Here is a 57671-nt window from a genome sequence, read left to right on the forward strand (position 1 = left end):
AATTCAAGAAGATGCTAATGCGATTGCGATAACTTCCTATCAAGGAGGACATAACGAATATTTCAAATACATGTACGACTTGCTTCAGGAAAGAGGAGCAGGGAAAATCAAGATATTTGGCGGCGGCGGCGGTGTAATCCTGCCTTCTGAAATTGCCGAATTACAAGCGTACGGAATCACCAGAATTTACGCTCCGGATGACGGACGCGCGATGGGATTACAGGGAATGATAAACGATTTAGTGCAACAATCCGATTATCCTGTTGGCGATAAACTGACGGATGAAATAAAACATTTGGAAGAAAAAAATCCAAAAGCAATTGCCAGAATTATCTCGTCAGCAGAGAATTTTCCGGATGTTGCGGCCAAAACATTGGAAGCAATTCAAAAAAAGAATGAAAATAATACGATTCCGGTTCTTGGAATTACAGGAACAGGCGGAGCAGGAAAATCATCATTAGTAGATGAATTAGTGCGTCGTTTTCTTATCGATTTCCCAGAAAAAACAATCGGATTAATATCTGTCGATCCATCAAAACGGAAGACAGGAGGTGCTTTGTTAGGCGATAGAATCCGAATGAATGCCATCAATAATCCTCGTGTTTACATGCGTTCATTAGCTACACGTCAATCTAATTTAGCCTTGTCAAAATATGTTGCCGATGCGATTCAAGTAATTAAAGCGGCAAATTATGATATTATAATTCTGGAAACTTCTGGAATCGGGCAATCCGATACGGAAATCATGGATCACTCTGATGTTTCTTTATATGTTATGACACCGGAATTTGGTGCTGCAACCCAATTGGAAAAAATCGACATGCTTGATTTTGCTGATTTGGTAGCAATAAACAAATTTGACAAACGCGGTTCTCTTGATGCGTTAAGAGATGTGAAAAAACAATACCAACGCAACCACAATCTGTGGGATGCTAATTTAGATTCACTTCCGGTTTTCGGGACGATTGCTTCGCAGTTTAACGATCCGGGAATGAATACGCTGTACAAAGCAATAATGGACAAAGTCCATGAGAAAACGAATTCTGATTTGAAATCAACGTTCCAAATCACTCGTGAAATGAGCGAGAAGATTTTCGTTATTCCACCTCACAGAACCCGTTATTTATCTGAAATTGCCGAAAGCAATAGGAAATATGATGTGACGGCGGTAAGCCAAGAACAAGTAGCCCAAAAATTATACGGAATTTTCAAAACGATTGAAACGGTAGCCAAGAAAATACCTGAAATAAACAAAGCAGGAATTAATGACGATTCAGTTTTGCCAAGTGCTTTAGAATCTGAAAAACCAGGTGCTGCTGAGGACAAAATATTTTTGAATCTTTTACTGAATCAATTCGATAAAGTAAAAATGGATTTGGATCCGTACAATTGGGAAATCATTTTGACTTGGGACGAAAAAGTAAACAAGTATAAGAATCCAGTTTATACGTTTAAAGTTCGTGACAGGGAAATAAAAATGGCTACGCATACAGAGTCGCTTTCGCATTCTCAAATCCCGAAAATTGCGTTACCAAAGTACAAAGCTTGGGGTGATATTTTACGTTGGTGTTTGCAGGAAAATGTTCCCGGAGAATTCCCTTTTACTGCTGGATTGTATCCTTTCAAACGCGAAGGAGAAGATCCTTCCCGTATGTTTGCAGGAGAAGGCGGACCAGAAAGAACCAACAAACGTTTTCATTATGTAAGCGCAGGTTTACCTGCAAAACGATTGTCAACGGCTTTTGATAGTGTGACTTTATACGGAAACGATCCACATGTACGTCCTGATATTTATGGAAAAATCGGTAATGCCGGAGTTTCTATTTGTTGTTTGGACGATGCCAAAAAATTATATTCTGGTTTCGATTTGGTTCACGCGATGACTTCGGTGAGTATGACTATCAATGGTCCGGCACCAATGCTGTTAGGGTTTTTCATGAATGCGGCGATTGACCAGCAATGTGAGTTTTACATCAAAGAAAATGGTCTTGAAAAAGAAGTTGAAGCAAAAATAAAAAAAATATACGCAGCTAAAGGAGTCGAAAGACCATATTATCAAGGGGATTTACCTGAAGGAAATAACGGTTTAGGATTGATGCTTTTGGGTGTAACCGGAGATCAGGTTTTACCTTTGGAAGTGTATAACGACATAAAAGCAAGAACGTTGTCACAAGTTCGTGGAACGGTTCAGGCAGATATTCTTAAAGAAGATCAAGCACAAAATACTTGTATTTTCTCTACTGAATTTGCCCTACGATTGATGGGTGACGTACAGGAATATTTCATTACTAAGAATGTAAGAAACTTTTATTCGGTTTCTATTTCAGGATATCACATTGCTGAGGCTGGTGCAAATCCTATCACGCAATTGGCTTTCACACTTTCGAATGGTTTCACATATGTGGAATATTATTTAAGTCGTGGGATGAATATCAATGATTTTGGACCAAACTTATCATTCTTTTTCTCGAATGGTGTAGATCCGGAATATGCCGTTATAGGTCGTGTAGCGCGTAAAATTTGGGCGAAAGCCATGAAAAATAAATACGGAGCCAACGAACGTGCGCAAATGTTGAAATACCACATTCAAACTTCCGGGCGTTCTTTGCACGCACAGGAAATTGATTTCAATGATATTCGTACGACTTTGCAAGCCTTGTATGCCATTTATGATAACTGTAATTCGTTGCATACCAATGCGTATGACGAAGCAATCACCACGCCTACGGAAGAATCAGTGCGTCGTGCGATGGCAATTCAGTTGATTATTAATAAAGAATTAGGTTTAGCCAAAAACGAAAATCCAATTCAAGGTGCTTTTATCATCGAAGAATTGACAGATTTAGTGGAAGCGGCAGTTTTACAGGAATTTGATAGAATTACTGAACGTGGCGGAGTGCTTGGTGCTATGGAAACCATGTACCAAAGAAGTAAAATTCAGGAAGAAAGTTTGTATTATGAAACGTTGAAACATACGGGTGAATTTCCAATTATTGGTGTGAATACGTTCTTGAGTTCTAAAGGTTCTCCAACCGTAATTCCGGCCGAAGTAATTCGTGCCACAGAAGAAGAAAAACAATACCAAATTGATATGTTGAACCATTTACACCAGTCCAATCAGGATGTAGTGAATGCGCATTTAAATACGCTTCAGGAAGCAGCCATTAAAAACGAAAATTTATTTGAACATTTAATGGAAGCAACGAAGGTTTGTTCTTTGGGACAAATTACTTCAGCTTTGTTTGAAGTAGGCGGGCAGTATAGAAGAAATATGTAGAAATTTTCATTATTATAATTAAAGAAAAAGGCTGTCTCTACAAAGACAGCCTTTTTTAATACGATTCTGGAAGAATATTAATTAACAGCCAGATTCTGATTTTTCAATGTCGGTTTATACACTTCCGAGATTGCTTTTGTTGTTAAAAATGTTTTTTGTTCCGAGATAATAATTTCGTGTTTCACTTTTTTCAGGCTGTTTTCGACAACCAAATAATACGTTCCCACGGGAAATTCGTCTAAATTATAGGTCTTTGAGATTCCTTTTTCACCTTTTGCTTTTTCGGTGTAGATTAAATTATTCTGATCATCATAAATAGATACATTAGCTTGTTTAATTTGGTTTAGAGTAAAGCTAATTTCATTTCCGTTTCCTTTTTTTACATTAAGTAAAAAATTATCATCAATTGCATACATACTCATACTAGTCATTGCTACTATCAACAATAAACTTAATTTTAAAATGTTTTTCATAATTCTAGTTTTTTAAATTAATAGTTAAAATTTCTATTGTAAAATTAGGATAAGAATCATTTACGGAATAGAACTATATTTTCTGATTTAGGTGCTATTTTATCATCATAATGTCGATTATGGTTAAAATTTGATAATTTATAAATTCATATATGTTAAAAAAGTATATATTGTTTAATTTATAAATAAAAAAAGTAAGAGGTTTTTGTTTAATGTGGAGTTAATTATTAATTGAATTTTTTTTACAAAAACACATCAATATGGAATTAAGCAGTTCTAAATGAATCAATTGTTTTTGTAAAGTGTATTCGATTTTTAAACGATAAAGCAAGTTTTTCTGAAAAAGTGTATATTTACTTTTCAATCACCAAAAAACTTTCAAATGAAAAAACTTCAGATTCTATTTTTATTTTTTCTTTTGGGCCATACGATACATTCTTATGGTGCAAAAGCCGATACGTTACAAATTCCGAGTTCAGCTATGAATAAAACCTATAAAGCTGCGGTAGTATTGCCAAGTTCTTATGCTAAAAGCAAGGTTAACTATCCTGTTCTTTATCTGTTGCACGGTGCTTATGGTCATTTTAATGATTGGTTGTCTAAAACCCCGGATAAGAATTTATTGCACAATTTGGCTGATCAGTATAATATCATAATTGTAATGCCGGAAGGAGAAACATTTAGTTTTTATCTGGATAGTCCTGTTAATAAAGGAAGTCAGTTTGAAACCTATATTACAAAAGAAGTAATTGAGAAAGTAGATAATACCTATCGAACAATAAATGACAGAAAAGGACGTGTAATTACGGGACTTTCTATGGGAGGTCACGGAGCATTGTATCTTTCGACAAAACACCCAGAACTATTTTGTGCCGCAGGAAGTATGAGCGGAGCTGTTGATATGGGAAGCTTGATTAATCCGGAATCTAAGGAAAGAGTTACTAAATTAATGGAACCTGTTTTTGGAATTGAAGGAGCGTCACAGGAAGTGTATGCCTCAAATGCTGTTTTAAATATGGTTGACAAAATAAAAAGTAACAAACTGGAATTGATTATAGATTGCGGAGTAGATGATTTTTTGATAGAATCTAACAGGGAATTACACCGAAGACTCGTTTATAATAAAGTTTCTCATGATTATACGGAACGTCCAGGAGCTCACACTTGGGAATATTGGGAAAATGCATTGCCTTCTCATGTGTTATTTTTTAGCAAAATTTTAAGAAACAACACTGTTGCCGTGAAATAGAAATTAGAATTGGATTATAATTTTTAACACAAAAGACCTTTCAGCAATGAAGGGTCTTTTTTTTGACATTTTTTAGACTGCTATATTGTTTTTAAGAATAAAAAGCAATGTTTTTATACCTTCCTGAGGTTTTTTTAATCTTAAAAAAGGATTCATTTTCAGTACTTTAAAAGAAAGAATTGTTTAAATAAATGTTGGATGAAGAATCGATACTACTAATTCATATGTTAAAGGATATTACTGTTTTTTAACATTGTTTTTTTATTAACAAAATTTAAATAATATATTACTTAATTAATTGATTATCAATAAGTTAACAGGTTTTTAAGTATTAATATTTCGCAGCTGTAAACCTTTTCTTAGCGAATAGTGTCTCTTGTCGGGAATAACAGAATTTTATCTTGTTTAGCGCTCTTTCTTTTTCTTTTTTTGATGTTATAGTTAACTTTGATTCAACAAAAGTTAATTATTTAAGTTTTTTTTATAACGTAACTATTTGGTTGTCAGATGTATTTTTACTCTTTGCAATAAAATGGACTTTTTTAGATGGAGTGCTTCATAAAATTGTTTTTTGAAGATATTTCGTTTGTTACAAGTTTTTCCTTTGAGTTAAAAATCTTTTGTTTAAACCAGTTATTAATTTCAATACTGATTGTTTTAGATTAAAGTTTAAAGATTGCTTTGTAAAGCAATTGTCTGGTAGATAAAAGAATTTAGTTATTGTTCCCCACAATAAAAATCTTTTGAATGATGGATTACTTCATTAATGTGTTTATGAAGGTTGATTTGTAGCTCAGTAATTTTTAGCCCCAGTCTGTAACTTCCTTTTTTTTCTAATTTATGGTATTAAACTACTCTCTATCTATGGAACAGGACCTTTTCAACTCTTCGAAAACCCCACTTCTACATGCGCTTTCTTATTAATAATATGGTCTTAAAACCAAATTATTATGAAAAAATTTATATTTTATACGATAAAAAGTGTACAAGATTATTGTTGCACTTTTTCCTGGCGCTTCAACGCAGGTTTTTCGAGCTTTTTTTGGACGAGTGCGTTTGCTAAAAAGCTCTTTTTTTATGCCACTTTACTGCTTTTAGTATTTGGTCAAGCTCCTATTTATGGGCAGCTTGTAGGTGGAGCAACTGTCAAAGCCGGTTTTGGTATTGATGGGGATGCCTATGCTAACCTGCTACAATTTGGTAATCTTGCTGGTCCTTCGAATACTGATGACTGGTTTAACAGTACATATCCGGGCAACGGTCGGGGAGTGATAAAACAAACTGACCCAATTCCAGCAACTCCCAATGAAGCCTTTTCATTCAGACAATCCATAACAACTCTTAATTCTCCTTATCCTTATCCTCTTGTTCCTGGCGTTAATGATTTAGGAGTCGTTGTTGATTATTTGTGGTTGGATGCCGTTTATGGCAGGGATAACTATGTAAAAGGGGGTAGTGCTGAAAAATCCTATTTTGCAGGTTCTGGGGATAAGAATTCCGATAATCCATCTACTTGGTCTATTGGAACTTCTGGAAGTGTTCCTCAAAAAGATGACCTTATTGATGTGTATGCACATTTAAGAGGAGAAGGTCCTAGAATCCCATTTACACCGCCAGGGAATACTGACCCAAGACCCTTTACTACACTTTGGGCATACGCGGGAGCTTCTTTAGTGGTTACCAATGGTAACAAGCATGTCGATTTTGAGTTCTTCCGTACTGCATTAGACGAAGCTGCAGACTTATCTGTTCCTGGGGCTACTGGTCCCGACGGAGGTCGAACTGCCTGGACTTTTAATCCTGACGGATCTGTTGCAATTCCCGGAACCATTATTGTTTCTGTAGATTATACTAACGGGGGAACCTCACCTCAAGTTAGAATCAGGGTATGGATGGACGAAACCGTTTTTAATAATTTTAATAATTTACCTATCAGCGGTCGTCCTTTTACAGTAGATCCTGGAACTTTTGAAAGTGGAACAGGAAGTACTGTGAACGGAATCACTTATGGTTATGGTGTTATTTTGCCTAATGTAGGAACAACGGCTATCTGGGGTAGAGTCAATGATAATGACAGCACACTGGGCCCACCTTGGGGAACCTTTGAAGGTTCTACACCGGATGCGGTAACTCACTATCAAGCCTTACAGTTTGTTGAAATAGGAATTAATCTTACTGCTTTTGGATTGGATGCACGTGGGTCACAAGATCCATGTAGCAATATATTGGGTAGTTTATTGGTTAAAACCCGAAGTAGTGGTGGTGGTCCAACCGATAGTACTGCTTTTGGCAGTGAGCTGAAAGATTTTGCAGGTCCTTTCTTATTTGGGAATACTGGAACCCCACCAGTTGTAACAGTTACTCCTAAGACTACTTGTTCAGGTTTACAAGTTGACTTGACTGAAGGGGCAAGTACTACTCCATCTGGTGGCGTAATTCGCTATTACACGGATGATGATTACGAAGTCGCAGATGAAATAACTAATCCAACAACTTATATACCATCTGAAACTATGACTATTTATGCTCGTAGTGAAAGCGTAACGAATCCAGGTTGTTATGGGACAGCATCGTTGATTGTAACCGTGAACAATCAACCTGATGCAGGAACCGATGGTAATACGACAGTTTGTGACAGCAGTATTGCATCTATCAATCTTTATTCTTTGATTACAGGAGAGGATGCAGGCGGAACATGGACCCGTTTAACTGGAACCGGTGGTACTTTTAATGCAGCGGCAGGTACATTTGTACCTACAGGCGCTACTACCAGTACGTTTAAATATTTGTTATCAGCTACCGCTCCTTGTGTTGCCGATGAGAGCATCGCTACAGTTAATGTGAACAATCAACCTGATGCAGGAACTGACGGTAATACGACAGTTTGTGACAGTAGTATTGCATCGATAGACCTTTATTCTTTGATTACAGGAGAAGATGCAGGAGGAACATGGACACGTTTAACAGGAACCGGAGGTACTTTTAATGCGGCAGCGGGTACTTTTGTACCAACAGGCGCTACTACCAGTACGTTTAGATATTCATTATCGGCTACCGCACCTTGTGTTGCCGATGAAAGCATCGCTACTGTTAATGTGAATAATCAACCTGATGCAGGAACCGATGGTAATACAACAGTTTGTGACAGCAGTATTGCATCAATTGACTTGTTTAGTTTGATCACAGGAGAAGATGCAGGCGGAACATGGACCCGTTTGACAGGAACCGGAGGTACTTTTAATGCGGCAGCAGGTACGTTTGTACCAACAGGCGCTACTACGAGTACGTTTAGATATTCATTATCGGCTACCGCACCATGTGTTGCCGATGAGAGCATCGCTACAGTTAATGTGAACAATCAACCTGATGCAGGAACCGATGGTAATACAACAGTTTGTGACAGCAGTATTGCATCTATCAACCTTTATTCTTTGATTACTGGAGAGGATGCTGGCGGAACATGGACCCGTTTAACTGGAACCGGAGGTACTTTTAATGCGGCAGCGGGTACGTTTGTACCAACAGGCGCTACTACGAGTACGTTTAGATATTCATTATCGGCTACCGCTCCGTGCGTTGCTGATGAGAGCATTGCTACTGTTAATGTGAACAATCAACCTGATGCAGGAACCGATGGTAATACAACAGTTTGTGATAGCAGTATTGCATCAATTGACTTGTTTAGTTTGATCACAGGAGAAGATGCAGGCGGAACATGGACCCGTTTGACTGGAACCGGAGGTACTTTTAATGCGGCAGCGGGTACGTTTGTACCTACAGGTGCTACTACCAGTACGTTTAGATATTCATTATCGGCTACTGCTCCTTGTGTTGGCGATGAGAGCGTTGCTACTGTTAATGTAAACAATCAACCCGATGCAGGAACCGATGGTAATACAACAGTTTGTGACATTAGTATTGCATCTATCAATCTTTATTCTTTGATTACTGGAGAGGATGCTGGCGGAACATGGACCCGTTTAACTGGAACCGGAGGTACTTTTAATGCAGCAGCGGGTACGTTTGTACCAACAGGCGCTACTACCAGTACGTTTAGATATTCATTATCGGCTACCGCTCCGTGCGTTGCTGATGAGAGCATTGCTACTGTTAATGTGAACAATCAACCTGATGCAGGAACCGATGGTAATACAACAGTTTGTGATAGCAGTATTGCATCAATTGACTTGTTTAGTTTGATCACAGGAGAAGATGCAGGCGGAACATGGACCCGTTTAACAGGAACCGGAGGTACTTTTAATGCGGCAGCGGGTACGTTTGTACCAACAGGCGCTACTACGAGTACGTTTAGATATTCATTATCGGCTACAGCTCCTTGTGTTGGCGATGAGAGCATTGCTACTGTTAATGTAAACAATCAACCCGATGCAGGAACCGATGGTAATACAACAGTTTGTGACAGCAGTATTGCATCTATCAACCTTTATTCTTTGATTACTGGAGAGGATGCAGGCGGAACGTGGACCCGTTTAACTGGAACCGGAGGTACTTTTAATGCGGCAGCGGGTACGTTTGTACCAACAGGCGCTACTACCAGTACGTTTAGATATTCATTATCGGCTACCGCTCCGTGCGTTGCTGATGAAAGCATCGCTACTGTTAATGTGAATAATCAACCTGATGCAGGAACCGATGGTAATACAACAGTTTGTGACAGCAGTATTGCATCAATTGACTTGTTTAGTTTGATCACAGGAGAAGATGCAGGCGGAACATGGACCCGTTTAACAGGAACCGGAGGTACTTTTAATGCGGCAGCGGGTACGTTTGTACCTACAGGTGCTACTACGAGTACGTTTAGATATTCATTATCGGCTACTGCTCCTTGTGTTGGCGATGAGAGTATCGCTACTGTTAATGTGAACAATCAACCCGATGCAGGAACTGATGGAAATACAACAGTTTGTGACAGCAGTATTGCATCAATTGACTTATTTAGTTTGATAACAGGAGAGGATGCAGGCGGAACATGGACCCGTTTAACAGGAACCGGAGGTACTTTTAATGCGGCGGCAGGTACGTTTGTACCAACAGGCGCTACTACGAGTACGTTTAGATATTCATTATCGGCTACCGCACCTTGTGTTGCCGATGAAAGCATCGCTACTGTTAATGTGAACAATCAACCTGATGCAGGAACCGATGGTAATACAACAGTTTGTGACAGCAGTATTGCATCTATCAACCTTTATTCTTTGATTACAGGAGAGGATGCAGGCGGAACATGGACCCGTTTAACTGGAACCGGAGGTACTTTTAATGCGGCAGCGGGTACTTTTGTACCAACAGGTGCTACTACGAGTACGTTTAGATATTCATTATCGGCTACCGCTCCGTGCGTTGCTGATGAGAGCATTGCTACGGTAAACATTAATCCAACCCCTATTGCTCTTGTATTGACTGGAAGTACTATCTGTGCTTCTGCACCTGGAACAGGGACAGTAAGTTCAACTACTTCTGAATTAGGAGTAAGTTATCAATTAAGAATTGGTATTACCCCAGTACAGGCTCCACAAGCTGGTACAGGTGGCGCTCTTTCATGGATTAATCTTAATGCAGGAACAAACTACAATGTAGTTTCTACAGGTGTTGCTCCAACCAACTGTCCAGGCTCAAGCAATAGTGTAGATGTAGCGACTGAAGCTTGTGAAAAAGCTTTATGTACTTACACACAAGGGTATTACGGTAATCTTGGAGGTATGTCATGTGCCCCAAATGATGAAAGTGGTTTTGATAAATACACCACTCTAGAGCTTATAGAAAGAGCTTTGGCATCTTATGGAGGAACAATGACAATAGGTTCATTAGGAAATACTGTGATAATTACAAATACACTTTCTGATAGAGAAGCTATAATAAGCGTTTTACCTGGAGGTGGAAGCAGTTATGTGTTATCAGGTAGTTACTCAATTAGCGCATTGCCTAGTAGTTATTTGTCTAAAAAAGGGACTATCAATAATACTTTATTAGCTCAAACTATCGCGTTAGGACTTAATATAGGTATAAATGGAGCTCTTAGTGATTTTGTATTAGAAGGAGGTATTTTGGTAACTGCTGCTGCTGAAGGTGGTTGTGGTTCAGATATTCCTAAAGAGCGTACATGTAATTATGATATCAATGGTAATTTGACCAGTGTGACTAATGATTACCAATACTACTCAATAGATGCCAATGTTTTAGCGGCCATTGAAGGAGATAAAACGGTACAAGGACTGTTTGATTTGGCAAATAAAGCTTTAGGAGGAGGAAATACAAATGGAGTATCACTTACCAGTATTGCTGATGTTGTCGATAAAATCAATAATGCTTTTGATGGTTGTAGAATATTTATAGGGTATGACGTTCCAAAATGTCCAACTACTATCAATACAACTGCACCGATAGAAAGAACAATTGAAACTGCAAGCTTTGATGCCTATCCAGTTCCTTTCAAAGATGAGCTTACAATCAAATATAAATTTGATTATGTATCTGATGTGAAAATTGATGTACTTAATTCACAAGGAGTTTCAGTACTTTCAAAAATGGATAATAATAGTTACATGAACAAAGAAGTTACACTAAATCTTAATTCTTATGTAGATAGATCTGAAGTGTATGTTGTAAAAGTAACTACCAATAGAGGAAGTAGTGTGAAAAAAGTGATTTCTTCAAAATAGGTTGCAAATAGTCATCTGATCCTATAAAATATAGAGAAGGATCAGTATATATAATTAAACCTCGAAAGTTTTGCTTTCGAGGTTTTTTATTGTTTTAAATGATTGATTTTCAGTGTTTTAAATTAAAAAATAGATTGTTTTTAAACATACTATTTTTCTTATTCAATAGGTTTTTTATCGAATATATTTGCTTTTCATCAGATTTGCTTTTCGCTTTTTAATAAGGTTCTAATTCATTGATTAACTTTAATATAGCAAATAAATAATTTATTTTTTGAACTATTTTTAAGCTGTTTTTCCAAAATAGTTTACTGGTAAAAAAGGATTTTTATTATTGTTTCCCACAATTAAATATTCTTTTGACGAAGGAGTTCTTCAATTTTTTTGAAGGTGTTTTTAATACGGGAAGTTTTATCGCTTCAATCGAAAAGCTTTCTATTTGCTCTTTTTTTAACTTATTTATTAATTTGAAATTAAGGTTTTTAAGTTTCTTTTAAAGCCCCAATTTGGTTAATAAAAGGTAGTTTATTCCCCCAAAATAAAATATTCTTTTGATGATGGTGTACTTCATAAATTTTTATGGAGGTATTTTGTTTTATATGATTTTTTCTATCCCAATTCTACTAGTTTCCTATTTTTTAACAACTATGGAGTAAAATTACAATATCATGAAAAATAATACACTTCAGCAGTTTTTCGGAGCTTTATCGAGCAAAAACATATTTTGCTTTTTATCGAGAAACATGGTTTCTACATTAAGTTTTTTTAAAATTAATGTTGGAATTCCAATTGATTACCGAGATCGATTGGGTAAATTAATTATTAGACCACTGTATTTTTTTACAATGTTTCTGTTATTTCTAATAGGGATTACTTCTTGGGCGCAAAATAGATCTACTAGTCAAACTTCGCTTTTAAGAGGGGCAATTGCCTTTACTGATGCATCTGCTCGTATTAACAAAGTCTCTCACCCATACGATATATACGCACAGCAAAATACCATTAAGCAGGCTTTTATGTTTGATGCTATAAGAGGTTCTGGATCTAACGCTGTGAAGCCGCAGACGGCCAATATAGACCAGATTAGAAATGGATCGAAATCATCTCCTCTTAGTTCAGGTAACTGGGTAAATGGAAATGCAAATGCTACACAAGCGCATTACGCTGAAGGATGGTCTATACCTTATCGTATTGTAATGAATAATCTTGTGTCAGGATCTCATGATCTGATAATTGAATGGGATATAAAACATTCCGGAAAAAATGCACTTGATTATATAACACACTATGACAATATAGATAATCCAACAGGATCTCATTTTGCAACCTTCGGGCATTCACAAGAAGTAATAGATCCAACTGTAGGGATATTTGGTTTGGCAGCGCCCAATACGTTTGAAATTCCAGCTCCTAGTTCTCTAAATTCACCTGTTCCTGATATTCCTACAAGCAGTTTTAATGCTTTGGCAGCAGCAAAAAAATTAATGACTATATATAACGGAACTATTACTGGAATTAGTTATGAAAGTCAAGGAGATTTAACCGCTGCGCAATCATCAACAAGATTAAAAATCACGTTTACCACTACTAATTCTACAGTAGTAATGGCATGGGCTGGTCATATTGCTGCTGAATATGACTGGGGAATTGGTAATGGTGCTACGGGGGTTTCAGGTTCACCATATCATACACGTCTTATTTCACTTGATGGTGATGGTGGTAATCAGGATAGATCGCTTGCGGCTGCGGCTGTGGTAAGTCCTCCACGATGTTCTGTTTCAGGGCCATTAACCGCTTGTCCAGAAGTGGCGAACTTAGTTTTTAATTCGACTATCCTTAACCCAAATGGCAGCCCGGTAACGTATTCATGGGCTTTTACTAGTAATGCTGCGGGAGCAACTTTTAGTGGATCCACAACAAGTTCATCAGTAACTGTTGTACCATCCGGCACTGATTTTACGCCCGGTGGGAGTTTTGAAATTACTTCAACAGTGACTAGAAATGGAGTGGCAAGTGTTTGCTCTCAGACAGTTTCTATTAATTTATCAACAACTGCGTCAGCGGGTAATGCTCCATCGGCACAGTGTCCAGAAGCAGGAGGAAATGATTTCAGCTTGAGTGGAAGTTTTACTAACGGAACTGCACTATGGACTGTTAAGACAGGATCAGCAACAGGTACAGCTGTAGGCTCTGTAAAAAGTGATGGTACTACGGCTACTCCAGTAGTGCATGTAGATGGAGTGGGTTCGGTAACTTTTATATTGACAGTAACCAGTAACCAGACCCCTTCTTGTGTTGCTTCAACAAGTGAAGTTACGGTTACAGTAAATGCAACACCAGTAGAACCAGATGTCACTTATACTGCGCCAACTTGTAATGAAAACACTTTCAGTATTACTATTACTAATGTTGTCAGTGGAGCTACTTATACAATAACAGATAAAAATGGAGATGATATTGTAGATATTACAGGACTTACCGCAGCGCCATCAACTTATATTGCCCCAAATGCTAATGATGCTACATTTGGTAATATTCCGGCAGGATCGGGCTACCAAGTTAGTGTTTCAGTCAATGGCTGTTCTGATACAAACATTTGTCCACCAATAACAAAACAAGCTGCTAGAACTACCGATGTGGTTGCGCCTATAGAAGCAAAAACTGAAGCCGCAGGGTTTACTACTTATCCTGTTCCTTTCAAAGACCAACTCACCATAAGATACAATTTTGACTACGTTTCTGATGTGAAAATCGAGGTGTTTGATTCACAAGGTATTTCAGTGCTTTCTAAAGCCGATACTAATGGTTATTTGAATAAAGAAGTTACGCTTGATCTTAAATTGAATAGAGGAAGAGACCAAGTATATGTTGTAAAAGTGACTACTAATCGTGGAAGCAGTATTAAAAAAGTAATTTCTTCCCGATAGTTTTTAAAACTAATTTTAATCAAAAAGCATCTGTTTTTGCAGATGCTTTTTTTATGCTTTTATAAATCGATTATTTTATCCAGTTTCAAATACTTAATATGTATTTCCTTTTCTTTTTAAGAAACTCGCAGATTTTGCAATTTTTAATGAATATTTTTCTTTAAACGGGTTGTTCAGCATTTCAGAACATCGATACGAAATTTTCCTTTGGCTTAAAGCCAAAAATATTTCATAAGTAGAATCAAATTACTAATTCCAAAAAAAATATTATGTTGCTCCTTAATCCTGCCTTATGTCGTGCAACCTAGCATTATCATATAATTGAAGTTCTTTTTTTGGTTTTTTTAAAGTACATTATTTTTAAAAATAAACTTTGGCACAATTAATGGATACAGTTTTTCAATATAAATTATAAAGCTATAACTAATGAAAAAAATTACCTTATTTTTAGTTTTCATCGGGATGATGACACTACAAAGTTGCGAAGTAACCGAAATAAACGATACTGTGGATAATGATACCATTAGTGAAGTGTTTGAAGTTACAACTTCATTTAATTCTAATAATAACTACAGTAGATTGGTTACTTTTGATCCGCCAATTTATTCCTCGGATGTAGTTTTAGTGTATCACTTATACGATACAGTAAATGGTGAAGACATTTGGAAACTAATGCCTCAAACGTATTATTTTAGTGATGGTGGAGAATTAGATTTCAATTTTGATTACACAAGATATAATGTTAATATTTTTCTTTCCGCTAATTTTAGCCTTACTACATTGCCATCAAGTTGGACACAAGACCAAACTTTTAGAATTGCAATTATACCAGCTAATTTTGCAACTACAGTCAATAAAAACAATATAGATGCAGTCATGTCAGCATTAAGTGTTACTAAAGGTGAGATTAAAAAAATTGATTTGTAAAGCATACTTTTCATAAATAAAAAAGGAAATCGTGAGATTTCCTTTTTTTATTTATTGTACTTTTTATGATTATACCATTTCTTTGCTGCTCTTTCTTAGAGATGCAATAATTCCTGCTATAAGCGAAACGGCTATAAAAGCCAGTGACACCCATTCTGGTAATTTAATATAATCATGAAGCAGCATTTTAATACCTACAAAAGTCAAAATAGCAATAAGACTGTATTCTAAATGAGCAAATTTATCAAGCATATGGGCAAGAAAGAAATACATAGAGCGTAATCCTAAAATGGCAAAGATATTCGAACTAAAAACTAAAAAAGGATCACTTGTTATGGCTAAAATTGCAGGAACACTGTCTATCGCAAATACGACATCCATTACTTCAATAACTATAAGTGCTACAAAAAGGGGTGTAGCAGCTGTAATATGTCTTCTTTTTACAAAGAAATGTTCTCCGTCGATGTGATTGGAGATAGGCATCACTTTTTTAAGAGTCTTATAGATTACTGATTTTTTAGGTTCAAATTTTTCATCTTCACCGCTAAACAACATTTTCATGGCAGTGTATATTAGAAAACCTCCAAAAATATAGGTCATCCATGAAAATTTGTTAATAAGCAAAACACCAAAATAAATCATTAAACCTCTAAAAACGATGGCACCTAATATTCCCCAAAATAATACGCGATGCTGATATTTTTGAGGGATTTTAAAGGCAGAGAAAATAATAGCGATGACAAAAATATTATCTATACTAAGGGATAATTCTATTAAATAGCCTGTGATAAATTTTATTGACGCATCTGCAGGTTTCAAAGTATCTGGATTTGCAATATAATCTGTGGTGTAAAGCCAGTAGACTACTCCAGAAAACATAAAAGATAATGTAACCCATATAGCAGTCCATTTACCAGCCTCTTTTGAACTTATAATATGTGGTGTTTTATTGAAAACTCCTAAATCGAGTGCAAGAAAAATTAAAACAGCTGTTAAAAAAGAAATCCAGACAATCATAAGTGTAATTTTTAAAGTTGTGCAAAGATACTTTATGAATTTTTAACTTCCATAAATATTTAATCTAAAGTTTTTATGTAGTAAATGGTGTTCAAATTTTTTTAATGAAAATAGGAGTAAAAAAAAATATAGTATCTAAAATTATTATGTTGTTATAATTAGATGTCTTTTTTGAGAATTTGATAAATTTAGGTCATTTACCCATAAAAGTGAGAGGCAAAATTTTATAAAAGTAATAATTAAATTATATTTGCATCGAAATATTAGGGGTTTAATCTATAAAATAATTTTTTATGTCAACATTACGTTTTCAAGCTTTGAGAGAAGCATCAAACAGAAAGCCTGTTCAATTTGAAGAAACCGATAGGAAATCAACTATTTTTGGTTCGAATGTGTTTAATGATAAAGCAATGAAGCAATATTTGACTTCAGATGCTTTTAAAGGAGTACAAGGTGCTGTTCAGCATGGAACTAAAATAGACAGAAAATTAGCTGATTATATTGCAATGGGTATGAAAGAGTGGGCTCTGTCAAAAGGAGTAACTCATTATACACACTGGTTTCAACCACTTACAGGAACTACAGCTGAAAAGCATGATGCTTTCTTTGAAACTTCATATGATGGTAGCGATCCGGTAGAAAAATTTGGTGGTGCTCAATTAGTACAACAAGAACCAGATGCATCTAGTTTCCCAAATGGTGGAATTAGAAACACATTTGAAGCAAGAGGATATACAGCTTGGGATCCAACTTCTCCAGCGTTTATTTTTGGAACCACATTATGTATTCCAACAGTTTTTATTTCTTACACAGGAGAAGCTTTAGATTATAAAACACCTTTATTGAGAGCTTTGACCGTTATGGACGACGCAGCTACTGAAGTGTGTAAATATTTTGATAAAAATGTCAAAAAAGTTACAGCAACCTTAGGATGGGAGCAAGAATATTTCTTGATCGACAGATCATTGGCAGATTCTCGCCCTGACCTTATGATGACAGGAAGAACTTTGCTTGGACATACTTCTGCAAAAGGACAACAATTAGATGACCATTATTTTGGTTCTATTCCAACTCGTGCATTAACGTACATGAGAGATTTAGAGCAAGAATGTATGTTGTTAGGAATTCCGGTTAAAACGCGTCATAATGAAGTAGCTCCAAATCAATTTGAATTGGCTCCTATTTTTGAAGAAACAAACTTAGCGGTTGACCACAACTGTTTGTTGATGGATGTAATGCAAAAAGTGGCGGAACGTCATGATTTAAAAGTATTATTCCATGAAAAACCGTTCAAAGGAGTAAATGGTTCAGGAAAACACAACAACTGGTCATTGGCAACTGATACTGGAGTTAACTTGTTAAGTCCAAGTAAAACACCAATGAGCAACTTACAATTTTTGACTTTCTTTATCAACACAATCAAAGCGGTTAATGATTATGAAGCATTATTGAGAGGAGCTATTGCTTCTGCAAGTAATGATCATAGATTAGGTGCAAATGAAGCGCCACCGGCAATTATCTCTGTGTTTATTGGGGAACAATTGACAAAAGTTTTAGCTGAATTAGAAGGTGTAACTCCAGGAAAATTATCTCCAGAAGAAAAAACAGATTTAAAATTAAATGTAGTAGGTAAAATTCCAGATGTACTTTTGGATAATACAGACAGAAACAGAACTTCACCATTTGCCTTTACAGGAAATAAATTTGAGTTCAGAGCCGTTGGTTCTACTGCAAACTGTTCAAATGCAATGACTACTTTGAATGCCATTGTAGCAAAACAATTGAGAGATTTCAAAAAAGAAGTGGATAGCTTGATTGAATCTAAAGACATGAAGAAAGATGATGCAATCTTCAATGTATTGAGAGAATATATCAAAGTTTCTAAAAATATTCTTTTCGAAGGAGATGGTTACAGCGATGCTTGGGAAATTGAAGCAGGAAAAAGAGGTTTAAGCAACTTCAAAACAACGCCGCAAGCATTAAAAGCAAGAGCTTCTAAACAAGCTTTGGATTTGTTTTCTGAGTTGAATATCATGAATCATATCGAGGTTGAAGCGCGTTACGAAATTGAATTGGAAGAGTACACTAAGAAAATTCAAATTGAAGGTAGAGTTTTAGGTGATATTTCTAAAAATCACGTAATTCCTACTGCGATTCGTTACCAAAATACTTTAATTGAAAATGTTAAAGGATTGAAAGATATTTTTGGAGCTGAATTTGAATCGATTGCCAAAGAGCAAATCATCTTAATCAGAGAGATTTCTGGTCATATCGAAGGAATCAATTCTAAAGTGGAAGCGATGACAAACGAAAGAAAGAAAGCAAATGTTTTGACTGATGCCCAAGCAATGGCGGAAGCATATTGTGATTCAGTAAAACCATATTTTGAAGTAATTCGTGAGCACTGTGATAAGCTAGAATTATTAGTTGACAATGAGCTTTGGACATTGACTAAATACAGAGAATTGTTGTTTACAAAATAAACATAAAAATCTCTAAAATACCAGACCCGATAGGATTCAAAACCTATCGGGTTTTTTTATACTATTTTTTTTATTTGTGCGTTATTTTAAAATAATAATCAATCGTTTTACATGAAAATAAGACTCTTTTTGATTTTGTTTTTTAATATAATGGCTTTGTCCGCACAAGATAAATTGGCTTTGTTTTTTGATTTTAACCAAGATATAATTAATGAAAAATCACAACACGATTTTTGTAAATGGTTAGAACATTCAAAAGGTAAAGAGATTTTAAAAATCCAAGGTTTTTGTGACAGTATAGATTCTAATTCCTACAACAAGGAACTGTCTTTTAGAAGAGCTAATAATGTACTCGCACTTTTAGAATTTAATAAAGTTCATCTGAGTGAAAAACTTGAATTATACGGTTTGGGAGAAGACTTTCAACAATTAAAAAATCAAAGCGATAACCGAAAAGTTTTAGTTTATTATCAAGATAAAATTTCCATTAACAAAAAAACAGATAATGAGAATTTGGTTTTTGAAAAGGACCAAGTCAAAGAAGGTTCTGTTAATGAAACGAAAAAGAATATTTCTCTAATTGAAAAAGTTAATAAAGCTAAAGTAGGAGATTTAATAAAGCTCGAAAATTTAAATTTTTATTTTAATTCAGAAAAAATAATTATCGAGTCAGAACCAATTCTTTCCGATCTTCTTCAGGTTTTAAAAATGAATCCTCAATTAAAAATTTATATATACGGACATATTTGTTGTAATGAGAATCCAAATGACGTAAAACTTTCCTACAGAAGATCAAAATTTGTATTTGATTATTTAATAAGAAACGGAATTGCTACCTCAAGATTGGGTCATAAAGGATTTGGGAGCAGCAGGCCTATATATGCGTTGCCAGAAAAAAATGAAGCAGAACGAATTGCTAACAGAAGAGTAGAAATTCTAGTCGTAAAAAAATAGTATAATGCTGTAACATAATAACAAACGTTTTTTATAGAAAATGCCTTTCCGTTTTGGAAAGGCATTTCTTTTGAAGTTAAATGTATTTAATTTCAGCTTGCTAAACGGTTTCTTCTGCAGTTGTCGGATCAATGATTGTTGATACTCGATTGATAGAATTTGCAGGAAACCCGCCTAATTTCGCATGTTCACGAATCATTTCTTCGTTGGGTGCAATATAAGTACAATAAATTTTGTCAGCAGTTACCTGGCTGTTAATCCACTGTATTTGCGGTCCCATTTTACCCAATACTCCGCAAGAAGTTTGCGAAATAGTTTTCAATTGTTCGGCGCTTAATTTACCGGCACCAGGAATCTCTCTTTCAATTACATATTTAGGCATGATGTTTTGTTTTAATTTCCTACTCGTATGGCTTTTCGGCAAGGCCCCGTTTTTTATAGTGGTCGCTGGTTTCCACTTTTCTAAGTTTTATTCATGGTTTAAAATTTGTTAAACTATAAGGTGATTTAGTGATGAACGTCAATTAGAATCAATATGAATTTAGGATAATACCAATTAAAATAACCAGTATTTAGATCTTGATTTTTATATATAATAATCTGACAGTTAAAACATTATAGCAAATTTAATGAAATAAAACTATACTTTGCAGACAGATTGTAGATTTAACGAAACACTTGAAAACCCCATAGGCAAAACCCAAAAAAATAATTATCTTTGCCACACAACTACCTGCATAAAAACAGGCTTCACAACTATACTACATGAGTTCAGATACTTCAAAAAGATATGCGCTTCGCGGTGTTTCGGCATCCAAAGAAGATGTTCATAATGCCATAAAAAACATTGATAAAGGATTATTTCCACAAGCTTTCTGCAAAATTGTCCCGGATTATCTAACTCAAGACGAAGAGTATTGCCTTATTATGCATGCTGATGGAGCAGGAACTAAATCCTCTTTGGCTTACATGTATTGGAAAGAAACAGGAGATATTTCCGTTTGGAAAGGCATTGCTCAAGATGCTTTAATCATGAATATTGACGATTTATTGTGTGTAGGAGCAACTGATAATATCTTGCTTTCATCTACCATTGGAAGAAATAAAAATTTGATCACCGCCGAAGTAATTTCAGCGATCATCAATGGAACCGAAGAACTGATTAAAGAACTGGACTCTTTTGGGGTGACCATACATTCTACAGGTGGAGAAACAGCAGATGTGGGCGATATTGTTCGAACTATTATTGTAGATTCAACAGTTACAGCTCGCATGAAACGTTCTAAAGTTATTGATAATGCCAATATTAAAGCCGGTGACGTAATTGTGGGATTGGCTTCTTTTGGTCAGGCTACTTACGAGAAAAGCTATAATGGCGGGATGGGAAGCAACGGATTAACATCGGCGCGTCATGATGTTTTTGGGAAGTATTTGGCAACCAAATATCCGGAGAGTTTTGATGCCGCTGTTCCTGAAGAATTAATCTATTCCGGACAAGTAAATTTGACAGATGCAGTTGAAAACTCCCCAATCGACGCTGGACAATTAGTGCTTTCGCCAACAAGAACCTATGCGCCAATCATCAAGAAAATTTTAGACCAATATTCTTCTAATGAAATTCACGGAATGGTGCATTGCAGTGGAGGAGCACAAACTAAAATTTTACATTTTGTAGAAAACCTGCACATTATAAAAGACAATTTATTTCCGGTTCCACCATTGTTTCAGTTAATTCAAGAACAATCGAAAACGGATTGGAAAGAAATGTACCAAGTATTCAATTGTGGGCACCGTATGGAAATTTATGTTCCGGAAGCAGTTGCCCAAGATATTATTAAGATTTCAAAATCATTTAATGTTGATGCACAAATCGTGGGTAGAGTAGAAGCTGCTACTTCAAAAAAACTGACTATTACCAGTGAATACGGGACTTTCGAATATTAAAAAGTAAAACAAAATACTATGTACGAATTGCTTTTTTGGAAATATCTAGAGGGAATTTATCTCAACCATCACGAAGTTTATGAAGCTATTATTGAAGAACAGGCCGAAATTAAAGGTCTAGAGGAACTCCCTGTTCAAGTTATCTTGAATAGAATCGCTTCCGTATTCTCAAAATGGGAAAAAGTAGACGATAGCAGTTGGAAAAACAACACTGGTGTGGGGGCTTTTCACATCAGAACGACTCCCCAAAGCATAAAAATTGATTGTTATGGTACTGAAGGAAAGACAATGGATACTTTAGTGAATATAATGGAAGAATTCAAATGTCCGTTGTATGATCCGCAAGTTCCGGAGCGTTATGACGAAATGAGTGAATAGTATTTTTAGGAGCTAATCCAGCGCTCCGTTACAATCCTCCCTTAAAAAAAATATTTTTCTAAATCCTGAAAGGAGCTTCCGTTGGTCGCTCTTTCAGGACAAGAAAAATTATTTTTTTGCAGTCCGGGATTTTCACTTCGATCTGGGCTAATGAAGATCAGTGATTTATAACCCGGAATATTAAATCAGCGTTTATTTTATCGCCGGTTTATTCAAAAGAATTGGCGCTCCAAAACCAATCTGCTCTAGCTTTTTCAATTGCGTTTCAGCATCGCCTACCACTAAATAGATCATTTTATCAGTATTCAAATAGATATCCGAAAGCTTTTTTATGGCTCCAATAGTGCTGTTTTTTACAATGCTTTCTTGTTTTTTCGCGTAATCATCGGAGTAGTTATAGTTGCTGATATCATACAGCATTTCCAGTTTAGCCGAAAGTGTTTCAAATGCTCTCGCGTTACTTTTGATAAGATAGCCTTTAGTCACTTCAAGATCATTCTCGTTGAAGTTTTTTCCATATTGCTCCATAATTTCTTTTATCAAACTAATGGATTCAAATGTTACATTAGAACGTACACCACTGGAAACAGTAAATGGACCTTTATTAGTGGAACCATTAAAGGAAGAATTGATACCATACGTATATCCTTTTCCTTCACGTAATTCCTGAGTTAATTGGGAGGCGAAACCACCACCACCCAAACGATAATTCATGATTTGGACTGGATAAAAATCTGTATCAGTAGCGGCAAGAGCAGGATAACCAATTCGGATAACCGATTGTTTTGCACCTGGAACATCATAAAAATAAATTTTAGATGACGCTGCTGTATTTGTAGTTGCTATTTTAGGAATGGTAACTTTTTTAGCCTCCCAGTTTTTATTTAAAGTCGCTAATGAATGAGTCACATCCGTTTTTGAAATAGCACCAACAATTTGAAAATCAGCAACAGATGGGGAACTATTTTCAGTATAATAATTTTTCAAATCATCAATAGTAATGCTGTTTACAGAGTTTTCGGTACCGATGCGATTGTTTGATAAAATCGATTCTTTTCCATAAATTAATTTTTTGAATTCATTTCTGGCAATACTATTTGGATCTGCTTTCTGTTGTGTAATTTGGCTTAAAGTACTTTGTTTAATCAAATCAAATTCCTTGGTATCCCAACGAGGTTGTACTATTATTTCTTGAACTAATGCTATAGTTGCATTGTAATTCTTAGCCAGGGTATTTCCTGAAATAAAAATGGATTCATCAGTTGCATAGGCTCTAATGGTTGCTCCAAGACTCTCAATAGCATTTTCCAGTTGCTCCGGAGTTTTGTTTTTGGTCCCTTTTGTCATCAGTTCCGCCAGCATATTCGAAACACCTATTTTATTAGTTTCTTCAAGTAACATTCCGCCTTTAATTTGCAATTGAAATTGAACAAGAGGCACTTCGTGGTTTTCGATACCTAAAACGTTTAAACCGGATGATAACTTACTTTTCCACACCGATGGTAATATCACATCAGGGCTTTCTCCATAAGCGGGTTCAATAGTTCGATCAAATTTTGAAGGTGTTTTTTCATACGTTGCTGCAATACTGGCATCAAATGAATCTTCTTTTCCTTCGATGATTTTTTCCTCAACAACCGAGGCTAATGCTGAACCTTCTAAGATTAAATTTGCCTCTCCTTTTGGAACAAAACTAGTGGCAACAAAATGCTTTCCTTTGATGTATTTTTGATACACACGCATTACATCTTCAATAGTTACGGCTAGAATATTTTTTACATCTTGATTAATATAATCCGGAGTTCCTGCAAAAATTTCATACTGCGCCAGTTGAAATCCTTTTCCTAATACACTGGATAAATTCGTGTAAAAAGCAGTTTCTTGTCCTGCTTTAATTCGATTTAAATCCTGTTGTGAAATTCCTTCGGCTTCAAAGTTTTTAAAAGCTTCGTTTATGCCATTCATTACGTCATTCAAATTTGTTTTTTCAAAAGCAGTAACACTTAGCATGTATTGACCCGCAATTTCTGAATTGTATTGGAAAACATCAGCGGCATCCGTTAATTTTTTGTCTTCAACAAGGGTTTTGTATAAAGGTGCTTTTTTACCTTTTGACAGATAACTGGCCAAAACTTCCAAAGCATAACTATCAGGATGGTATTCGTAAACCGAAGGCCATGTCAGTGTGAGTTGCGGTAACTTGGCAAAATTATCTTCATAATATAGTTTTTTAGTTTCGGTCAATGTTACAGACTGTTTTTCCATTTTAGGAATTGCTTCCCCACGTTTTATTTCTCCAAAATATTTTTCGACCCATGCTTTGGTTTGTTTGACATCGAAATCTCCGGCAATAGTTAGGGTAACATTATTTGGTACATACCAGCGGTTGTAGAAACTTTTTACATCTTCTAGTGTGGCATTTTGTAAATCTTCCAAGGAACCAATAACTTCCCAACTGTACGGATGCGTTGCCGGGTATAAACTTTTAGAGATTACAGAAAAATTGTGTCCATAAGGTCTGTTGTCATAACTCTGTCTTTTCTCATTTTTAACGACCTGTTTTTCTTTGGCTAAAACTGGTTCGGTTACTGTGTTGATGAAATATCCTAATTTATCGGCTTCGGCCCAAATCATTTTTTCTAATGCATCTTTAGGAACCGTCTGAAAATAATTAGTGCGATCCCTGCTTGTAGAACCATTGGCACCAGCCCCACCAATACGAGCACTCATTTTATCAAGTCCTCCTTTGCCCAAGTTTTCAGATTCCAAGAAAAGCAAATGTTCGAATAAATGCGCAAACCCGGTACGACCCACTTTTTCTCTCGCAGATCCCACATGGCTGGTCAAAGCAACAGCAACAACTGGGTCAGATCGATCAATATGCAATATTACATGCAGTCCGTTTTCTAGGGTGAACTGTTCAAATGCTACTTTAAACTCTTTTGATTTATCCGTTTTACTTTGATTTTGAGAATAAGAATTGAATGCCGTAAAAAGAATGAAAGGAAGGATTAAAAACTGGATTGATTTCATTGTTTTATTTTTAAAATTGGAGTTCGTAGTTATTTATTTAGTTCAACTATTTTTTTGCTACCGATAACGAAATTAAGAAAATAAAAATAATTAATCTCAAAATTGTTAGAAGTTAAATTTCAATATTTATAGTAAATTTACGACCTGATTTGATGTCATTCATCGCTGTAAATTTCGATTTTACTATTTGAATAAGAAGGATTAGAATCGTATGAATCATTTCTATAAATAAAATAACCTTAAGGATTTAGATTTTTACGCACTAATGAATATAAATATGAACATAGCTTTATCCCAAAATACCATTTTAGAAGACGAAACGGTTTTACTGCGCCCATTGCAGGAATCGGATGTTGAAAACTTATTGGAATTTTCCATTAATGAACCTGATACTTGGAAGTATTCTCTAGTTCAGGCAAATGGAAAAGAAAATCTAAAAAAATACATTCAAATTGCGCTAAAAGCCAGAGATAACGGAACCGAATTTCCCTTTATAGTTTTCGATAAAAAATCAGGAAAATATGCTGGAAGTACTCGTTTTTACGATATTAATTTAGAATTCAAAACACTTCAATTGGGGTATACTTGGTACGGTAAAAATTTTAGAGGTACGGGACTAAATAAGCATTGTAAATTTTTACTATTGCAATTTGCATTCGAAACTTTAGGAATAGAACGCGTTGAGTTTCGCGCTGACAATAATAACGAACGAAGTATTGCGGCTATGAAAAGCATCGGTTGTAAAGTAGAAGGAGTGTTGCGCAATCACATGCCAACTCTGGGAAGTGATGCTCGACGTGACAGTATTATATTAAGTATCTTGAAAAATGAATGGTTGGATGAAGTTAAAGAGAATCTAAAAAGTAGATTATAGCGCATAAATGTTGATACCCAGATTCAGTTTAATGCTTAAATCATGGTATCAGTATTGCCTTTTCTAAATCCTATTAATTGGCGGTATTTTGATTCAGATTCTTCCAAATCTTCCTCCATTTGTTTGTATTTGCTAATATCCTTAATCGTTACTACCGCTGCGACGACATTGTTATTTTGGTCGACTAAAGGCCTGCCGCTAATGAGCACTCTTTTCTTTTCTTGTGCCATTGGATTCCAAAGGATTATTTCAACATCAGTAGTCGCTTCTCCGCTTAGTGCACGTTCCATGGGTAGGTTTTGAGAAGGGAAAATGGTTTTTTCATCAGGAAAATAAAGCTCGAAATGATTGCTTAAATTCGTTGATATTTTGTCGTCTTCTTCGATTCCAAAAATGGCATTTGCCATATTATTTGCCATGATTATTTTTTTATCGGCATTTGCCACAATAATTCCTTCACTGATATTTTCGACTATTAATCGTAATTTTTCTTCATTTTCATACAGATTGTCGATGGCTAGTTGCTGTTCATTTTCGAGCTCTACCAGTTCCGTGACATTTCGTCCAACAGAATAAAAAACTCCGTTTTGAAGATCCATATTACTATTCCAATCGAGCCATTTATAAGAGCCGTCTTTACAAAGAAACCGCGTTCTAAAATTAATAACTGATTCTCCTTTTAAATGTCTTTCCAGTACTTCTCCCGCAGTTTTCTTATCATCAGGGTGAATTAAATCCATGAATTTAATCCGATTCATATCTTCTTGATTATACCCAAGGGTTTTTGTGAAAGCCTGATTAATTTTGATAAAATGATTGTCTTTGGCTACGGTTAAAATGTCGAATGCCATGTCAAAAAACATATTTGCAATCTTCAAGGATTCTTCATTTTTAATCAATTCAGAAACATCTCTTGCCACGGCATAAATTATTCCTGTTTGAATGTCAATTGTGCTGGTCCAATCAAACCATTTGTATGAGCCGTCTTTGAGTCGTTCCCGAACTCTATGGCTTATAACTGAGTCACTGACTTGTAGTTTTTTGATGCCATTCATAAAAATTGGAGCATCCTCCGGGTGAATAAAATCTAAAAATGGCTTGTTGATTATTTCTTTTTGATCATAACCAAGTATTCTTGTAAAAGCAGGATTTACTTTTACAAATTTTTCGTTTTTAATGACGACAAACATATCAAACGACATGTAGAAAAATGTATTAGCCACATTAAGTGCAGTTTCAATTTCTTTCTGAGCGGTGATATCGCTGGCAACAGCATACAATAATCCAGTGGAAACATCAGGAAATACAGACCATATAAGCCATTTTGTCGAGCCATCTTTACAAATATATCTGTTTTCAAATTTTATTGATGGAGCTCCGGTTTGAAGTTTAGCAACTTCTTTTTGTGTGATTTCAATATCATCTGGATGTGTAAATTCCAGAAAGCTTTTACTCAGTAGTTCTTCCTCTGAATATCCTAAAATTTTACTGACTGCCGGATTCACTTTTATGAATTTATTCATAGAGGAAATAATCATCATGTCTACTGACATTTTAAAAAAATTATCAGCGGCTTTAGAAGATTCTTCCAGTTTTTTTCTTTCGGAGATATCAGTAAAAATCCCACCGATGGCATAAATTCTTTTTGTGGCGTCGTAGATAGGAAATTTCACGGCAATGTACGTGTGCATGCCATCAGATTGTTGAATGGTTTCCTCGGTTTTTAATTCTTTTAATGCTTTTACAACCTCAAAATCAGAATTTCGGTTGGCATCTGCAATTAAAGCAGGTAAAAAATCATGATCAGTTTTTCCTGTTATTTCTTCATTTGTGATTTTATATAAAGATTCAAATTGTTTATTAATCAATAAATATTCGCCATTTATTTTTTTGATAAACATAGGACTCAATGTATTGTCAATAATCGATTGCAATAATTGTTTGTTTTCCAAAAGTAAATCTTGAGAAAGATTTTTAGCCCGAAGTTGGGACCGAATGATAAAATAAACTACGGTCAATAAAATAACGGAAAGAATGATTAATGCAATTTCTATCCAATTTAATGAAGCATCCAAAGCTTGGTTTCTTTGTTTGTCAATCCTTAAAATAAAAATCCAAGCTATGGCAAAAACAACGAATAGATTGAGGATGAATCCAATGATTATTTTTTTTTCTAAAGAAATTTTCATAGTCGTACGGTATAAAAATTAAATAGTAGTACTCTCAATATTTAAAATTGAAAATTAAGTATAAGTGTATGAAAGTTAGTTAATTAAATTGAATTAACAAGTGGTTTTTTAAGATTTGTTACCACGTGATGAGTAATCTATTTTAGGATTAAGAGTAGATAGATAGGCTTTTTTAGGATGATACAAGAGATTTAAAACAGCAAAAAGCCATGAATTACTCATAGCTTTTTGTATTAATAGCTCACTATTGTAGGCGCTGTTTGCAAAACTTTGCTAAGGATTGTTTTATATCAGCGTGGTTGGGTTGCCAGAAACCGCTGTTAGGCGTTCATTGTTTTTTGCTTACACTTTTCCGTTATATTTTGGGTCAAAATCCACCATCCATTCAATTCCATATTTGTCTCTAAACATCCCAAAATAGGAACCCCAAGGACTGTCGGTAATAGGCACTTCAATTTGTCCGCCTGCTGAAAGTCCGCTGAATAATTTGTCGGCTTCTTCACGACTTGCTGCGCTAATAGCTATTTTAGATCTGTTTTCATTTTCATTTACTCGACCCATACTTTCTGGAACGTCATTGGCCATTAGAATATTTTGGCCAATAGGCAGAGCAATGTGCATTATTTTTTCTGCTTCGTTTTCTGCTACAGGAAATTCAGGACTTGATATGTCTTTGAAACGCATAATCTTTGCGAACTCTCCGCCAAATACTGATTTGTAAAAAAGGAATGCTTCTTCGGCATTTCCGTTGAAGTTAATGTGAGGATTGATAAGTGCCATAATTTTAATTTTTTAAGTTGTTAAATGGTTTACTTTCTTAAAATTTTATCCAAAGCCTTTCCTTTTGCTAATTCATCTACCAACTTGTCTAAATAGCGTACCTGTTGTGTTAATGGATTTGCAATTTCTTCTACCCGATAGCCACAGATTACACCAGTTATGAGTTGAGCGTTACGGTTTATGGTAGCATTTTTAAAGAATTTTTCAAAGGTTACTTTTTCATCAATGTATTTTTGAAGGCTTTTGTCATCATAACCAGTGAGCCATTCAATTACTTGATGTAATTCTTCTTTCGTTTTGCCTTTCTTTTCCACTTTTGCGAGATAATGAGGATATACCGAAGAGAATGTCATTTTCGTAATACGCTCATCGTGATTATTGGTGTTGCTCATTTCCTGTTTGTTGTTACTTTTAGAGTGGTATTTCAATGAAGTCTAAAGTGTTGATGCTTTGCGTAGTAGTGGGTTTTTCTAATTAGTTAAAGGTAAGCAAAATTTCAGCTTAGTACTTTCTGACTAAGCAAAACTAAACCAGCTTTTGCGCAAAACCGCTGTTAGCAGTAGTTTTTATAATAATTTCCACTTTTCCTCAAAATTTTCCTTGCTAATTTCTATCGCAGCAAATTGTTTTCGGAAATCATCAAGCACTAAATTGTTATCAATCCAATATCCATAATTATTCTTGAAAAGCATTTTGAGAATTACTCGGTTAGCCTGCAATCGTTGATTTGTAGGCTTTTAATGATTTTTGCTAGTGTTTCCAGTAGCTCCAGTAGTTCTACGGGAGATTTTTTGAACATTTATTAGCTTTTTTTGAAACGTTAGAGCCGGTTTTAATTGCCATTGTCGCTAATCGCGAGGCCCCTAATCCTCAGCAACCCTTATTTTTGCTAAAGTCACGTTTAAAAAGTATCTTATTATTTCGCGCAATATAGTCGCCCGATATAATCAAATATGGATGATTAGAAGAATACCCTGCGCTACGGCTTCTTACAATTATTTTGTCGTTAACTTTCAGGCTTTTTAACTGCTCAAAATCCTTAGGAATAAATTGCATCATGTATTCTTCGCCATTAATCTTGACTATAAGCCATTTTGGTCCTGATGATTTCGCGTTTGCGCGCTGAAAAGTAACAGAGGTTACCACTGCCTCCATATTGGTGAAAGCCTTTATGTACTTCCTTATTTTATCATGACTGGCATGCACCTTTTTACCTTCAGGAGAAACCTCCCATTCTTTGTACTTTATACCGTCAGGAGAAGCCTCCCATTTTTTCCTGTCATCCACCAGGTGGGCTTTCCTGTCAGCAAAGGACAACGGCTTTGGGGATGGCTTAGTTTCATTTTTAATTTCACGATTAGCAAATACTAGTCCGATCACCACAACCAGCGGTAAGATCAGCACATAGATGGTTTTTTTCATATGTTTCATATCCTAAATTTTAGTTTCAGTATGGTTTTTTCCTTTAAAATTACCGCTAACGTCAGTCTGTGAAAAAACCTCTGTTGTATTATTCTCAAATATAACAAAAAACTGGTGTAAAAAGAAGATTTTTCGTATTTTTAAGCATGCAACATATCACAGGAATATCCCGTCAACAACTGCGTATTTCTAGTTTAGAAGACGCTATAGCTCCCGATAACCAGGTGCGATTTATAGATGCCTTTGTCGGATATATAGACCTCTATAAACTCGATTTTGCTGTAAAAACGATCAAGACTGAAGGTCGCCCGAGTTTTAACAGTAAAGTGTTTCTAAAGATCTATTTATACGGGTATCTCAACGGAGTTAGAAGTGCTCGAGATCTAGAAAAGGAATGTATTAGAAACATGGAAATGCAATGGCTTTTAGAAGCTATTGTTCCTAATTACCACAGCATATCCGATTTTAGAAAAAACAATCCTGTTGCCTTGAAAAAGCTATTCAAACTCTTTGTTTTGTTCCTTAAAGATGCGGATTTGATAGGATGCGAAACTATTGCTATCGACGGTACCAAAAGCCGATCGCACAATAGTAAAAAAGCCAATTTCAATCAAAAGAAAATCGACAAACACCTTGAATATATTGAAGACAAAACCCAAGAATACTTAACAGCTTTGGAAGAAAATGATGTTAAAGAAAGTCCAGCTAAAATCCAAAATATCCAACAAAAGATAGACCGACTAAAAGGGAATAAATTACGCTATGAATCGCTGGAAGAAAAGCTAAAACAAAGCGGCGAGCCTCAAATAAGTACTACCGATAGCGATGCCAGAGCCTTATTAGTGCAAGGACAAGTAGTTGAAATCTCATTCAATCTCCAAGCCGCAGTCGATGCCAAACACAATCTTGTGGTAGCCACGCACACTATCAACAAGAATGACCGCAGTGCCTTGTCAGCCATTGCCATAGAAGCCAAAGAGAATCTAGGTATAGAAACCTATACCGCACTGGTGGACAAAGGATATCATAATGGCAAACAAATAGAAATCTGCAAACAAGCCAACATCACTACCATTGTAGCACAACCAGAACAAGGAAAAAGTAACGAAAACGGTACGACCAAGGATTATTTAGTAGCCCAATTTCAGTACAATCAAGACACCGATACCTATACCTGCCCACAAAGCGAAACATTAAAAACTACGGGCAGTTGGCATAAGAAAACTACAGATAGAGACAGCTATAATTTTAAAAAATACCGAACCCTAAAATGCAAAGCATGTCCCGTAAAACATTTATGCACTAGTAGAGCAGGTGGGAGAGAAATCGACCGAAGCCAATATGCCGATGCCGTAGAAGAAAACAACAAGCGGTATCGTGAAAACCCACAGCTCTACCGCAAGAGGCAAGAAATCAACGAGCACATTTTTGGGACTATTAAACGCCAATGGGGCTACAATCACACCAATTTAACGGGACTAGAAAAAGTAAATGGGGAACACAGCCTGATTATGCTGGTGTATAACATCAAACGCAGTATCAATATTTTGGGCGTTCCCGATTTGATTGCCAAACTCAAAAAATGGAACTCACCTTACAAGGCAAAAGTCTTGTTTTTGCTAAAAACGAAGTATATAAAGCTGCAATTAGACTTCATTTTTTATCAAAGTAAATTTGCAGCCTAAAAAAAGCGACTTCTTAAAAGGCCTTATTTGAATTGTAGAGTCGTAAAATTTGAAGATTATATTAGAAAAAAGAGGTTTTTTCACAGCCTGACGTTCCCGCGCTACAAGCAGTTTGGGACTAAATTAAGCCCATTCTTCGGATTTGCCAAATCTTCCAAATACAAAACCAATTTCAAATTAAGCCTAATACCCAAATTGCTTGTAGCGTGTGTTGGGCGTTCGGTTTTATAGTACTCTATTTTCTGTTTTAGCTTTTTTATCTAAATAATTCCCAACAAATAGTCCAATAATCATCCCAATTGGCATCCCAATTAACAAGCTTAAACCTATTTTACCAATTGCAACACCAAAAGGCAAACCAAATGGTATTCCTAAAGGAATTCCCATTAGCATGTAACGTTTCCTAAATCTACCTTTTTTGATAAAATTAAATTTTTCTTCTATATAGGTTTGTAAATTAGTTATTTCATTTAGATGTTTAGTGTTGTAACTTATTCTATTTTCTCCAATTTTTTTCGGCATTTCATTTACAACATATTCTATTTTAGATTTCAGCTCTTCAGTTTCATCAATAGTACTGCTGTCAATTTGTGCAAGTAAATTGTTTATGTATTCCACGCTTACATTTTCTCGTTCCTGAATTGAATAACTCTCAGTTTTGGTTTTTAAAGCTTCTTTTATTTCTTCTGCCCACTTTGTCATATTTGTTTCTTCTTATTTTTAATTTTATTCTTGTGTTATCCACGCTCGGCCAAACTGACGCCCAACTAGTATATAGGCGCTACAAAATAGCGCATATACATCTCATTTTGGGTGGATAGGCGCTACTGCGTAGCGTATTACTTTCAAATATACACTTTAATTATTATCTTACAAATCATCAAATGGACTTTTTATTTCTTGGGTCTTTTTGAATTTAGAGAGGACTATTTTAGTTGTCTTTACCGCTTTTTTGCGTGAGGGATAAAAGTGGAAATCCTTTTATGAAGCGCAGCGGAATAAAAGATTGCAACGGATAGCCCGACCCGTTTTTTAGCGGGTCACGCCCAAATTGTGAATTTTAGAATCAGTAGCAGTATTTGTTTGGCACTAATTTTTAAATAAAAAAGGTAGTGGACTTTGCGAAAAACTTTGCGAACTTTGCGGTCAAATAATACGATATAAAATGAGGATAACGTAAACTGGAAATAAACACCGGTAGCGTTGTACGAATTGCATATTCCTTTAAAAAATAAATATAAACTACGTATGAAATCGCCATGACAACATTTGTCGCAAACACCAATGAAGATCTGGCGATACCATATTCCATTAAAAAACAAATATTATCTACATATGAAAATAAATCCAAAAAACGGAATTGACAAGCTCATTTTCGGAATGAAACAAAATGATGTTACCGCTATTTACGGTAAACCGGACAGGAATTACAAGGACGAAGATGATAATGTGATTTTTGCCTACAACAAACTAAAAATGCGTTTGACTTTCTATGTTGAGGAAGATTTTAAATTGGGTTATATTGTGGCATCTAGCCCGGAACTGGATTTGTTTGGGAATAAAATAATCAATAGAAAAATTAGTGAGGTCAAAAAAGATTTGGCTGTCAAAGGAATCACTAAATTTACTCAGGAAGAATTTGACACGTTCGAAAACTATTTCAATGAGGAAAACTGGATTATTTTTCAAACAGAATTTGATGAGGTTGTAAAATTTGAGATTGGTGCGATTATCAATCAAAAAGATGAATTTGACTGGAAATTCGGAAAGAAATAATAGAAAAATGGAACGCTGATGGAGAGGTTAATCATCAATTTCCATTGGTCTAATCTGTACTTTTTAGCAAATAAATTATAAAAAGAAACCCGATAGATTTTGAAGTCTGTCGGGTTTTTTATTTGTGTTTTTTTGAAATTTATTGTTTTGGAGTTGCTTGTTTTTCCAACATTTCCAATTCAAAAACAAGTGTTGTATTAGGCGGAATAACGCTGCCGGCACCTCTTTCTCCATACGCCAGATTTGACGGGATGAAGACTACTGCTTTGTCTCCAAAGGACATGTTCTCTAAACCTTCAATAAATCCCGGAATCATACCGTCTTTTTTTCCTGCTTCAAAAGGGAATGCTTGGTATCCGTTTTGTGTGGCTCGGTTTGCATCAAATTTTCCGTAGCTTTTACAAACTTCTTCATAACTGCTGTCAAATAGCGTTCCATCCTCAAAATAACCGGCATAGTGGAAATAAAACGTCGTTCCGTTAGCAGGTTTTACGCCTGTTCCTTTTTGTGTTATTTTGTATGCTAATCCTGTTGGAGTAGTTGTTGCTGTCGCTTTTGTAGTGGCTAAATACGCTTTTTTTGCAGCTATAACTGGACCGTATTTTTCAGTGTATACTTTTTTGGCTTCGGCTTCAATTGCGGCTTGTTTTGCTTTGTTTTCAGCGTTGATTGCATCCTGTTTCTTTTGGTCTTCGGATTTATTGTTGAAATAATCGGAGAACACTTTTGGGGCATCAAATTTTTTGGCTAAAACGCCTTTCCTTATGATGGTAATTTTAGTAATCACATCATTTACAGCAATGGAGTTCACCACATTCATTCCCCCAGTAACATGACCAAAAACAGTATGTTTACCGTCTAACCAAGGTGTTTCTTTATGAGTAATGAAAAACTGGCTTCCATTTGTAGTTGGTCCGGAATTAGCCATAGAAAGCATGCCGGGTTTGTTGTGTTTTAAGTCGGTAATTTCATCCTTGAACGCATAACCAGGTCCACCAGACCCATTTTCAGAAGGATCTCCTCCTTGAATCATAAAGTCTTTAATCACACGGTGAAATTTTAAACCATCAAAGAAAGGTTTTCCTTTTAGTTTTTCATTGGTTACAAAAGTATTTTTACCTTCAGCAAGTGCGATGAAGTTAGCTACGGTTACCGGAGTTTTTTTGTATTCTAATTCAAGAACAATATCTCCTTTGTTTGTGGAAATTGTTGCAAAAATCCCTTCGATTACTGCAGGTGCTTTTACTACTGGTTTCACTGCTGGTTTCACAGCAGCTTTTACTGTTGTCACAGGTTTTTTTACCGGTACAGTTTTCTTTGTAGTTTGAGAATGCACGTTTAACATTCCCACAAATAATAAAAACAGAATTTTAAATTTCATTTTTTAAATATTTAAGGTCTAACTTTTTTAATCGGTTATTGTTGAGGCATTGTTTCCAATAATTCAATTTCGAAAATGATATTGGCACCTGGTGGAATTACGCCTCCGGCTCCAGCTTCACCATATCCTAATCGAGATGGAATAAAAAGTACAGCTTTGTCTCCAAAAGATAATTGCTCTAATCCTTCAATAAAACCAGGAATCATGCCATCTTTTCTTCCGCTTTGGAAAGGGATGGGTTGGTACCCGTTTTGAGCGGCTCTGTTTTCATCGTATTTTCCAAAAGTTTTAGAAACACTTTCAATACTAGCGTCAAATAATTCTCCGTCTTCCAGAAAACCGGCGTAGTGTATGAAAACATTAGTGCCATTTGCAGGTTTTTTACCGCCACCTTTCTTTGTGATTACATATTGCAATCCTGTAGGTGTTTTAGTTACTTTGGCTTTTAAAGTAGCAAAATAAGCGATTTTTTGTTCACGAACTTCTTTGTATTTAGCGTCGTAAATTTTTTTGTTTTCAGCATCAATGGCTGCTTTTTTCTTTTGATTTTCAGATTCTACTGAAAAATAATCGTTGAATGTTTTTACCGCATTAAACTTTTTGGCAGCTTCACCATTTCTGATGATGGTAACTTTAGTGATGTAGTCATTTTGTACAATCTTGTTCACAACATCCATTCCTTTTTCGACAACATGACCAAAAATAGTATGCTTTCCGTCCAACCACGGTGTTGCAATATGCGTGATGAAAAACTGGCTGCTATTTGTTGTAGGTCCGTTGTTGGCCATAGCCAAAACACCAGCTTTGTCAAATCTTAAATCTGAAAACTCGTCTTTAAATTTATAACCGGTATCTCCTGAACCTGTACCTAAAGGATCTCCCGTTTGAATCATGAATTCCGGAATTACTCTGTGAAATTTTAATCCGTCAAAAAATGGTTTGCCTTTAAGTTTTTCATTGGTGACAAATTCATTTTTTCCTTCGGCTAAAGCCACATAGTTGGCAACGGTTATAGGTGCTTTTTCGAAATCTAATTGTACAATTATTTCCCCTTTATTGGTTTCTATTTTAGCATATAAACCATCAGGAAGATTGTTGTGCTCTTCTTTACAAGAGTAAAATGAAGCAATAACTAGGAGTGCGAATAGGATCTTTTTTTTCATTTCTAAATTTAATTTTATTGAGTTATAGTGTCTTTGGGTTTTAGTACGGCTTTGGTTTCTGGTTTGACTGGTGCAGGAATTACTTTTAGTTTGGCTTCACTTTCTTTTTTATACACTGTTTCGGATTTAAAATCACGTAAAGTTACGGTACATATTAAAGGCTGATTGGTGCCAATTTTTTTATCGTCTCCATGATAACCATATCCCATATTTGATGGGAAAAGAAAACTCACTTTTTCGTTTTTGCGCATTAATTTGATACCGTCACGCAATCCCATCATGATGTTTTGTTTGTCAACATAATAGATTTGAGGTCTTAATTCCAATTCAGAATAGATAACAGCACCTTTTAAATCTTTTATTTCATAGTCAAAAAAAGCAACATCACCTTTTTTGGGAGTAAGGGAATCAATTTCATTTTTTGTCACATAAGTATACCAATATCCTTTTTTGGAAGCGATATATTTTACATTGGGATTGCTTTTGATTAAAGCCTCAATTTGAGTTTCTTCGTTGGCAACCAGTTTTTTATTACGCGCGATTGATTTCTTCATAAAGCTTCCAGAAGTCTGTGAAATAGGCTTTCTGGCATCCTGATGCTGTTTGCAGCTTGAAGCGAGTATGGATAAAAAGAACCCAAATGCGATTAACGTACTAAATTTTGACATCTATTATATTTTTAGCGTTGGTACTAAATCTTCAAATTTTCGTATCGTTTCTTCCATAGATACTTCTGATTTTCCACCGGCAGCATTACGATGTCCACCACCATTGAAATGATCTCTGGCAAATTGATTGACATCAAAATCGCCTTGTGAACGAAATGAAATCTTGATGATTTTTTCTTCTTTATTTTCGATAAATATAGCAGTAAAAACGATTCCTTTTATACTTAATCCGTAGTTTACAATTCCTTCGGTATCGCCTTTTACATAATCAAAAGAATTCAGTTCGTCTTGAGTAAGCGTCGTGTATGCAGTTTTGTGCTCCGTTAACACTTTCATGTTTTGAAGCGCTCTTCCCAATAATTGTAAACGTCCAAAAGAGCTGTTGTCAAATAATAAGGTTGGAATCTCCGTATTTTCGACACCTAAATCAATTAATTCTGCAATAATTCGATGGGTTGTTCCTGTTGTTTTTGGAAAACGAAAAGAACCTGAATCAGTAAGAATTCCGGTGTAAATACAAGTTCCTATAGTTTTATCAATGTCTTCTTTTTTTCCAAGAAATAAAATGAAGTTATAAATCATTTCACAAGTAGATCCAAACGAAGTGTCAGAATAGGTGAATGCGGCATAATCATCTGGTTTTTGATGATGATCTATCATGATAAATGGCGCTTTTAACTTGGCTAAAACATGCTCCATTTCGCCGGTTCTGTGCAAAGCATTAAAGTCTAAGGTGAAAATAAGCTCCGCTTCTTCCAGAATTTTAGTACAGTTTTCTTTGTCTTTTTCGTATATTTTTACGGTTTCTGAGCCGGGCATCCACGCCAGAAAATCAGGAAACTCATTGGGGGAAACCACCACAGGATGATGATTGTTTTTTAATAAAAAATGGTACAATCCTAAGGTAGAACCCATGGCATCACCATCAGGACCTCGGTGTGGGATTATGGCAATCTTTTTTGGAGTTGATAATAACAACTGTATCGCTTGAATGTCTTGTATTTTCATAGATTGCGAAATTACATTTTTTTAATGTAATGTTGAAATCATTTATGTAATTAACAAACTTTTACAATGTTATAAAAGCTCCATATTTTTTCTTCTTAATTTTTGATACAAATGGTATTTTGCTCCTTTTACTATTTGGGCATTATAAATTCCTACTGACCCCGAAGAAAAATATGCGATAGCGCAAGCAATACCAATAAAAATCCCGCTTTCTATCCCGAAAAGTTCCATTCCCATAACCGTACAAGCTAGAGGAGTGTGGGTTGCTCCCGAAAAAACTGCTACAAATCCCATTCCTGCTAAAAGTGCAATAGGTAAAGGAACTACAATCGATAAAGCACTTCCCAATGTGGCACCAACGAAAAATAGCGGAGTCACTTCGCCGCCTTTAAATCCTGCTCCGAGCGTGAATCCGGTGAATAGTATTTTTAAAATAAAATCATACGAAGCATTGGGATTAGAAAAAGAATCAACAATCGCCGGGATTCCTAAACCAATGTATTTAGTAGTTCCAATGCCATAAATAGCCAGTGCAAGAATTATTCCGCCAACGAAAGGACGAAGCGGAGGAAAGGTTATGTTTTTTGAAAATAGATGACTCCAAAAATGCGTACTTCGAGAGAATAACATGGCGGCTAAACCAAAAAGAACACTGACTGAAATTATCCAAAATAAGGTTGTAAAACTCATTTCGGGAAGGATTGGAATACTATAATGGGTATGTTTTACGTGCCAAAATTCAACGGTGAAATAAGCGATGTATGCTGTCAAAAAGGATAACGGAATGCTTTTGTAACTGATTTTACTGAAATACAGAACTTCTAAAGCAAACAAGGCTCCAGCCAAAGGTGTTCCAAAAACGGAGGCAAAACCAGCGCTAATTCCCAAAATGATTAATGTCTTTCTGTCGGTATTATCAAGCTTAAAGATTCTTGTAAATTGATCGGCTATAGCGCCACCCATTTGAACTGCTGTTCCTTCACGACCCGCTGAACCTCCAAAAAGATGCGTGATTAAGGTGCCAAAAAGTACTAATGGAGCCATTTTTAGAGGAATTGTTTTTTGAGGATTCTCGTATTCTTCCAGCAATAAATTATTGCCTTTAACTACAGATTTACCCCAATAATAATAGAGCAATCCTATTATGAGACCACCTATTGGCAAAAGCCAAATCATCCAGTTGTTGTGTTCCCTATATTGTGTAACCCAATCCAGTGCCACTAAAAAAAATGCTGATGCCGATCCAGAAAAAATGCCTGTCAATACACAAATGAAAATCCATTTGAGGGTGACAAGCATTATTTTTTTTACGTTTTCTAAATTCATTACCTTAATTGGAGAAGTATTTTTTACAAAAGTATTATAATCCTTCCTGAATTAATGGTTTTTCAGAAGCTATAGCTGTAAATTCGATTTCAACTAAATATTCAGGTGCTACGAGTTGATTGATTCCGTAAAAACCAGTAGTTGGTTTTATATCTTTAAAAAACTTGGCATGAGCAGTGGCAACGGCTTCAAATGTAGAAACGTCAGTGGTAAATATGCGGGTTCGAATAACATCTTTCATGCTTACATTCAGGTCTTCCAGAACTTTTTCTACACGCTCTAAAATGTTCAGTGTTTGCGCATGAGCATCATCAGCTTTTACTTTTTCACCATCAACAATGGCTACCGTTCCTGATACTTCAATGATATTTCCAATGCGTACTGCGCGACAATATCCCATTTTGTCTTCCCATGGAGAACCTGTCAATATGTTTTCTCTTTTCATTTTAATTGTATTTAGGTATTAATTTACATTGTTTAAATGTAATTTTTGGTGTGGCATAATATTTGCAATTTATAAAAAATACTGAAATGAAAAACAGTAATTTTTAATTAAAAACTTCAATTTTTGTTAGGAATTGTTAGAATATTTTAGGTTCTAAAACGCAATAAATTTAAAAATTGAATGTTATAAATGAAAGTTAAATTATAGTATAATTAGTCATTATATATGATTAGTTTTTTATTTTTAAAATTTACAAGCACTGATAAACTAATTTAAAAAAGTTATGAAAAGGATTTTATTTTTAATGATTGCAATAAGTATGTCTTTAAGTGGATATGCTCAGAATGAATTTAGTTCAAAATTTAAACCCATTCCACTCAAAAATAATGCACCAAAAATTAAAAAAGTAACTCCGCCAAAAGCAGAGATTCCTCCTATTAAGACTCCGAATGTATTTAAAAATCCGGAGCTTTTAAATCCGAATCCGAGTCCTTCACTTTCGATTACTCCGACTACTAATTTTTCAATGACCCCGAAAAATGAATTTATTAATCCAGGAGATGTTTACAGGGATAAATTAAACAAAAAGGAAGATAATTCTGAAGGCATTGTATATAGAAAAAATCAAAATTTAGGGAATTTTACAACAAGTTCGCTTACGGCCAAAGTAAGATACAGAGATGCCGCTTATGTTGACGGCGATAAGATTCGTGTGTACTTGAATGATAAAGTCGTTGAATATCAAGTGAATTTGGACAGTAATTTCCAGGGTTTTGAAATAGTTCTGGAAAAAGGATTCAACAAGATAGACTTTGAAGCCTTGAATCAAGGAAGTTCAGGTCCAAATACTGCTGAATTTCAGATTTATGATGACAATGGCGGTTTGATTTCGGCTAGTCAATGGAATCTTGGAACTGGTTTTAAGGCAACTATTATTGTTACAAAAGAATAATTTAGTTGCCGTACGTACTAAAATGGATCAGCAGTAACTTTGAATTTCATATCAGATTTTACCGTGATATCTTGTGTCAAACTTTCTTTGATAACCGCTTTAGTTCTGATTTTGTAAGAAGAAGCTTTGATGTATTTGTCTAATTTTTGCGTGGTACACGTTAGATTCAGAACGTTTGAAGTCGAATTGATTTCATCTAAATAAGCCAATTCTATTTCGTCATTTGCATCTGTAGAGATGTATAAATGAATCGATTTTAGAAAACTGAATGACTTATTGCTAGGGTCTGTGATGGTCAATTTTAACTCACTTAATTTTACATCTTTTACTAATTCAGCTTTGGTATTGTTATTTTCAAAAGTAGAACTGGAGTTTGTAGTAACATCTGGAGTGATTACATTAAAAGCTGTACCAAGAGGAAATCCACTTTCAATTTTAAAAGTTGTTTGGTTGTCTATTGTAAAAGTCAATAAATCATCAATTACATTACACGAAGTAATTAAAACTATTACTGTTACTATTGATAAATAAATTTTTGTTCTCATTTAAATGTTGTTTTATTTTAAATTAATTTTTTAGAATCTGTTAGTTCACTTACGAAAATTGTAGAGTATAGGTTTTTTTAACGCTATTTGATTTGATTTTAGAGCAATAATCGAAGTGTTACAAATAAAAAGAATATTTTTCAAAAATCAATTTTTCAATTCAAAATATAAAAAGTATTTTTGCGCATGCAACACAACGTACTTATTTTAGATTTCGGATCGCAATATACACAGCTTATTGCGCGTAGAGTTCGCGAATTAAATATATTCTGCGAAATCTTCCCTTACAATCATTTTCCGAGTGATTTATCATCTTATAAAGCAGTAATTCTTGGAGGAAGCCCTTTTTCTGTTAGAGGAGAAGACGCGCCACATCCAGATTTATCTCAAATTAGAGGAAAACTACCTTTATTAGCCGTTTGTTACGGAGCACAATACTTATCGCATTTTAGTGGTGGTGAAGTAGCGGCTTCAAACACTAGGGAATATGGTAGAGCTAATTTGTCTTTTATAAAAGAGAATGAAGTTTTCTTTGAAGGTGTTTCAGAGAATAGCCAAGTTTGGATGAGCCATAGTGATAGTATTAAGGCATTACCAACTGATGGAGTGAAAATCGCAAGCACACATGATGTGGAATTTGCAGCGTATAGAATTGAAGGGGAAACTACTTATGCAATTCAATACCACCCTGAAGTTTTTCATTCTACAGATGGATCAAAAATGCTGGAAAACTTTTTAGTAAAAATTGCTGAAGTTCCTCAAAATTTTACTCCAAATGCTTTTGTTGAAGAAATGGTGGCAGAATTAAAAGAAAAATTACAAGACGATAAAGTAGTTCTTGGTCTTTCTGGTGGAGTAGATTCTACAGTAGCGGCAGTTTTATTGCATCAAGCTATTGGGAAAAACCTATACTGTGTTTTTGTAAACAATGGTTTGCTTCGTAAAAACGAATTCCAAAACGTATTAGACCAATACAAAGGAATGGGTTTAAACGTAAAAGGAGTCGATGCTGGAGATCGTTTTTTATCTGAATTAGCAGGTGTAAGTGACCCGGAAACCAAACGTAAAATTATTGGACGTGTATTTATCGAAGTTTTCGATGATGAATCACACCTTATAGAAGATGTAAAATGGTTAGCACAAGGAACAATTTATCCTGACGTTATTGAATCAGTTTCGGTAAAAGGACCTTCGGCTACTATTAAATCACACCATAATGTAGGAGGTTTGCCTGATTACATGAAATTAAAAATTGTGGAACCTTTGCGTATGCTTTTCAAAGATGAAGTGCGTAGAGTAGGGGCTTCATTAGGAATTGATCCAGAATTATTAGGAAGACACCCTTTCCCAGGACCAGGATTGTCCATTAGAATTCTAGGAGATATCACACCAGAAAAAGTGCAAATTTTGCAAGATGTAGATAAAGTTTTTATCGACGGATTGAAATCTTGGGGATTGTACGATAAAGTATGGCAGGCAGGAGCAATTTTGCTTCCCGTTAACAGCGTAGGTGTAATGGGCGATGAGCGTACTTATGAAAAAGTGATTGCGCTTCGTGCAGTAGAATCTACTGATGGTATGACTGCTGATTGGGTGCATTTACCGTATGATTTCTTGATGAAAGTATCTAATGATATTATTAATAAAGTAAAAGGAGTAAATAGAGTGGTGTATGACATTAGTTCAAAACCGCCAGCAACTATTGAGTGGGAATAATAATTTAGATTTTAATCTAATTTTTTGAACATCATTATTTTTAATGTTCTCTATAAAACGGTATCAGATTTTTGGAATAAAATTTGATACCGTTCCGTTATTAATGATTGAATAATTTTATAAATAAAAATGATGAAATATTTTTTTGCGATTTGTATAACGGCTTTGTTTTTTAATAACAGTGTTTTTTCACAGGAGAAAACTACTACACATAAAGTAGAGAAAGGAGAGACAATCAGTCAGATTGCAATAAAGTACAACGTTACTCCGTATGATATTTACCAATTAAATCCAGATGCACTAAGTGGTTTAAAACCCAATAGTGTTTTGCTGATTCCAAAAAGCAGCGGGAAACAAAAAGCAGCGGTTCAAGCTAAGGCTAATGCGAAAGCGATTACCCATGAAGTGGCACCAAAAGAGACTTTGTATGGTATCGAAAAAAAATATGGTGTTTCGGATGAAGCCTTAAAACAAGCAAATCCTTTTTTGGAAAAAGATGGATTGCAAATAGGGCAAACCCTTACAATACCCTCGGGCATTGGACAAAAAAATACTACTTCAGTACAAGCAAAAGTTGTATATCATGATGTTCTTCCAAAAGAAACTAAATATTCTATTGCGAAGAAATATGGCATTACCATTGAAGAATTGGAGAGAAAAAATCCTGAAATAGTTTCAAATTTACCTGTTGGTTATAAATTAATTATCAAAGGGAATCCCAAAACTTCGGGACCAAAATTAGATAAAACTGCAACAGTGGTTGAATCCAAAAAAGAAATTATAAAAGCGATTCCTGAAAAAGTTTCTACCGCAGTCAATTATTTGAATTATGTGGTAAAACCAAAAGAAACACTTTATAGTTTGTCGAAAATGGCAGGAATGAGCCAGGAAGAATTAATCGCCCTTAATCCCGCTTTGTCTCAAGGTGTTGTGGAAGGTATGGTTTTGAAATTTCCGGCAACTATTAGTATTCCGCAGGATACCAAAAAGGAATACGCTGTAATCTCAAAGAAAAGTAACAGCAGAAAAAAACTAGTATTGCTTTTGCCTTTTAATATTTCAAAAATTGAAGGTGATACTGTCAATTCGACTGCAATGCGCTTGAAAAAAGACAAGTTCTTGAACATGACTTTAGATTTTTATGCGGGAGCTTTAGTGGCGATTGATTCGGCCAAACAATTGGGACTTGCAATTGATGTGAGTATATTTGATTCTCAGGAAACTAAAAATACTTCTAATATTGCTGCAATTATTAAAGAAAATAATCTGGAAAATTCCGATGCTATCATTGGGCCTTTCTATCAAAATAATGTTGAAAAAACAGCTGAATTATTAAATGTAAATCAAGTGCCGGTGATTTCACCTTTATCAAAAGACACGGCTCTTTCGTTTAGCAATATGTTTCAAACGGTTCCTACCGCTACAGCCGTTAAAAATGCGATGTTCGATTTTATGAGATCAAAAAACGGGAATATTGTAGCGGTAGTTGATAAGAAAAAAGAATCGGTTATACAGTTTATTAAAGAGAATCATAAAGATGTAAAATTTTCGGCCCTTAATGCAAATGGTGGTGTGTCTGCTGAAAATTTAAAAAGTTTATTTGTGAAAGATAAAATAAACTATGTGGTGATGGAAACCGGAAATACGGGAATGATAAAATCGACCATTGCGGCTATGTTAAGTGCTATGGCTACTTATAAAGTGCAATTGGTTATTTTGGAGCCAAATGAAACGTTAGATACAGACGAAATTAGTTTTGTGAATTTAACAAAATTGAAATTAATGTATCCTTCTGTTACCCGTGAAAACGAATCTCCCGAAGCTTTAGTTTTCGAAAAAGAGTTCAAAAAGAAAAATAAAATTTACCCTAGTACATTTGCTACAAGAGGTTTTGATATTACTTTTGATACTATGATGCGATTGTCACAAGACAAGAAATATCAAGAAACGATTGATAATACTGCTACGGAGCAAGTAGATAATAAGTTCGAATTTTACAAAAAAGAAGACGGTGGCTACATTAATAAGGGAGTGTATATCCTATATTATGACACTGATTTAACTATAAAAGAAGCAAACTAATGACGTCAATAGTAACTTATTTAGGGGATTTAAGAACCTCTTCCATTCATATACAATCAGGAATTGAAATTATTTCGGATGCTCCTTTAGACAATAATGGGAAAGGCGAGGCTTTTTCTCCAACGGATACTGTAGCCAACGCTTTGGCAAGTTGTATGATGACGGTTATGGGGATAAAAGCACGTGATTTAGAAGTTGATTTGAAAGGGTCAACTGCTGAAGTTACTAAAATCATGAATGGGGAACCAAGACGCATCGGTGCAATCGAAATTACATTTGAAATGTATGGAGAAGCGGATCAAAAGAATAAAATCATCCTTGAAAGAGTCGCCATGACGTGTCCTGTTTTTCTGAGTTTAAATGCTGAAATCGAAAAACGTATTATTTTTAACTGGAAATAAAGTAGAGCATAGAAAAAAGAGATAAGAAGTAAGCTGTTAAATAAAGCGCACTTCTTGTTTCTTTTTCTTTTTTTTCTTCAAAAAAATGGATCAAAACCAAAAACAACTCATCAAACTTGCTCATACTAAAATGCCTTTTGGTAAATACGAAGGAAAGTATCTTATTGACTTGCCTGAATATTATGTGGTTTGGTATAGCAATAAAGGATTTCCGAAAGGGGAGCTAGGGCAGCAGCTTCAATTGATATATGAGCTAAAATTGAACGGATTAGAGGAATTGATACGAAATATTAAAAAAAGATACCAGAAACCGTAGTTTAGACAGCTTAGATTTTTAGACTTTTTAGATTTTGAGAGAATTAGATTGTTAGACTTTTAAATCTAAAAGAGTCTGAAAATCTAACAATCTAATATTCTAATAATCCAATTAAATTTGTACTTTTGCCAAGTTTTTTACACAACTACAATACAAACAACAACAGAATGAATCAAACGAAATATATTTTTGTTACAGGCGGTGTGACTTCTTCTTTAGGAAAAGGAATTATTGCAGCATCTTTGGCAAAATTGTTACAAGCAAGAGGATACAGAACAACAATTCAAAAATTTGATCCTTATCTTAATGTTGATCCGGGGACTTTGAACCCTTATGAGCATGGAGAATGTTATGTAACAGATGATGGTGCAGAAACCGATTTAGATTTAGGACACTACGAGCGTTTTTTGAACGTTCCAACCTCTCAGGCAAATAATGTTACTACTGGTAGAATTTATCTTTCGGTAATAGAAAAAGAACGTAGAGGAGAATTTCTAGGGAAAACGGTTCAGGTTGTACCTCATATTACCAACGAAATTAAAGAAAGAATGCAATTGCTAGGTAATTCTGGCGATTATGATATTGTAATTACCGAAATTGGTGGTACAGTAGGAGATATAGAATCATTACCTTATATAGAATCCGTTCGTCAATTGGTTTGGGACTTGGGCGAGAATAATGCTATCGTAATTCACCTTACTTTAGTACCATATTTGGCTGCAGCAGGAGAATTGAAAACAAAACCGACACAACATTCCGTTAAAACATTGATGGAAAGTGGTATCAAAGCGGATATATTAGTTTGTAGAACAGAGCATGAACTTTCGGATGAGATTCGCAATAAATTGGCCTTATTCTGTAATGTAAAAAGAGAAGCTGTTATTCAATCTATTGATGCTTCGACTATTTATGAAGTGCCAAATTTAATGCTGGAAGAAGGACTTGATGTGGTAGCATTAAAGAAATTAGATTTGCCTAAAAAAGCGGCTCCGGATTTGAAAAACTGGAATACTTTTTTGCGCAGATTGAAACATCCAAAGCATACTGTAAACATCGGTTTGATTGGGAAATATGTAGAAATGCAAGATTGTTACAAATCTATTTTGGAAGCATTTATTCATTCAGGTGCAACAAATGAAACCAAAGTAAATGTGATTTCTATTCATTCAGAACACATTGACGCAACAAATATAAACGAGAAATTAGCCGGTTTAGACGGAATTCTTGTAGCTCCTGGTTTTGGAGAAAGAGGAATCGAAGGAAAAATCGAAGCAGTTCGTTATGCCCGTGAAAATAAAGTGCCGTTTTTCGGAATTTGTTTGGGTATGCAAATGGCAATTATCGAATATTCAAGAAATATTGTAGGATATGCTGATGCAAATTCTACTGAAATGAATGAGCATACTTCACATCCGGTTGTAAACCTTATGGAAGAACAAAAAACGATTACTGATAAGGGAGGAACAATGCGTCTTGGTGCATGGAAATGTGATATCAAACAAGATTCATTGGCATACAAAATTTACGGAAAAGAGACTATTTCGGAACGTCACCGTCACCGTTATGAGTACAACAGTAATTATGTAGCGCAATTGCAAAATGCAGGATTAATTGCCTCGGGTGTGAATCCAGATACAGGATTGGTTGAAATTATAGAAATAGAAAATCATCCATTTTTCATTGGGGTACAATACCATCCGGAATACAAAAGTACGGTAGCGAATCCGCATCCTATTTTTGTAAATTTTGTAGCAGCAGCGGTTCAGGCAAAGAAAAAATAACTGGAAATGATTTGGTTCCAATAAACGGTACACTTTAAACTTTTAAACTTTTTTTAATTATAATGGAACAAAAAAAATTTGATCTCAATTCGATTATAGGTTTTGCATTAATTTTTGGTATTTTGGTTTGGATTATGTATCAAAATCAACCAGATCCTAAAGTGGTTGCAGCTGAGAAAGCCCAAAAAGAGCTTGTAACTAAGCAGGCTAAAGCCAAAGAATTAGAGGCAAAAACTGTTGCAAAAGCTACTATTGCCGTTGCAGCAACCGGAGACTCTACACAATTAGCCCAACTGCAAAAAACGTTAGGGAATTTTGCTTATTCTGCGACGCTTCCTTCAGCTACAGCTGGTTTTACAACTATTGAAAACGAATTGGTTACATTGAAAATTGCCAATAAAGGAGGATATATTGTTGAAGCTACTTTGAAAAAGTTTGAAAAATTCAAGAAAGGTTCCGGACAATTAGTTGAGTTGATAAAAAACAATAATGCCAATTTAAATGTACAATTGCTAACCAGTGATAACCGTACATTAAATTCTAAAGACTTGTATTTTGAGCCTACTTTGACAAAAGTTGGAGCAGATCAAGTATTGTCGATGAAGTTAAAAGCGGGAGCTAATGAATTCTTGGAATACAAATACATATTGAAGCCAAACGATTACATGATTGGTTTTGATATTCGTTCACAAGGGTTGAACAAAGTTCTAAATACAGCTAAACCGTTGGATTTAGAATGGAGCTTGAAAACCTATAGAAATGAGAAAAGTGTATCTTACGAAAACCGTTATACTGAAATTTATTTTGAACATAAAGAAGGAAAAGTTGATTACGCAGGTTTAGGTCAATCAGAAGAATCAGATCTTGAAAAAGCAACTTTTGTGGCTTTTAAACAGCACTTTTTCTCAACAATACTTTTGACAAAAACTCCTTTCGAAACTGCTAAAGTGAAGTCTGATAACTTGGTTATTGATGATAAAGTAGATACTACTTTTACGAAACAATTTAAAGCAAATATCCCATTAGCTTTTGAAAATGGAGAATTAGATCATAAAATGAGTTGGTATTTTGGTCCAACAGATTACAAGACTTTAAACCATTATGATAAAAATTTAGAAAAAATTATTTCATTAGGTTGGGGTATTTTCGGATGGATCAATAAATTTATCTTTATTCCATTATTCGGATTTTTAAGTTCTTACATCGCATATGGAATTGCTATTATTATTTTTACAATTTTAATAAAATTAGCAATGTCGCCTATTACGTTCAAATCATTCTTGTCACAAGCCAAGATGAAAGTATTGCGACCTGAAATTACAGAATTGGGAGAAAAATTCAAAAAAGACCCAATGAAGAAACAGCAGGAAACTATGAAATTGTATAATAAAGCGGGTGTGAATCCTATGGCAGGATGTATTCCAGCCTTGATTCAGCTTCCTTTTATGTATGCTTCGTTTCAGTTTTTCCCATCGGCTTTTGAGTTAAGACAAAAAAGCTTCCTTTGGGCGGATGATTTATCGTCTTTTGATGAAGTAATACGTTTGCCTTTCTATATTCCTTTTTACGGAAACCACATCAGTTTGTTTCCAGTGCTGGCCTCGATTGCTATTTTCTTCTATATGAAAATGACTTCTGGCGATCAACAAATGGCGGCTCCGCAACAAGAAGGAATGCCAGATATGGCGAAGATGATGAAAATCATGATTTATGTATCGCCAATAATGATGTTGTTTTTCTTCAATAGTTATGGTGCGGGATTGAGTTTGTATAACTTTATTTCGAATCTAATTACCATTGGAATTATGATTGTCATCAAACGATACTTTATCGATAGTGATAAGATTCATGCTCAAATTCAAGAAAACAAATTGAAAGAGCCTAAAAAACAAGGTAAGTTCCAGAAAAAATTGCAAGAAGTTATGGAACAAGCTGAAGCTCAAAAAGCACAACAGAAGAAAAAATAATTCATAAAAAAGCTCTCAGTAATGAGAGCTTTTTTTGTTATAAAATTAGAGGACTGGTAATAATACTTTGTCAATGGCATGAATAACTCCATTTGAGCATTGTACATCAGTTATGATAATATTTGAAATTCTGTTGTTAGCATCTTTGATTTTTGCGCCACCAGTAAGTTGAATGGTAAATGTTTGAGCCGGAGTTAGAATTGGAGTTACAACTTGTCCTTCGGTTAAACTGGCTGCTAAAACATTTGCAGGGCTTGCCACATGGTATTGTAAAACTTTTGTCAAGTTTGCCGCTGAAACGCCTGCAATTCCTCCTGGAGCTAGTTCAGTATTTAATGCAGTAAAAGCAGCATTTGTAGGAGCAAAAACGGTAAAAGGACCAGTGCCTGATAATGTAGTTATAAAATTTGGTTGACCTGATCGATTTAGAACACTAACTAAAGTACTAAAATTTGCATTTGCCGCAGCATGAGTTACAATTGTAGGTAAGTCGATAACTTTATCAACAATGTGGATTACACCATTTGAAGCCATTATATCAGCGGTTGTAACCGTTGCATTTCCGTTTAATTTTACTCCTGAAGATGTGTTGATGTACATGCTCAATGTGTTAGTGGTTGATGCGGAACCCTTAGCTAAAGTTTTTATGTAGCCAGTAGTTAAATCAGTAGATTTCACAGCACCAGTAACAACATGATTTAATAAAATTTGAGTCAAAGCTTCTTTTGGTACATCATTTATTGTTGCATAAGGAGTTGTTGCAAGAAAAGTTGCAAATGCCTCGTTAGTAGGTGCAAAAACTGTAAACGGACCAGATCCTTGCAAAGTTGTTGCTAATTCGGCTTTTACTAAAGCTTGAACCAAAATGCTTAAATTTTCAGTACCAGATGCTTTTCCTGTTATTGTGTTGTCTGCAACCACATTTTCACTATCGTTGTCACACGATACTGCTAAGATTGAAAATAATGCAATCAAAGCTAAATTTCTAATTTTAGATACATTTTTCATAGTGTTTATTGTTTATTTGTTTCTTCGAAATTAATAAATTGATTTATCATTTTGTTTAATAATTTTGTAAAAATGATAAACAGAATTAAAATTTATTATTTTTTTTAGGTTTGTTTAATTTATATTTTATTAGTAATAAATAATTCATAATATACTGATAATGATATCCGTATGTATTTGTTGGGTTTTTTGATCTACTATTGAAAAAAATAATAATAAGATGCTTAAACATTTTAAAAAATGATTCATTATAAGCTTTCGTGGTGTTAAATCAACGATATTATTAAACAGACAGTTTGAATCTATAATTCTGAATTGTCAATCACCTTTGCAACGACTCAAAAGAATAGAGTAGTATATTTGTGAAATAGTAGAGCAAGGAATAACTGTAATTAGTAAGTTGCCTAAAATAAAAAAGTAAATTATCAGTTTTATGATAATACGTAAACACTAAGAAATAATGAGAACATATAAAATTAGTTTTTTTACACTTTTGATGTTGGTTTTTTTTAGCCAAAATATTGTATCACAAACAGATTTCAATAAGTTAGATGAAAAAGGTAAAAAACACGGAGTATGGAAAGGGTTTTATGAGGAATCAAAAAGACCCAGATATGAAGGCACTTTCGAGCATGGAAAAGAAATTGGTGTTTTTAATTTTTACGATGATACCAAAGCTAAATCCATAATTGCCACAAGGGAATTTAATGCAAAAGACAATTCTGCGTATACCATTTTCTATGACCAGAATAAGAATAAAGTAAGCGAAGGAAAAGTGGTTAATAAATTATTTGAAGGACAATGGAAGTATTATCATCAAGCTTCAAAAAATATTATGACAACAGAGCATTACGTAAATGGAAAGTTGGAAGGTTTGCGTACCGTTTTTTATCTCAGTGGAAAAATAGCAGAAGAAATAAGTTATAAAAACAATTTGAAGAATGGTTTTTATAAAAAATATACTGAAAAAGGAATTTTATTGGAAGAATCAATGTTTAAAAATAACATTTACAGTGGTTTAGCAATTTTTAGCGATACAAATGGGAATGTAGTTTCTAAAGGGCAGTTTGTAAATGGTAAAAAATCAGGGATTTGGCAGTTTTTTGAAAAAGGGAAATTGCTAAAAGAAACGAATATGAGTTTTCCTGAAAATGCAACAAAATCCAAAAACAATTAACGTTGTACTTAACAAATACTGTTGTAAATCTTTTGTAACTTTGCATCCTTGTAAAATTATAATTTTTTGAAGATGAAGCGTGTTGTTGTAGGACTTTCTGGAGGTGTAGATTCAAGTGTTGCTGCTTATTTATTGCAACAACAAGGGTATGAAGTCATAGGTCTTTTTATGAAAAATTGGCATGATGATTCGGTTACTATTTCTAATGAATGTCCGTGGCTTGAAGACAGTAACGATGCTTTATTAGTTGCTGAAAAGTTAGGAATTCCTTTCCAAACTGTTGATTTAAGTGAAGAATACAAAGAGAAAATCGTGGACTATATGTTCAACGAATATGAAAAAGGGCGTACTCCAAATCCCGATGTGCTTTGTAACCGCGAAATAAAATTTGATGTTTTCATGAAAATTGCTTTGAGTCTTGGTGCCGATTATGTGGCTACTGGACATTACTGCCAGAAAAGTGAAATCGAAGTAAATGGTGAAACGGTTTATCAACTTAAAGCGGGTGCCGATACCAACAAAGATCAATCGTATTTTTTATGTCAATTATCTCAAGAGCAATTGGCAAAATCATTATTTCCTATCGGAGAATTGACAAAACCAGAAGTTCGTGAGATAGCGGCTCAAATGGATTTGATAACTGCCGAAAAGAAAGATTCACAAGGATTATGCTTTATTGGAAAAGTGCGTTTGCCAGAGTTTTTACAACAAAAATTGCAACCAAAAGACGGAGTTATAATTCAAATTGATAAAAACGATCCTGTTTACAGTTTTGAAAAAGAAGCCGAATTAGCTTTAGAAGATAGTTTGATGTCTGATGCACGAAAAATTCCGTACACTCCAGACATGGGTAAAGTAGTTGGGAAACATCAAGGTGCTCATTATTTCACCATTGGACAGCGTAAAGGATTAAATGTTGGGGGGACAACAGATCCATTGTTTATTATTGCCACTAATGTGGAAACCAATACTATTTATACCGGATTGACCAGCCAACATCCCGGATTATTCAAGAAAGCGTTGTTTGTAGAAAAAGCCGAAGTACATTGGATTCGTAAAGATTTGGCTTTAGCCAATGGAGAAACTATGGATGTTATGGCGAGAATCCGATACAGACAACCTTTGCAAAAAGCTACCTTACATCAATTTGAAAACGGAATGTACGTTGCCTTTGATGAACCACAATCTTCAGTAACAGAAGGACAATTTGCAGCCTGGTATTTAGGAGAAGAATTAGTTGGTTCGGGAGTAATTTCTTAGTTTAGTACTTTATTTATAAAAAGGTCTAAAAACAAATGTTTTTCTGGGATTAAAAATCTTGAAAATCAATAATAATGATTCAATCCTAGCGATAGTTGAAGTTTTTAGGACTAAAAAAAATAAAGTTACTATGAAAAAAACCTACATATTTCTTTTTTTACTGATTACTTCAGCTGGTTTTTCACAACAAGACGCTTGGGTATATTTTAATGCAAAGCCCAATTCTCAATTTTATTTAGATACACCTTTGGAAATGCTTACTCAAAGAGCATTAGATAGAAGAACCAATCAGAGTATTGCTTTAGACTTTAAAGATATTCCAGTTGAGGAATCCTATATTGATCAAGTGAAATTAGCTATTGGAATTACTGTCATGGCAAAATCCAAATGGATGAATGCAGTCCACGTTCGTGGATCACAAGCTAATATAAATTCATTGGCCTTGCTTTCTTTTGTCAGCAAAGTTGATTTTGCGGATAAATCACTGAATCAAACTGCAAAAATAGCGAAGCTTTCAAAAATAAAGAAGGTAAATAAAATTAAGAAAACCAAAATTGAATATGCTTATGGTTCTTCATCGAATCAAATCCAGATGCTTAACGGACAACAATTACACCAACAAAATTATACGGGTTCTGGTAAAATAATAGCCGTTTTAGATGGTGGATTTCCAGGAGTCAATACAGCTCAGCCTTTTCAAAGATTAAGAGCTAATAACCAGATTTTGGGAGGTTATAATTTTGTATTAAGAAATCCGAATTTTTATACTGGAGCTTCACACGGAACTTCGGTACTTTCGACAATGGGCGGTTACAAAGAAAATTCGTTAGTGGGAACGGCACCAGACGCATCTTATTATTTATTCATCACAGAAAATGATACGTCAGAAAATCCTGTCGAAGAATCGCTTTGGGTTGAAGCAGCAGAAAGAGCGGATAGTTTAGGAGTAGATATTATCAATACTTCTTTGGGGTATTTTGATTACGATAATGATGCGTATAGTCATACGTATAGTGAAATAAATGGTACAACTGCATTCATCTCCCGTGGGGCTGAAATTGCATTTAGCAGAGGTATGGTTATAGTGACATCGGCTGGTAATTCAGGCGGAACATCAGATCCACATATTGCGACTCCTGCCGATGCTGTTTCAGTAATTGCCGTAGGCGCAGTAAACTCTTCGGAAGTATTGACTTCGTTCAGTTCAGTAGGTCCTTCGTTTGACCAAAGAATAAAGCCGGATGTCATGGCCCAAGGACAAGCAGCAATAGTCTCAGATGCTGCAGGAAACATCGTGACTGCTAATGGAACTTCTTTTTCAAGTCCCATAATGGCAGGAATGATTGCTTGTTTGTGGCAGGCATTTCCTCAAAAAACAAATCGGGAAATTAGAGAATTAGTATTAAAATCAGCAGATAAATTCTCTGCCCCCAATAATCAATATGGATTTGGAATTCCTGATTTTGCGTTGGCTGTGAGTAACCAGTTGGATTTAGAATCTTTTTCTAAAGATGATTTTGTACTCTATCCCAATCCTGCCAGTGACACTGTTTCGGTTTCTTTACCTGCAAAATTTGATAGGGGAATAGTATTTATTTATTCCATTTTGGGTCAAAAAGTTTTAGAACAAAAAATCACGCCTGAAGCATCTATTATTTCATTGAAATCTCTGAATGAAGGAGTGTATCTTTATAAAATGGAATCAGATGGTTTTTCTAAAACAGGAAAAATAATTAAAAAATTATAGCATTAATACTACATGAACAAAATCACAGACCTTTTTAAGATTAAATATCCAATTATTCAAGGAGGAATGATATGGAATAGTGGTTATAAATTAGCAAGTGCAGTGAGTAATGCCGGAGGTTTAGGATTGATTGGAGCAGGTTCCATGTATCCTGAAGTTTTACGCGAGCACATTCAAAAATGTAAAAAGGCGACTTCAAAACCTTTTGGAGTAAACGTTCCGATGTTGTATCCCAATATCGAAGAAATCATGAAAATCATCGTGGATGAAGGGGTGAAAATCGTTTTCACATCGGCTGGGAATCCAAAAACATGGACTCCTTACTTGAAAGAAAATGGCATAACTGTTGTACATGTGGTTAGCAGTTCTGTTTTTGCAATAAAAGCACAAGATGCCGGTGTTGATGCTATTGTTGCCGAAGGTTTTGAAGCCGGCGGACATAATGGTAGAGAAGAAACAACTACGCTTACGCTGATTCCAATGGTGAAAGAAAAGATCACTATTCCGTTAATTGCCGCTGGTGGTATTGCAACCGGTCGTGGTATGCTTGCAACGATGGTTTTGGGAGCTGACGGAGTTCAGGTAGGAAGTAGATTTGCGGCATCGTTAGAATCATCTGCACATGAGAATTTTAAGGAAACGATTATAAATGTTAAAGAGGGCGATACACAACTAACTTTGAAAGAACTCGCTCCTGTTCGATTGATTAAGAATAAATTTTATCAGGATGTTCAGCAATTGTATGAAAAATGTCCAACCAAAGAAGAATTAATAGATTTGCTGGGAAGAGCAAGGGCAAAACGTGGTATGTTTGAAGGCGATTTAATCGAAGGAGAATTAGAGATTGGACAAATAGCAGGATTGATTCATGATATAAAACCAGCCGCAACAATCATTCAGGAAATGATAGCCGATTTTGAAACAGCCAGAAAAGAAATAGTTAATTTTGATTTTTAATTTATAAGGAATGATAAAGACAAAAATATATATAGTATTACTTTTTTTAGTGATGGGGTTACAGCATTCCTTTGGCCAAAATTATAAGTTTAAAACTTCGGGTTTTAGCGTTTTAGAAAAAACAGAAAAAGGAAAATGGGGGAAGTGGTCTGATCTAGATTTAGTCAATATTTTAGTCACATTGGATACCGATAAAAATAGAATAGTAGTTTATTCCCAAATCATTCAACTATTTGAAATCATAGATTATCAACCTATCGAAGAGAATGATACTGATATTGTTTATTCTTTTACCTGTAAGGATAATGAAGGATTAGATTGTACCGTTTCTATAATCACCAGAAAAAAACAGGATAATAGGAAGCAATTGTATATCAATTATGAAGATCGGATTATTGTGTATAATATCTTTAATATGTGATGATTTGGATAAAAAAAATGCTTCAATTGGAACAGTTAAATTGTTCAAATTGAAGCATTTTTTTTAAAATATTAATTTCTATAGAGTTTGTAATTTAAAGTTTTTCAATATCTTTTATAAATTCATCGTACTCTAAATAAAATAGTTCCAGAGCATTCATTTTTTCATTATAAAAGTCAAATATTTCATCCCAATAGTTACGATTACTCACACCCACACCTAGTTTTTCAACCCAAATTCTACTGATGGTTTTGCCACTTTCCAGTGTATAGTCTTTTTCGAAAATCAAGTCTTTGATGAATTCTTCTTCGAGAATGTTTTTTAAAGCTTCCAATTTTTCAAAATAAGCAATTCTTTTTTCATCACTTCGATGTTCAATATCGATTAAAACTTGAGCTTTTTTATTGTCCACATAAAATTTAAAAGAAAAATCCTTGATTTTAGTATCGTATAATACCCATTTTCTAGGATATTTCTCTGCGAATGCAATCCAGAATTCTCGCTTTAATCTTTGTGTTTCTTCTTTGCTGTACATTTGTAATGACTTTTTGGTTATAGAAAAACTTGCGCAATTGTATTTTCTAAACTATATTTATATGCTGTTTTATATGCAAAAATAGACTTTGATTATGGATTTTCAAGAATTTTTACGGTATGTTCCTAAATTAATTGAAGCAAGACTTCCAGCTTTTGACGCACATGTAAAAATGGCGCCTTTAGAGCGATTAGAAAGCTTGAAAAACAGCAATATTGAAGATAAAAAGCCCAGAATAGCAGCTGTAATGATGCTTTTTTATCCTAAAAATGACACGACACATTTGGTGTTAATCGTCCGGAATTCTTATAAAGGAGTTCATTCGGCACAAATTGCATTTCCAGGAGGTAAATACGAACTGGAAGATGATAGTTTTGCTGAAACGGCACTTCGGGAAACGCATGAAGAGGTGGGAATTCATCCGGATAAAATTGAAATTCTTAAACCATTTACAGAATTATATATTCCACCAAGTAACTTTATGGTACATCCTTTTTTGGGTATCAGTAAAGAAGAATTGGTGTTTGTACCACAACCTTCGGAAGTGGCTAATATTATAGAATTGCCTTTGTCGGTTTTCTTAGACGATGCGCTTGTAGTGGATACAAATTTGTCAACTTCCTACGCTGATAACATCAGTATTCCGGCTTTCAAAATTGAGGAACATATTGTTTGGGGTGCTACAGCAATGATGTTGAGTGAGTTAAAAGAGGTTTTAAAAGAGGTTCTCGGGTAAGTAAATGAAAT

Annotated in this window: 43 protein-coding genes (1 of these 43 only partly in view); 25 read left to right on the forward strand and 18 right to left on the reverse strand. The window is 34.9% G+C overall.

Annotated elements, in window-relative coordinates:
* Positions 1–3277, forward strand: the 3' portion of a protein-coding gene (locus QLS97_RS06310; RefSeq protein WP_282715078.1) for a methylmalonyl-CoA mutase family protein. Its footprint begins 176 nt before the window's first position; the window shows 3277 of its 3453 coding nt (coding positions 177–3453); its start codon lies off the left edge, out of view; the stop codon is at positions 3275–3277.
* Between the two features lie 77 nt (positions 3278–3354).
* Here the strand turns inward: QLS97_RS06310 and QLS97_RS06315 are convergent, their stop codons facing one another.
* Positions 3355–3750 carry a FimB/Mfa2 family fimbrial subunit gene (locus QLS97_RS06315; RefSeq protein ID WP_282715079.1) on the reverse strand — a complete coding sequence of 132 codons (396 nt, stop codon included), beginning with the start codon at positions 3748–3750 and terminating at the stop codon, positions 3355–3357.
* Positions 3751–4132: 382 nt separating this feature from the next.
* On the opposite strand from QLS97_RS06315, the gene QLS97_RS06320 reads away from it, so the two are divergent.
* The 4 genes from QLS97_RS06320 to QLS97_RS06335 all read left to right on the forward strand — a co-directional run bounded on the left by QLS97_RS06320 (position 4133) and on the right by QLS97_RS06335 (position 15533).
* Positions 4133–4999 (forward strand): alpha/beta hydrolase, encoded by an 867-nt coding sequence (locus QLS97_RS06320; RefSeq protein WP_282715081.1) that lies wholly within the window; start codon positions 4133–4135, stop codon positions 4997–4999.
* 950 nt (positions 5000–5949) lie between these two features.
* Entirely contained in the window at positions 5950–11679 is a 5730-nt protein-coding gene (locus QLS97_RS06325; RefSeq protein ID WP_282715083.1) for a T9SS type A sorting domain-containing protein, read from the forward strand.
* Positions 11680–12347: 668 nt separating this feature from the next.
* Positions 12348–14606 carry a T9SS type A sorting domain-containing protein gene (locus QLS97_RS06330; RefSeq protein WP_282715085.1) on the forward strand — a complete coding sequence of 753 codons (2259 nt, stop codon included), beginning with the start codon at positions 12348–12350 and terminating at the stop codon, positions 14604–14606.
* Positions 14607–15032: 426 nt separating this feature from the next.
* On the forward strand, positions 15033–15533 hold the full coding sequence (locus QLS97_RS06335) for a hypothetical protein (RefSeq protein ID WP_282715095.1): 501 nt from the start codon (positions 15033–15035) through the stop codon (positions 15531–15533).
* A gap of 69 nt (positions 15534–15602) precedes the next feature.
* Here the strand turns inward: QLS97_RS06335 and QLS97_RS06340 are convergent, their stop codons facing one another.
* Positions 15603–16550, reverse strand: coding sequence for a TerC family protein (locus QLS97_RS06340; protein WP_282715097.1), 948 nt, complete (start codon positions 16548–16550; stop codon positions 15603–15605).
* Between the two features lie 293 nt (positions 16551–16843).
* Between QLS97_RS06340 and QLS97_RS06345 the strand changes: the two genes are divergently transcribed.
* Both QLS97_RS06345 and QLS97_RS06350 read left to right on the forward strand, forming a co-directional pair.
* On the forward strand, positions 16844–19033 hold the full coding sequence (locus QLS97_RS06345; protein ID WP_282715098.1) for a glutamine synthetase III family protein: 2190 nt from the start codon (positions 16844–16846) through the stop codon (positions 19031–19033).
* Between the two features lie 111 nt (positions 19034–19144).
* Positions 19145–19987, forward strand: a complete 843-nt coding sequence (locus QLS97_RS06350) for an OmpA family protein (protein ID WP_282715100.1) — start codon at positions 19145–19147, stop codon at positions 19985–19987.
* 100 nt (positions 19988–20087) lie between these two features.
* Here QLS97_RS06350 and QLS97_RS06355 read toward each other — a convergent pair whose 3' ends face one another.
* Positions 20088–20369 carry a DUF4242 domain-containing protein gene (locus tag QLS97_RS06355; protein ID WP_282715102.1) on the reverse strand — a complete coding sequence of 94 codons (282 nt, stop codon included), beginning with the start codon at positions 20367–20369 and terminating at the stop codon, positions 20088–20090.
* Positions 20370–20752: 383 nt separating this feature from the next.
* Between QLS97_RS06355 and QLS97_RS06360 the strand changes: the two genes are divergently transcribed.
* The gene (locus QLS97_RS06360) at positions 20753–21931 is read left to right on the forward strand and encodes an AIR synthase related protein (protein ID WP_282715104.1); all 1179 of its coding nucleotides are present in this window, start codon (positions 20753–20755) and stop codon (positions 21929–21931) included.
* A gap of 18 nt (positions 21932–21949) precedes the next feature.
* Entirely contained in the window at positions 21950–22309 is a 360-nt protein-coding gene (locus tag QLS97_RS06365; protein ID WP_282715106.1) for a hypothetical protein, read from the forward strand.
* A gap of 192 nt (positions 22310–22501) precedes the next feature.
* Here the strand turns inward: QLS97_RS06365 and QLS97_RS06370 are convergent, their stop codons facing one another.
* The gene (locus QLS97_RS06370; RefSeq protein WP_282715108.1) at positions 22502–25342 is read right to left on the reverse strand and encodes a M16 family metallopeptidase; all 2841 of its coding nucleotides are present in this window, start codon (positions 25340–25342) and stop codon (positions 22502–22504) included.
* Between the two features lie 277 nt (positions 25343–25619).
* On the opposite strand from QLS97_RS06370, the gene QLS97_RS06375 reads away from it, so the two are divergent.
* On the forward strand, positions 25620–26216 hold the full coding sequence (locus QLS97_RS06375; RefSeq protein WP_282715110.1) for a GNAT family N-acetyltransferase: 597 nt from the start codon (positions 25620–25622) through the stop codon (positions 26214–26216).
* 35 nt (positions 26217–26251) lie between these two features.
* Here QLS97_RS06375 and QLS97_RS06380 read toward each other — a convergent pair whose 3' ends face one another.
* The 4 genes from QLS97_RS06380 to QLS97_RS06395 form a co-directional block, all read right to left on the reverse strand.
* On the reverse strand, positions 26252–28405 hold the full coding sequence (locus tag QLS97_RS06380; RefSeq protein WP_282715112.1) for a PAS domain S-box protein: 2154 nt from the start codon (positions 28403–28405) through the stop codon (positions 26252–26254).
* Between the two features lie 342 nt (positions 28406–28747).
* On the reverse strand, positions 28748–29185 hold the full coding sequence (locus QLS97_RS06385; protein WP_282715114.1) for a VOC family protein: 438 nt from the start codon (positions 29183–29185) through the stop codon (positions 28748–28750).
* 29 nt (positions 29186–29214) lie between these two features.
* Positions 29215–29577 carry a DUF2200 domain-containing protein gene (locus tag QLS97_RS06390; RefSeq protein ID WP_282715116.1) on the reverse strand — a complete coding sequence of 121 codons (363 nt, stop codon included), beginning with the start codon at positions 29575–29577 and terminating at the stop codon, positions 29215–29217.
* 478 nt (positions 29578–30055) lie between these two features.
* Positions 30056–30616 carry a hypothetical protein gene (locus tag QLS97_RS06395; RefSeq protein ID WP_282715117.1) on the reverse strand — a complete coding sequence of 187 codons (561 nt, stop codon included), beginning with the start codon at positions 30614–30616 and terminating at the stop codon, positions 30056–30058.
* A 137-nt stretch (positions 30617–30753) separates the two neighbouring features.
* On the opposite strand from QLS97_RS06395, the gene QLS97_RS06400 reads away from it, so the two are divergent.
* Positions 30754–32292 (forward strand): IS1182 family transposase, encoded by a 1539-nt coding sequence (locus QLS97_RS06400; protein ID WP_282715119.1) that lies wholly within the window; start codon positions 30754–30756, stop codon positions 32290–32292.
* Positions 32293–32517: 225 nt separating this feature from the next.
* On the opposite strand, the gene QLS97_RS06405 is transcribed toward QLS97_RS06400, so the two are convergent.
* Positions 32518–32994: a hypothetical protein gene (locus tag QLS97_RS06405; RefSeq protein WP_282715120.1), complete on the reverse strand. Its 477-nt coding sequence runs from the start codon at positions 32992–32994 to the stop codon at positions 32518–32520.
* A 633-nt stretch (positions 32995–33627) separates the two neighbouring features.
* On the opposite strand from QLS97_RS06405, the gene QLS97_RS06410 reads away from it, so the two are divergent.
* Positions 33628–34068 carry a hypothetical protein gene (locus QLS97_RS06410; protein ID WP_282715122.1) on the forward strand — a complete coding sequence of 147 codons (441 nt, stop codon included), beginning with the start codon at positions 33628–33630 and terminating at the stop codon, positions 34066–34068.
* 139 nt (positions 34069–34207) lie between these two features.
* On the opposite strand, the gene QLS97_RS06415 is transcribed toward QLS97_RS06410, so the two are convergent.
* The 6 genes from QLS97_RS06415 to QLS97_RS06440 all read right to left on the reverse strand — a co-directional run bounded on the left by QLS97_RS06415 (position 34208) and on the right by QLS97_RS06440 (position 40059).
* Complete coding sequence (locus tag QLS97_RS06415; RefSeq protein ID WP_282715123.1) at positions 34208–35449, reverse strand: peptidylprolyl isomerase; 1242 nt, start codon at positions 35447–35449, stop codon at positions 34208–34210.
* Between the two features lie 35 nt (positions 35450–35484).
* Positions 35485–36612, reverse strand: a complete 1128-nt coding sequence (locus QLS97_RS06420; RefSeq protein ID WP_282715125.1) for a peptidylprolyl isomerase — start codon at positions 36610–36612, stop codon at positions 35485–35487.
* Positions 36613–36626: 14 nt separating this feature from the next.
* Complete coding sequence (gldI, locus tag QLS97_RS06425) at positions 36627–37280, reverse strand: gliding motility-associated peptidyl-prolyl isomerase GldI (protein ID WP_282715127.1); 654 nt, start codon at positions 37278–37280, stop codon at positions 36627–36629.
* Between the two features lie 3 nt (positions 37281–37283).
* The gene (locus QLS97_RS06430; RefSeq protein ID WP_282715128.1) at positions 37284–38288 is read right to left on the reverse strand and encodes a DHH family phosphoesterase; all 1005 of its coding nucleotides are present in this window, start codon (positions 38286–38288) and stop codon (positions 37284–37286) included.
* Positions 38289–38357: 69 nt separating this feature from the next.
* Positions 38358–39587 (reverse strand): voltage-gated chloride channel family protein, encoded by a 1230-nt coding sequence (locus QLS97_RS06435; RefSeq protein ID WP_428831773.1) that lies wholly within the window; start codon positions 39585–39587, stop codon positions 38358–38360.
* A gap of 61 nt (positions 39588–39648) precedes the next feature.
* Positions 39649–40059 (reverse strand): RidA family protein, encoded by a 411-nt coding sequence (locus tag QLS97_RS06440; RefSeq protein WP_099714710.1) that lies wholly within the window; start codon positions 40057–40059, stop codon positions 39649–39651.
* A 283-nt stretch (positions 40060–40342) separates the two neighbouring features.
* Between QLS97_RS06440 and QLS97_RS06445 the strand changes: the two genes are divergently transcribed.
* On the forward strand, positions 40343–41011 hold the full coding sequence (locus tag QLS97_RS06445; protein ID WP_282715131.1) for a hypothetical protein: 669 nt from the start codon (positions 40343–40345) through the stop codon (positions 41009–41011).
* Between the two features lie 17 nt (positions 41012–41028).
* Here the strand turns inward: QLS97_RS06445 and QLS97_RS06450 are convergent, their stop codons facing one another.
* Positions 41029–41556: a hypothetical protein gene (locus tag QLS97_RS06450; protein WP_282715133.1), complete on the reverse strand. Its 528-nt coding sequence runs from the start codon at positions 41554–41556 to the stop codon at positions 41029–41031.
* 186 nt (positions 41557–41742) lie between these two features.
* Here QLS97_RS06450 and guaA point away from each other — a divergent pair, with 186 nt between their 5' ends.
* From guaA to yidC, 6 genes are all read left to right on the forward strand, one after another.
* Complete coding sequence (guaA, locus tag QLS97_RS06455) at positions 41743–43272, forward strand: glutamine-hydrolyzing GMP synthase (protein WP_282715135.1); 1530 nt, start codon at positions 41743–41745, stop codon at positions 43270–43272.
* A 129-nt stretch (positions 43273–43401) separates the two neighbouring features.
* Entirely contained in the window at positions 43402–45354 is a 1953-nt protein-coding gene (locus QLS97_RS06460; protein WP_345956937.1) for a PBP1 and LysM peptidoglycan-binding domain-containing protein, read from the forward strand.
* Positions 45354–45755, forward strand: a complete 402-nt coding sequence (locus QLS97_RS06465; protein WP_282715136.1) for an OsmC family protein — start codon at positions 45354–45356, stop codon at positions 45753–45755. The genes QLS97_RS06460 and QLS97_RS06465 overlap by 1 nt, the downstream gene beginning before the upstream one ends.
* A gap of 85 nt (positions 45756–45840) precedes the next feature.
* Complete coding sequence (locus tag QLS97_RS06470) at positions 45841–46071, forward strand: DUF3820 family protein (RefSeq protein WP_282715137.1); 231 nt, start codon at positions 45841–45843, stop codon at positions 46069–46071.
* 167 nt (positions 46072–46238) lie between these two features.
* Positions 46239–47852 (forward strand): CTP synthase, encoded by a 1614-nt coding sequence (gene pyrG / locus QLS97_RS06475; RefSeq protein ID WP_282715139.1) that lies wholly within the window; start codon positions 46239–46241, stop codon positions 47850–47852.
* A 62-nt stretch (positions 47853–47914) separates the two neighbouring features.
* Positions 47915–49819: a membrane protein insertase YidC gene (gene yidC, locus QLS97_RS06480; protein WP_282715141.1), complete on the forward strand. Its 1905-nt coding sequence runs from the start codon at positions 47915–47917 to the stop codon at positions 49817–49819.
* 45 nt (positions 49820–49864) lie between these two features.
* Here yidC and QLS97_RS06485 read toward each other — a convergent pair whose 3' ends face one another.
* A complete protein-coding gene (locus tag QLS97_RS06485) occupies positions 49865–50827 on the reverse strand; it encodes a fasciclin domain-containing protein (protein WP_282715142.1) in 963 nt (320 codons plus the stop codon).
* 460 nt (positions 50828–51287) lie between these two features.
* Here QLS97_RS06485 and QLS97_RS06490 point away from each other — a divergent pair, with 460 nt between their 5' ends.
* From QLS97_RS06490 to QLS97_RS06510, 5 genes are all read left to right on the forward strand, one after another.
* Complete coding sequence (locus QLS97_RS06490; protein WP_282715144.1) at positions 51288–52004, forward strand: toxin-antitoxin system YwqK family antitoxin; 717 nt, start codon at positions 51288–51290, stop codon at positions 52002–52004.
* Positions 52005–52076: 72 nt separating this feature from the next.
* Complete coding sequence (gene mnmA, locus QLS97_RS06495) at positions 52077–53264, forward strand: tRNA 2-thiouridine(34) synthase MnmA (RefSeq protein WP_282715146.1); 1188 nt, start codon at positions 52077–52079, stop codon at positions 53262–53264.
* Positions 53265–53394: 130 nt separating this feature from the next.
* Positions 53395–55011 (forward strand): S8 family peptidase, encoded by a 1617-nt coding sequence (locus QLS97_RS06500; RefSeq protein ID WP_282715148.1) that lies wholly within the window; start codon positions 53395–53397, stop codon positions 55009–55011.
* Positions 55012–55023: 12 nt separating this feature from the next.
* Complete coding sequence (locus QLS97_RS06505; RefSeq protein WP_282715150.1) at positions 55024–55968, forward strand: NAD(P)H-dependent flavin oxidoreductase; 945 nt, start codon at positions 55024–55026, stop codon at positions 55966–55968.
* 10 nt (positions 55969–55978) lie between these two features.
* Positions 55979–56389 (forward strand): hypothetical protein, encoded by a 411-nt coding sequence (locus tag QLS97_RS06510; protein ID WP_282715152.1) that lies wholly within the window; start codon positions 55979–55981, stop codon positions 56387–56389.
* A 94-nt stretch (positions 56390–56483) separates the two neighbouring features.
* On the opposite strand, the gene QLS97_RS06515 is transcribed toward QLS97_RS06510, so the two are convergent.
* Positions 56484–56924 carry a DUF4268 domain-containing protein gene (locus QLS97_RS06515; RefSeq protein ID WP_282715154.1) on the reverse strand — a complete coding sequence of 147 codons (441 nt, stop codon included), beginning with the start codon at positions 56922–56924 and terminating at the stop codon, positions 56484–56486.
* Positions 56925–57018: 94 nt separating this feature from the next.
* On the opposite strand from QLS97_RS06515, the gene QLS97_RS06520 reads away from it, so the two are divergent.
* Positions 57019–57660: an NUDIX hydrolase gene (locus QLS97_RS06520; RefSeq protein WP_282715156.1), complete on the forward strand. Its 642-nt coding sequence runs from the start codon at positions 57019–57021 to the stop codon at positions 57658–57660.
* Positions 57661–57671: the final 11 nt, after the last annotated feature.

The organism is Flavobacterium yafengii (assembly GCF_030010375.1).
Lineage (GTDB): Bacteria > Bacteroidota > Bacteroidia > Flavobacteriales > Flavobacteriaceae > Flavobacterium > Flavobacterium yafengii.

What these genes read in the sequence shown, in the direction of transcription:
- QLS97_RS06360 (WP_282715104.1), top strand. Translation starts at nt 20,753, where the DNA reads ATGAGTTCAGATACTTCAAAAAGATATGCGCTTCGCGGTGTTTCGGCA.
- QLS97_RS06400 (WP_282715119.1), top strand. Translation starts at nt 30,754, where the DNA reads ATGCAACATATCACAGGAATATCCCGTCAACAACTGCGTATTTCTAGT.
- QLS97_RS06415 (WP_282715123.1), bottom strand. Translation starts at nt 35,449, where the DNA reads ATGAAATTTAAAATTCTGTTTTTATTATTTGTGGGAATGTTAAACGTG.
- QLS97_RS06465 (WP_282715136.1), top strand. Translation starts at nt 45,354, where the DNA reads ATGACGTCAATAGTAACTTATTTAGGGGATTTAAGAACCTCTTCCATT.
- QLS97_RS06355 (WP_282715102.1), bottom strand. Translation starts at nt 20,369, where the DNA reads ATGCCTAAATATGTAATTGAAAGAGAGATTCCTGGTGCCGGTAAATTA.
- QLS97_RS06430 (WP_282715128.1), bottom strand. Translation starts at nt 38,288, where the DNA reads ATGAAAATACAAGACATTCAAGCGATACAGTTGTTATTATCAACTCCA.
- QLS97_RS06315 (WP_282715079.1), bottom strand. Translation starts at nt 3,750, where the DNA reads ATGAAAAACATTTTAAAATTAAGTTTATTGTTGATAGTAGCAATGACT.
- QLS97_RS06460 (WP_345956937.1), top strand. Translation starts at nt 43,402, where the DNA reads ATGATGAAATATTTTTTTGCGATTTGTATAACGGCTTTGTTTTTTAAT.
- QLS97_RS06350 (WP_282715100.1), top strand. Translation starts at nt 19,145, where the DNA reads ATGAAAATAAGACTCTTTTTGATTTTGTTTTTTAATATAATGGCTTTG.
- QLS97_RS06375 (WP_282715110.1), top strand. Translation starts at nt 25,620, where the DNA reads ATGAACATAGCTTTATCCCAAAATACCATTTTAGAAGACGAAACGGTT.
- QLS97_RS06335 (WP_282715095.1), top strand. Translation starts at nt 15,033, where the DNA reads ATGAAAAAAATTACCTTATTTTTAGTTTTCATCGGGATGATGACACTA.
- pyrG (WP_282715139.1), top strand. Translation starts at nt 46,239, where the DNA reads ATGAATCAAACGAAATATATTTTTGTTACAGGCGGTGTGACTTCTTCT.
- QLS97_RS06380 (WP_282715112.1), bottom strand. Translation starts at nt 28,405, where the DNA reads ATGAAAATTTCTTTAGAAAAAAAAATAATCATTGGATTCATCCTCAAT.
- yidC (WP_282715141.1), top strand. Translation starts at nt 47,915, where the DNA reads ATGGAACAAAAAAAATTTGATCTCAATTCGATTATAGGTTTTGCATTA.
- QLS97_RS06395 (WP_282715117.1), bottom strand. Translation starts at nt 30,616, where the DNA reads ATGAAACATATGAAAAAAACCATCTATGTGCTGATCTTACCGCTGGTT.
- QLS97_RS06500 (WP_282715148.1), top strand. Translation starts at nt 53,395, where the DNA reads ATGAAAAAAACCTACATATTTCTTTTTTTACTGATTACTTCAGCTGGT.
- QLS97_RS06410 (WP_282715122.1), top strand. Translation starts at nt 33,628, where the DNA reads ATGAAAATAAATCCAAAAAACGGAATTGACAAGCTCATTTTCGGAATG.
- QLS97_RS06325 (WP_282715083.1), top strand. Translation starts at nt 5,950, where the DNA reads ATGAAAAAATTTATATTTTATACGATAAAAAGTGTACAAGATTATTGT.
- gldI (WP_282715127.1), bottom strand. Translation starts at nt 37,280, where the DNA reads ATGTCAAAATTTAGTACGTTAATCGCATTTGGGTTCTTTTTATCCATA.
- QLS97_RS06490 (WP_282715144.1), top strand. Translation starts at nt 51,288, where the DNA reads ATGAGAACATATAAAATTAGTTTTTTTACACTTTTGATGTTGGTTTTT.
- QLS97_RS06340 (WP_282715097.1), bottom strand. Translation starts at nt 16,550, where the DNA reads ATGATTGTCTGGATTTCTTTTTTAACAGCTGTTTTAATTTTTCTTGCA.
- QLS97_RS06435 (WP_428831773.1), bottom strand. Translation starts at nt 39,587, where the DNA reads ATGCTTGTCACCCTCAAATGGATTTTCATTTGTGTATTGACAGGCATT.
- QLS97_RS06390 (WP_282715116.1), bottom strand. Translation starts at nt 29,577, where the DNA reads ATGAGCAACACCAATAATCACGATGAGCGTATTACGAAAATGACATTC.
- QLS97_RS06320 (WP_282715081.1), top strand. Translation starts at nt 4,133, where the DNA reads ATGAAAAAACTTCAGATTCTATTTTTATTTTTTCTTTTGGGCCATACG.
- QLS97_RS06510 (WP_282715152.1), top strand. Translation starts at nt 55,979, where the DNA reads ATGATAAAGACAAAAATATATATAGTATTACTTTTTTTAGTGATGGGG.
- QLS97_RS06345 (WP_282715098.1), top strand. Translation starts at nt 16,844, where the DNA reads ATGTCAACATTACGTTTTCAAGCTTTGAGAGAAGCATCAAACAGAAAG.
- QLS97_RS06330 (WP_282715085.1), top strand. Translation starts at nt 12,348, where the DNA reads ATGAAAAATAATACACTTCAGCAGTTTTTCGGAGCTTTATCGAGCAAA.
- QLS97_RS06405 (WP_282715120.1), bottom strand. Translation starts at nt 32,994, where the DNA reads ATGACAAAGTGGGCAGAAGAAATAAAAGAAGCTTTAAAAACCAAAACT.
- QLS97_RS06420 (WP_282715125.1), bottom strand. Translation starts at nt 36,612, where the DNA reads ATGAAAAAAAAGATCCTATTCGCACTCCTAGTTATTGCTTCATTTTAC.
- QLS97_RS06385 (WP_282715114.1), bottom strand. Translation starts at nt 29,185, where the DNA reads ATGGCACTTATCAATCCTCACATTAACTTCAACGGAAATGCCGAAGAA.
- QLS97_RS06440 (WP_099714710.1), bottom strand. Translation starts at nt 40,059, where the DNA reads ATGAAAAGAGAAAACATATTGACAGGTTCTCCATGGGAAGACAAAATG.
- QLS97_RS06445 (WP_282715131.1), top strand. Translation starts at nt 40,343, where the DNA reads ATGAAAAGGATTTTATTTTTAATGATTGCAATAAGTATGTCTTTAAGT.
- QLS97_RS06365 (WP_282715106.1), top strand. Translation starts at nt 21,950, where the DNA reads ATGTACGAATTGCTTTTTTGGAAATATCTAGAGGGAATTTATCTCAAC.
- guaA (WP_282715135.1), top strand. Translation starts at nt 41,743, where the DNA reads ATGCAACACAACGTACTTATTTTAGATTTCGGATCGCAATATACACAG.
- QLS97_RS06520 (WP_282715156.1), top strand. Translation starts at nt 57,019, where the DNA reads ATGGATTTTCAAGAATTTTTACGGTATGTTCCTAAATTAATTGAAGCA.
- mnmA (WP_282715146.1), top strand. Translation starts at nt 52,077, where the DNA reads ATGAAGCGTGTTGTTGTAGGACTTTCTGGAGGTGTAGATTCAAGTGTT.
- QLS97_RS06485 (WP_282715142.1), bottom strand. Translation starts at nt 50,827, where the DNA reads ATGAAAAATGTATCTAAAATTAGAAATTTAGCTTTGATTGCATTATTT.
- QLS97_RS06505 (WP_282715150.1), top strand. Translation starts at nt 55,024, where the DNA reads ATGAACAAAATCACAGACCTTTTTAAGATTAAATATCCAATTATTCAA.
- QLS97_RS06450 (WP_282715133.1), bottom strand. Translation starts at nt 41,556, where the DNA reads ATGAGAACAAAAATTTATTTATCAATAGTAACAGTAATAGTTTTAATT.
- QLS97_RS06515 (WP_282715154.1), bottom strand. Translation starts at nt 56,924, where the DNA reads ATGTACAGCAAAGAAGAAACACAAAGATTAAAGCGAGAATTCTGGATT.
- QLS97_RS06370 (WP_282715108.1), bottom strand. Translation starts at nt 25,342, where the DNA reads ATGAAATCAATCCAGTTTTTAATCCTTCCTTTCATTCTTTTTACGGCA.
- QLS97_RS06470 (WP_282715137.1), top strand. Translation starts at nt 45,841, where the DNA reads ATGGATCAAAACCAAAAACAACTCATCAAACTTGCTCATACTAAAATG.